Annotated in this window: 51 protein-coding genes (1 of these 51 cut by a window edge); 20 read left to right on the top strand and 31 right to left on the bottom strand. The window is 73.7% G+C overall.

The window, feature by feature from the left end; genetic code table 11:
• Together ACTVAJ_RS24640 and ACTVAJ_RS24635 are read right to left on the bottom strand one after the other, a co-directional pair.
• Positions 1-356 carry the 5' portion of an isochorismatase family protein gene (locus tag ACTVAJ_RS24640; protein WP_470390631.1) on the bottom strand. It extends 247 nt beyond the left edge of the window, so only the first 356 of its 603 coding nucleotides appear in the window; its start codon is at positions 354-356; the stop codon falls past the left edge of the window.
• A gap of 59 nt (positions 357-415) precedes the next feature.
• Positions 416-1399 carry a GlxA family transcriptional regulator gene (locus ACTVAJ_RS24635; RefSeq protein ID WP_470390630.1) on the bottom strand — a complete coding sequence of 328 codons (984 nt, stop codon included), beginning with the start codon at positions 1397-1399 and terminating at the stop codon, positions 416-418.
• Positions 1400-1507: 108 nt separating this feature from the next.
• Between ACTVAJ_RS24635 and ACTVAJ_RS24630 the strand changes: the two genes are divergently transcribed.
• Positions 1508-1870 (top strand): VOC family protein, encoded by a 363-nt coding sequence (locus tag ACTVAJ_RS24630; protein ID WP_470390629.1) that lies wholly within the window; start codon positions 1508-1510, stop codon positions 1868-1870.
• Between the two features lie 59 nt (positions 1871-1929).
• Here the strand turns inward: ACTVAJ_RS24630 and ACTVAJ_RS24625 are convergent, their stop codons facing one another.
• Together ACTVAJ_RS24625 and ACTVAJ_RS24620 are read right to left on the bottom strand one after the other, a co-directional pair.
• Positions 1930-2760: an NAD-dependent epimerase/dehydratase family protein gene (locus ACTVAJ_RS24625; protein ID WP_470390628.1), complete on the bottom strand. Its 831-nt coding sequence runs from the start codon at positions 2758-2760 to the stop codon at positions 1930-1932.
• A complete protein-coding gene (locus ACTVAJ_RS24620) occupies positions 2757-3188 on the bottom strand; it encodes a nuclear transport factor 2 family protein (protein WP_470390627.1) in 432 nt (143 codons plus the stop codon). The genes ACTVAJ_RS24625 and ACTVAJ_RS24620 overlap by 4 nt, the downstream gene beginning before the upstream one ends.
• A gap of 92 nt (positions 3189-3280) precedes the next feature.
• On the opposite strand from ACTVAJ_RS24620, the gene ACTVAJ_RS24615 reads away from it, so the two are divergent.
• Entirely contained in the window at positions 3281-3865 is a 585-nt protein-coding gene (locus ACTVAJ_RS24615; RefSeq protein WP_470390626.1) for a TetR/AcrR family transcriptional regulator, read from the top strand.
• A 98-nt stretch (positions 3866-3963) separates the two neighbouring features.
• On the opposite strand, the gene ACTVAJ_RS24610 is transcribed toward ACTVAJ_RS24615, so the two are convergent.
• The 9 genes from ACTVAJ_RS24610 to ACTVAJ_RS24570 all read right to left on the bottom strand — a co-directional run bounded on the left by ACTVAJ_RS24610 (position 3964) and on the right by ACTVAJ_RS24570 (position 16782).
• Positions 3964-5391, bottom strand: coding sequence for a glutamine synthetase family protein (locus ACTVAJ_RS24610; protein WP_470390625.1), 1428 nt, complete (start codon positions 5389-5391; stop codon positions 3964-3966).
• Complete coding sequence (locus ACTVAJ_RS24605) at positions 5388-7226, bottom strand: IucA/IucC family protein (protein ID WP_470390624.1); 1839 nt, start codon at positions 7224-7226, stop codon at positions 5388-5390. Before ACTVAJ_RS24605 ends, ACTVAJ_RS24610 begins: the two co-directional genes overlap by 4 nt.
• A 110-nt stretch (positions 7227-7336) precedes the next feature.
• Entirely contained in the window at positions 7337-9160 is a 1824-nt protein-coding gene (locus tag ACTVAJ_RS24600; protein WP_470390623.1) for an IucA/IucC family protein, read from the bottom strand.
• Complete coding sequence (locus ACTVAJ_RS24595) at positions 9150-10508, bottom strand: MFS transporter (protein WP_470390622.1); 1359 nt, start codon at positions 10506-10508, stop codon at positions 9150-9152. The genes ACTVAJ_RS24600 and ACTVAJ_RS24595 overlap by 11 nt, the downstream gene beginning before the upstream one ends.
• Positions 10505-11857, bottom strand: coding sequence for a lysine N(6)-hydroxylase/L-ornithine N(5)-oxygenase family protein (locus tag ACTVAJ_RS24590; RefSeq protein ID WP_470390621.1), 1353 nt, complete (start codon positions 11855-11857; stop codon positions 10505-10507). The genes ACTVAJ_RS24595 and ACTVAJ_RS24590 overlap by 4 nt, the downstream gene beginning before the upstream one ends.
• The gene (locus ACTVAJ_RS24585) at positions 11854-13437 is read right to left on the bottom strand and encodes a pyridoxal phosphate-dependent decarboxylase family protein (RefSeq protein WP_470390620.1); all 1584 of its coding nucleotides are present in this window, start codon (positions 13435-13437) and stop codon (positions 11854-11856) included. The genes ACTVAJ_RS24590 and ACTVAJ_RS24585 overlap by 4 nt, the downstream gene beginning before the upstream one ends.
• Before the next feature lie 133 nt (positions 13438-13570).
• Positions 13571-14143, bottom strand: a complete 573-nt coding sequence (locus ACTVAJ_RS24580; RefSeq protein WP_470390619.1) for a GNAT family N-acetyltransferase — start codon at positions 14141-14143, stop codon at positions 13571-13573.
• A gap of 106 nt (positions 14144-14249) precedes the next feature.
• The gene (locus ACTVAJ_RS24575) at positions 14250-15566 is read right to left on the bottom strand and encodes a type III PLP-dependent enzyme domain-containing protein (protein WP_470390618.1); all 1317 of its coding nucleotides are present in this window, start codon (positions 15564-15566) and stop codon (positions 14250-14252) included.
• A 184-nt stretch (positions 15567-15750) separates the two neighbouring features.
• Positions 15751-16782, bottom strand: coding sequence for an ABC transporter substrate-binding protein (locus ACTVAJ_RS24570; protein WP_470390617.1), 1032 nt, complete (start codon positions 16780-16782; stop codon positions 15751-15753).
• Positions 16783-16955: 173 nt separating this feature from the next.
• Between ACTVAJ_RS24570 and ACTVAJ_RS24565 the strand changes: the two genes are divergently transcribed.
• Genes ACTVAJ_RS24565 through ACTVAJ_RS24555 form a run of 3 tightly spaced genes read left to right on the top strand, consistent with a single transcriptional unit; the run spans position 16956 to position 20019 of the window.
• Complete coding sequence (locus ACTVAJ_RS24565; RefSeq protein ID WP_470390616.1) at positions 16956-18056, top strand: FecCD family ABC transporter permease; 1101 nt, start codon at positions 16956-16958, stop codon at positions 18054-18056.
• Positions 18053-19159 carry a FecCD family ABC transporter permease gene (locus ACTVAJ_RS24560; protein WP_470390615.1) on the top strand — a complete coding sequence of 369 codons (1107 nt, stop codon included), beginning with the start codon at positions 18053-18055 and terminating at the stop codon, positions 19157-19159. Before ACTVAJ_RS24565 ends, ACTVAJ_RS24560 begins: the two co-directional genes overlap by 4 nt.
• Positions 19156-20019: an ABC transporter ATP-binding protein gene (locus ACTVAJ_RS24555; protein WP_470390614.1), complete on the top strand. Its 864-nt coding sequence runs from the start codon at positions 19156-19158 to the stop codon at positions 20017-20019. The genes ACTVAJ_RS24560 and ACTVAJ_RS24555 overlap by 4 nt, the downstream gene beginning before the upstream one ends.
• Before the next feature lie 118 nt (positions 20020-20137).
• Here the strand turns inward: ACTVAJ_RS24555 and ACTVAJ_RS24550 are convergent, their stop codons facing one another.
• Entirely contained in the window at positions 20138-20623 is a 486-nt protein-coding gene (locus ACTVAJ_RS24550) for an Lrp/AsnC family transcriptional regulator (protein WP_470390613.1), read from the bottom strand.
• A gap of 149 nt (positions 20624-20772) precedes the next feature.
• On the opposite strand from ACTVAJ_RS24550, the gene ACTVAJ_RS24545 reads away from it, so the two are divergent.
• From ACTVAJ_RS24545 to ACTVAJ_RS24530, 4 genes are all read left to right on the top strand, one after another.
• On the top strand, positions 20773-21753 hold the full coding sequence (locus ACTVAJ_RS24545; RefSeq protein ID WP_470390612.1) for a DMT family transporter: 981 nt from the start codon (positions 20773-20775) through the stop codon (positions 21751-21753).
• A complete protein-coding gene (locus ACTVAJ_RS24540) occupies positions 21746-22951 on the top strand; it encodes an amino acid aminotransferase (RefSeq protein WP_470390611.1) in 1206 nt (401 codons plus the stop codon). The genes ACTVAJ_RS24545 and ACTVAJ_RS24540 overlap by 8 nt, the downstream gene beginning before the upstream one ends.
• 358 nt (positions 22952-23309) lie before the next feature.
• Positions 23310-25331, top strand: coding sequence for a PhoX family protein (locus ACTVAJ_RS24535; protein ID WP_470390610.1), 2022 nt, complete (start codon positions 23310-23312; stop codon positions 25329-25331).
• 216 nt (positions 25332-25547) lie between these two features.
• Positions 25548-26378 (top strand): methyltransferase domain-containing protein, encoded by an 831-nt coding sequence (locus ACTVAJ_RS24530; protein ID WP_470390609.1) that lies wholly within the window; start codon positions 25548-25550, stop codon positions 26376-26378.
• Between the two features lie 39 nt (positions 26379-26417).
• Here the strand turns inward: ACTVAJ_RS24530 and ACTVAJ_RS24525 are convergent, their stop codons facing one another.
• Both ACTVAJ_RS24525 and ACTVAJ_RS24520 read right to left on the bottom strand, forming a co-directional pair.
• Positions 26418-27716 carry a cytochrome P450 gene (locus ACTVAJ_RS24525; protein ID WP_470390608.1) on the bottom strand — a complete coding sequence of 433 codons (1299 nt, stop codon included), beginning with the start codon at positions 27714-27716 and terminating at the stop codon, positions 26418-26420.
• A gap of 76 nt (positions 27717-27792) precedes the next feature.
• The gene (locus ACTVAJ_RS24520) at positions 27793-27876 is read right to left on the bottom strand and encodes a cittilin family RiPP precursor (RefSeq protein ID WP_470390652.1); all 84 of its coding nucleotides are present in this window, start codon (positions 27874-27876) and stop codon (positions 27793-27795) included.
• Positions 27877-28197: 321 nt separating this feature from the next.
• Here ACTVAJ_RS24520 and ACTVAJ_RS24515 point away from each other — a divergent pair, with 321 nt between their 5' ends.
• Positions 28198-29250 carry a DUF2293 domain-containing protein gene (locus ACTVAJ_RS24515; protein ID WP_470390607.1) on the top strand — a complete coding sequence of 351 codons (1053 nt, stop codon included), beginning with the start codon at positions 28198-28200 and terminating at the stop codon, positions 29248-29250.
• Positions 29251-29337: 87 nt separating this feature from the next.
• On the opposite strand, the gene ACTVAJ_RS24510 is transcribed toward ACTVAJ_RS24515, so the two are convergent.
• Both ACTVAJ_RS24510 and ACTVAJ_RS24505 read right to left on the bottom strand, forming a co-directional pair.
• Positions 29338-31797: a PEP/pyruvate-binding domain-containing protein gene (locus ACTVAJ_RS24510; protein ID WP_470390606.1), complete on the bottom strand. Its 2460-nt coding sequence runs from the start codon at positions 31795-31797 to the stop codon at positions 29338-29340.
• On the bottom strand, positions 31739-32224 hold the full coding sequence (locus ACTVAJ_RS24505) for a MarR family winged helix-turn-helix transcriptional regulator (RefSeq protein WP_470390605.1): 486 nt from the start codon (positions 32222-32224) through the stop codon (positions 31739-31741). Before ACTVAJ_RS24505 ends, ACTVAJ_RS24510 begins: the two co-directional genes overlap by 59 nt.
• A 163-nt stretch (positions 32225-32387) precedes the next feature.
• Between ACTVAJ_RS24505 and ACTVAJ_RS24500 the strand changes: the two genes are divergently transcribed.
• On the top strand, positions 32388-32813 hold the full coding sequence (locus ACTVAJ_RS24500) for a hypothetical protein (protein ID WP_470390604.1): 426 nt from the start codon (positions 32388-32390) through the stop codon (positions 32811-32813).
• A 3-nt stretch (positions 32814-32816) separates the two neighbouring features.
• Here the strand turns inward: ACTVAJ_RS24500 and ACTVAJ_RS24495 are convergent, their stop codons facing one another.
• Positions 32817-33740 (bottom strand): ketopantoate reductase family protein, encoded by a 924-nt coding sequence (locus tag ACTVAJ_RS24495; RefSeq protein ID WP_470390603.1) that lies wholly within the window; start codon positions 33738-33740, stop codon positions 32817-32819.
• A gap of 257 nt (positions 33741-33997) precedes the next feature.
• On the opposite strand from ACTVAJ_RS24495, the gene ACTVAJ_RS24490 reads away from it, so the two are divergent.
• The gene (locus tag ACTVAJ_RS24490) at positions 33998-34678 is read left to right on the top strand and encodes a pyridoxamine 5'-phosphate oxidase family protein (protein ID WP_470390602.1); all 681 of its coding nucleotides are present in this window, start codon (positions 33998-34000) and stop codon (positions 34676-34678) included.
• A 153-nt stretch (positions 34679-34831) separates the two neighbouring features.
• Here the strand turns inward: ACTVAJ_RS24490 and ACTVAJ_RS24485 are convergent, their stop codons facing one another.
• The 3 genes from ACTVAJ_RS24485 to ACTVAJ_RS24475 form a co-directional block, all read right to left on the bottom strand.
• Positions 34832-35341, bottom strand: a complete 510-nt coding sequence (locus tag ACTVAJ_RS24485; protein ID WP_470390601.1) for a pyridoxamine 5'-phosphate oxidase family protein — start codon at positions 35339-35341, stop codon at positions 34832-34834.
• 88 nt (positions 35342-35429) lie between these two features.
• Positions 35430-36746: a multidrug effflux MFS transporter gene (locus tag ACTVAJ_RS24480; RefSeq protein WP_470390600.1), complete on the bottom strand. Its 1317-nt coding sequence runs from the start codon at positions 36744-36746 to the stop codon at positions 35430-35432.
• Between the two features lie 288 nt (positions 36747-37034).
• Positions 37035-37634, bottom strand: a complete 600-nt coding sequence (locus tag ACTVAJ_RS24475) for a helix-turn-helix domain-containing protein (protein WP_470390599.1) — start codon at positions 37632-37634, stop codon at positions 37035-37037.
• 204 nt (positions 37635-37838) lie between these two features.
• Here ACTVAJ_RS24475 and ACTVAJ_RS24470 point away from each other — a divergent pair, with 204 nt between their 5' ends.
• Entirely contained in the window at positions 37839-38717 is an 879-nt protein-coding gene (locus ACTVAJ_RS24470) for a class I SAM-dependent methyltransferase (RefSeq protein WP_470390598.1), read from the top strand.
• A gap of 57 nt (positions 38718-38774) precedes the next feature.
• Here the strand turns inward: ACTVAJ_RS24470 and ACTVAJ_RS24465 are convergent, their stop codons facing one another.
• Complete coding sequence (locus ACTVAJ_RS24465; RefSeq protein ID WP_470390597.1) at positions 38775-39491, bottom strand: nuclear transport factor 2 family protein; 717 nt, start codon at positions 39489-39491, stop codon at positions 38775-38777.
• Between the two features lie 531 nt (positions 39492-40022).
• Between ACTVAJ_RS24465 and ACTVAJ_RS24460 the strand changes: the two genes are divergently transcribed.
• The 6 genes from ACTVAJ_RS24460 to ACTVAJ_RS24435 all read left to right on the top strand — a co-directional run bounded on the left by ACTVAJ_RS24460 (position 40023) and on the right by ACTVAJ_RS24435 (position 44604).
• Positions 40023-40790: a class I SAM-dependent methyltransferase gene (locus tag ACTVAJ_RS24460; protein WP_470390596.1), complete on the top strand. Its 768-nt coding sequence runs from the start codon at positions 40023-40025 to the stop codon at positions 40788-40790.
• A gap of 140 nt (positions 40791-40930) precedes the next feature.
• Complete coding sequence (locus ACTVAJ_RS24455; protein WP_470390595.1) at positions 40931-41332, top strand: TOBE domain-containing protein; 402 nt, start codon at positions 40931-40933, stop codon at positions 41330-41332.
• Complete coding sequence (modA, locus tag ACTVAJ_RS24450; protein WP_470390594.1) at positions 41325-42167, top strand: molybdate ABC transporter substrate-binding protein; 843 nt, start codon at positions 41325-41327, stop codon at positions 42165-42167. Before ACTVAJ_RS24455 ends, modA begins: the two co-directional genes overlap by 8 nt.
• The gene (locus ACTVAJ_RS24445; RefSeq protein ID WP_470390593.1) at positions 42164-42979 is read left to right on the top strand and encodes an ABC transporter permease; all 816 of its coding nucleotides are present in this window, start codon (positions 42164-42166) and stop codon (positions 42977-42979) included. Before modA ends, ACTVAJ_RS24445 begins: the two co-directional genes overlap by 4 nt.
• Positions 42976-44079, top strand: a complete 1104-nt coding sequence (locus ACTVAJ_RS24440) for an ABC transporter ATP-binding protein (protein ID WP_470390592.1) — start codon at positions 42976-42978, stop codon at positions 44077-44079. The genes ACTVAJ_RS24445 and ACTVAJ_RS24440 overlap by 4 nt, the downstream gene beginning before the upstream one ends.
• 189 nt (positions 44080-44268) lie before the next feature.
• On the top strand, positions 44269-44604 hold the full coding sequence (locus ACTVAJ_RS24435; RefSeq protein ID WP_470390591.1) for a DUF3040 domain-containing protein: 336 nt from the start codon (positions 44269-44271) through the stop codon (positions 44602-44604).
• 36 nt (positions 44605-44640) lie between these two features.
• Here the strand turns inward: ACTVAJ_RS24435 and ACTVAJ_RS24430 are convergent, their stop codons facing one another.
• From ACTVAJ_RS24430 to ACTVAJ_RS24420, 3 genes are all read right to left on the bottom strand, one after another.
• Positions 44641-46926, bottom strand: coding sequence for a penicillin-binding transpeptidase domain-containing protein (locus ACTVAJ_RS24430; RefSeq protein WP_470390590.1), 2286 nt, complete (start codon positions 46924-46926; stop codon positions 44641-44643).
• A 630-nt stretch (positions 46927-47556) separates the two neighbouring features.
• On the bottom strand, positions 47557-48903 hold the full coding sequence (locus ACTVAJ_RS24425; protein WP_470390651.1) for an FAD-dependent oxidoreductase: 1347 nt from the start codon (positions 48901-48903) through the stop codon (positions 47557-47559).
• Between the two features lie 322 nt (positions 48904-49225).
• The gene (locus ACTVAJ_RS24420) at positions 49226-49912 is read right to left on the bottom strand and encodes a lysophospholipid acyltransferase family protein (RefSeq protein WP_470390589.1); all 687 of its coding nucleotides are present in this window, start codon (positions 49910-49912) and stop codon (positions 49226-49228) included.
• Positions 49913-50163: 251 nt separating this feature from the next.
• Here ACTVAJ_RS24420 and ACTVAJ_RS24415 point away from each other — a divergent pair, with 251 nt between their 5' ends.
• Complete coding sequence (locus ACTVAJ_RS24415) at positions 50164-50817, top strand: cyclase family protein (RefSeq protein WP_470390588.1); 654 nt, start codon at positions 50164-50166, stop codon at positions 50815-50817.
• A gap of 60 nt (positions 50818-50877) precedes the next feature.
• On the opposite strand, the gene ACTVAJ_RS24410 is transcribed toward ACTVAJ_RS24415, so the two are convergent.
• The 5 genes from ACTVAJ_RS24410 to ACTVAJ_RS24390 all read right to left on the bottom strand — a co-directional run bounded on the left by ACTVAJ_RS24410 (position 50878) and on the right by ACTVAJ_RS24390 (position 55956).
• The gene (locus ACTVAJ_RS24410) at positions 50878-52950 is read right to left on the bottom strand and encodes an FUSC family protein (RefSeq protein ID WP_470390650.1); all 2073 of its coding nucleotides are present in this window, start codon (positions 52948-52950) and stop codon (positions 50878-50880) included.
• A 75-nt stretch (positions 52951-53025) separates the two neighbouring features.
• Positions 53026-54261 (bottom strand): hypothetical protein, encoded by a 1236-nt coding sequence (locus ACTVAJ_RS24405; protein ID WP_470390587.1) that lies wholly within the window; start codon positions 54259-54261, stop codon positions 53026-53028.
• A 66-nt stretch (positions 54262-54327) separates the two neighbouring features.
• Positions 54328-54702, bottom strand: a complete 375-nt coding sequence (locus tag ACTVAJ_RS24400) for a hypothetical protein (protein ID WP_470390585.1) — start codon at positions 54700-54702, stop codon at positions 54328-54330.
• Positions 54699-55283, bottom strand: a complete 585-nt coding sequence (locus ACTVAJ_RS24395; protein WP_470390584.1) for a TetR/AcrR family transcriptional regulator — start codon at positions 55281-55283, stop codon at positions 54699-54701. The genes ACTVAJ_RS24400 and ACTVAJ_RS24395 overlap by 4 nt, the downstream gene beginning before the upstream one ends.
• Positions 55284-55413: 130 nt before the next feature.
• A complete protein-coding gene (locus tag ACTVAJ_RS24390) occupies positions 55414-55956 on the bottom strand; it encodes a GNAT family N-acetyltransferase (RefSeq protein WP_470390583.1) in 543 nt (180 codons plus the stop codon).
• Between the last annotated feature and the right edge of the window lie 309 nt (positions 55957-56265).

The raw sequence follows: 56265 nt of genomic DNA, 5'->3' as shown, positions 1-56265 counted from the left end.
CCGCGCAGCACCTTCTCCAGGTCGGTGTCGTGGAACGCGTTCGGGAACCGTTTGACCACGACCGGCTCTCCGTCGGCGGGCGCGACCTCGGCGCTGATCGCCCCGGTCTCGGCACGGATGTCGTAGGGGGTGCCCTCGCCCCCGTCGTTGACGACGTGGACGACCGCTGTTTTGGCCGCGCGGGCGGCGCAGAGCAGACGGGCCCCGGCGGACAGGGCGGGTTCGGCTCCGTCGAGGGCCATGACACCGGTGCGGTAGGTGTTCTGGAAGTCGATCATGACCAGGGTGCTCTCGCCGAGGCGGGGCAGCGTACCGTCGAGGCCGATGACGTCACGCAGGGTAACGGATGCGGGCATGGGTGGGTGGTCCCTTCGGGATGGTGGGTGGCCGCGGCCCCGGTCGGGGCGCGCGCAGGTCAGGAGGTGGTGCGGAAGCGGCGCCGGTAGGCCGCCGGTGTGGTGTTGAGCTGCCTGCGGAACGCGCGGTGCAACGTCTCCACCGAACCCAGGCCCGCGCCCGCCGCGACCCCCTCCAGCGGTTGGTCGGTGGTCTCCAGCAGACGGCGGGCCGCCTCGACACGCGCGGCCTCCACGTAGGCGGCCGGGCTGGTGCCGGTCTCCTGGCGGAAGACCCGCGCGAAGTGGCGCTCGCTCAGGCACATGCGTTCGGCCAGGGCGGCGGCCGACAGGTCCGCGTCCAGGTGCGCGGTGACGAACGCACGCAGCTCGTCGATGTCCCTGCGTGCCGTGGCCGGTCGGCTCAACGGCACGCTGAACTGGCTCTGCCCGCCCTGCCTGCGCAGGTACACGACCAGCTGGCGGGCCACGGCCAGGGCGAGGTCCTCGCCGTGGTCCTCGGCGAGCAGGGCGAGCGCCAGGTCCATGCAGGCGCTGATGCCCGCGCCGGTCCACACGCGGCCCGAGCGGACGAAGATCGGGTCGGGGTCGACCGTCACCCGCGGGTGGTCGGCCGCCAGTTGCGCGGCGGTCGACCAGTGGGTGGTGGCCCGCCGTCCGTCCAGCAGGCCGGCGGCGGCGAGCACGTGCGCCCCGACGCAGACCGACGCGATCCGCCCCGCGTGCGGTGCCGTCGCCCTGACCCAGTCCACGACGGTGTCGTCGACCCGGGCCACCGGGCCGTCGGTGAGCATGTCCACCGCGCCGGGCACCAGCAGGGTGTCCACGGCGGTTCCCACCTCGGCGAAGGACAGGTCCGCGACGAGGCGGACCCCGGCCGAGGTGGCGACCGGACCGGAGCCGGGTGCCGCCAGGCGGACCTGGTAGCCCGCCCGACCCCCGGTCTCCCGGTTGGCCAGGGCGAAGACCTCGGCCGGACCGGTGACGTCGAGCAGGTCGACGTCCGGGAAGAGCGCGATGACGACGCGGTGGGAAGTGGGCATGCGTCCATCGTCGCGGCCGCGGGCGATGGCCGCAATGACGGTGTTCTGTCACATCCGGACACGCCCGCGTCCGCGCCCCCTGTCGTACCCCTGCGGGACAATGCCGCCATGACCCATCGCCATCACGGCATCGACTACGTCGAACTGACCGTCACCGACCTCGACCTGGCCAAGCGCTTCTACACCGAGGCCTTCGGCTGGGACTTCAACGACTACGGGCCCCGGTACGCGGGTATCCGCAACCCCGCGGGCGGGGACGCCCCCGAGGTCGGCGGACTCGCCCTGGGTGAGCGCCCCGGACCGGGCGGGCCGTTCGTCCTGCTCTACTCCACCGACCTGGACGCGTCGGCCGAGGCCGTCCGGAAGGCGGGCGGCAACGTGGTGAACGGCCCCTACGCCTTCCCCGGCGGGCGGCGGTTCCACTTCACCGACCCCAGCGGCAACGAACTGGGCGTCTGGGCGCGGGACTGACCCGCGGGGCGGACCGCCTCGTCGCGGGGTCGTGCCCGCCTGCGGGGCGGCCCGCCCCCTCACCGGCCGAACTCCCGCTCGGCGAACGCGCGGAAGGTCCTCGGGGAGCGGCCGGTGACCCGGCGGACGGTGTCGGTGGTGCGGTCCTCGGCCCCCCGGGCGATCGCGTGGTCCATGTCCGCGAGCATCGCGGCGTACTCCCGGGGCAGGCCGGCGGCCAACCGGTCGCGCATCGCCTCGCGGGTGAGCCGCCGGTGGACGACGGTCCGCCCCGTGACGCGGGTGAGGACGGCGGCGACGTCGTCGTACCCGAGCGCCTCCGGCCCGGTGATGACCAGGTCGGTGTTGGGGGCCCCGACGTCGGTCAGGGCGTGCACGGCGACCGCGGCGATGTCGTCGGCGTCCACGAACCCGACGCGGCCGCCGCCCGTGGCGGTGAGCAGGACGCCGTCGGAGCGGACGCCGCGCCCGTGCGGGTGGTCGCCGGTGAAGTTCTGCATGAACCACGAGGGCCGCAGCACCGCCCACTCGTCGAACAGGCCGGGCAGGGCCTGGTGCACCCGCCCCGCGGCCGGTCCGCCGGGCGGGATCGCCGACGAACTGAGCAGGACCGCGCGGCGCAGCGCGGTGGCCCGCCCCCGTCTGAGGAAGGGCAGCATGACGGCGGCGGGGTCCGGGGCGCCGACCGGTGGGACGAGATAGACCCGGTCCACGCCGTCCAGGGCCGCGTCGAAGGTCGAGGGGTCGTCCCAGTCGAAGCGCACGGCCCCGCCCGACGGGCGGCGGCTGGCCGCCCTGACGCGGTGCCCCCCGGCGGCGAGGCGGGAGACGACGCGGCTGCCGGTGGTGCCGGTGGCACCGATGACCAGGATCGTTCCGGGGGAGCTCACCGGTTCCTCCCGCCCGTGAAGTCGATCTCCGGGGACCGCAGGACCGCGAGCGGATTCCAGTAGTCGCGGTAGCGGGTGATGCGGCCGCCCTCGACCCTCACCACCGCGACGTAGGCCATGTCGAAGGGGGTGTCGCCGCTCACCAGGCGGCCCACCCCGCGCATCTCGACCACGATGGTCCGCGGGTCGGCGGTCCGGTGGATCTCCACGCGGGGGAAGTCGTGCAGGTCGATGTGGTCGGGGTAGCCGCGCATGTAGTCGGCGACGGCGGCCCTGCCGTCCAGTCGCCGGGGCCAGCCCTCGGGCGCGAACGGGAATTCGAGGACCCCGTCGTCGTCCCAGAGGTCGACCCAGGCGGCGATGTCCTTGTCCAGCAGCAGGCGCAGGCCGTGGCGGAACAGGTCCGCCGGTTCGGTGATCGTGGGCATGGGTGCTCCGTCCCATAGAATGCGGACCACGGGTCCGTTTTCGTTCGACACAATACGGACCACGGGTCCGCTTATGCAAACGGAGGAACCGCATGACCGACCGCAAGCCGCGCAGGGACGCCGTCCGCAACCGTGCGGCCGTCCTCGCGGCGGCCGACGAGCTCTTCGCCCGGTGTGCGAGTCCGGGGGCCGTCACCATGGCCGACGTCGCGGCGGCGGCCGGGGTCGGCAAGGCGACGCTCTTCCGCGCCTTCGGTGACCGCACCGGCCTCATCCACGCGCTGTACGAGGCGCGGCTCGAACCGGTCAGGACCGCCGTCGAGGAGGGCCCGCCGCCCCTGGGACCGGGGACCCCGCCGCGACAGCGCGTCCCCGCCCTGCTCGACGCCGTCCTGTGCTTCAAGATCGACCACCGCCACCTCGCCCTGGCCCTGGAGGGGACCGGCGGCGACAGCCCCTACCAGGCGGAGCACTACGAGCGGTGGCACGGGACCCTCAGGGACCTGTTGGAGCGGATCCCCGGGTTCGGCGACGGGGACTTCACCGCTCACGCGCTGCTCGCCGCCACCCGCGCGGACCTGGTGGAACACCTCGTCGGGCAGCGGGACACGCCCCGGGAGCGCATGCGGGCACAGCTCGCCGACCTCACGGCCCGAATCCTGGGTCCGGGGAACTGAACGCCCGGGACGCGGCCCGCCAACGGAGGGTCCGCGCCGCGGGGGCCGCGGCGTGCCGCGCGGTGCCCCCGCCTCGGGCGGCGGGGGCACCACCGGGGTCAGCCGCGTTCGAAGTGGCGGCGGCGCTCGAAGTCGGTGACCGACGCCGAGAACGCCGCCAGCTCGGCGCGGGCCGCGGCGGACTGGTGGCGCACCACGTCCGGGCCGAAGCACGCGCGGGCGATGTCGCTGCCCTCCCACGCCAGCACGGCCTCCTCCAGGGAGGTGGGCAGCCGGGGCCCGTCCTGGGCGAACGCGTTGCCCGCCGTGGGCTCCGGCAGCGGCAGCGCCTGCTCGATCCCGTACAGCCCCGCCGCGACGATCGCCGCCACCGCGAGGTAGGGGTTGGCGTCCCCGCCGGGCACCCGGAACTCGATCCGCGCCGACTCCCCCGAGCCCACCACGCGGACCGGGCACGTCCGGTTGTCCAGGCCCCACGCGATGCTGCTCGGCGCGAACGCCTCCGGCGCCAGCCGCTTGAACGAGTTCATGTTCGGCGCGTACATCAGCGCGAAGTCGCGCATGCACGCCAGTTGCCCGGCCACGAAGTGCTCCATGTACCTCGACATGCCGTACCGGCCGGTCCCGTCGTCGGCGAAGACCGGAGCGCCGTCCCCGTCGCGCAGCGACAGGTGCACGTGGCAGGAGTTGCCCTCCCCGCCGTCGTACTTGGCCATGAAGGTCAGCGCCACCCCGGCCTGCGCGGCCAGCTGCCGGGCCCCCGCCTTGTACACGACGTGGTTGTCGCAGGTGCGCAGCGCGTCGTCGTAGCGGAACACGATCTCGTACTGCCCCGGGTGGCACTCACCGCGCGCCGACTCCACGGTCATGCCCGTGCGCTCCATCGCCGTGCGGATCCGGCGCATGAGCGGGTCGATCCCGGCGACCTCGGGAACGGCGTAGTCGGAGTTGAACCGCGTGGCCGGGGTCAGGCCCCGGTAGTGGGCCTCGAACGCGCTCTGGTAGTCGTCCCGGAACACCAGGAACTCCAGCTCGGTTCCGGCCAGGGCCCGCCACCCGCGCTCGGCGAGCCGGTCCAGCTGGGTTCGGAGCACCTGGCGCGGCGCGACGGCCACGGGCGCGCCGTCGGCGTCGCGGGCGTCGCCCAGGACGAGCGCCGTCCCCGGGTCCCACGGCAGGTACCGCAGGGTGGACAGGTCGGGCACGATGTCGAAGTCGCCCAGACCGCCGCCCCACGGGTCCGTCGCGTACCCCGGCCGGGCCTCCATCTCCACGTCGGTGGCCAGCAGGTACAGGCACGCGCCGAACCCGTCCCGGACGATCCGGTCGGTGAAGTCGCGCGGGTTGACCCGGCTGCCCTGCACCCGGCCCTGGAGGTCGGGCAGGGCGACCAGGACGTCGGCGATCGCCCCCGAGGCCACGTCCGCGCGCAACCGCTCCAGCGGAACCGGGAACGGCGGCGGCGGGGGAGACGGCGGCAGCGTCTCGGTCAGCGGCGGCAGGTCGGCGCCGAATCCGGTCGTCACTGGTTCTCCTCCGGCGACGGGTCGCGGTGCAGCGGGTTGGGGATCGGCGGCGCGTCGAGGTGGAACTCGGCGTCGCGCTCGGCCCGCTCGTGGTAACCGCCGCCCAGCAGGCGCTCCCGGTTCAGACACACGCGCTCGAACTCGGGCTGGAGCAGGTCGAAGGTGGTGTAGCGCTCGGCCAGCTCGGGGAACTCCTCCTGGTAGCGCAGGATCTCGGCGCGCACCAGCTCCCAGAACCGGTCCTCGGCCACGCCCAACTGCTCCTCGACCAGCGGCGCCAGGTACCGGAAGTGCCCGATGAACAGCGACTTGGCGATCGAGGACGTCAGCTCCCGGGCGTCGAAGCGCATGAGCACGCCCAGCGCCTCCTCGGGCAGGTCCGCGTACTCCGGCAGGTCGGTGTCGAGCAGCTTCATGTCGTCCACGAAGTCCTTGACCGCCAGCCGCACCGGGCGGTCGCGGTCGTCGTAGACCACGATCGCGTTCTCCCCGTGCGGGTTGAACGCCAGCCCGTAGCGGTAGAGCAGGTGCAGCACGGGCGGCAGGACCGCGCCGAACAGCTCGGTCAGCCACGCCTCGGCCGACAGCCCCGAGCGCTCGACCAGTTCGGCGGTCAGCGCGCGCCCCCGGACGTCCACGTGCAGCAGTGCGGCCAGGGTGCGGGCGCTCTCGTCCTCCCGAAGCTGCTCGGTGACCGGCTCGCGCCACAGCGCCCCCAGGAGCTGGCGGTGCCGGTAGGGCGCGTCGGGGATGTCCTCCAGCACGGGGTGGCGGACCGCGACGGCGGCCACCTCGCCGGGCAGGATCACCTCGCACCGCTCGGACAGGAAGGCGTCCTTGTCGCGGAGCCGGTGCACCCACGCGGTGCTGGCGGGCGCGGCCCGGCACAGCTCGGTGGGGATGCCGCGGTAGACCATCGTGTTGAGGATGGCCAGCGACAGCTTCACGTTGAGCCGGTCGGGGCGGGTGAGGTTGGTGAAGGTGCGGATCGACTGCTGGGGCAGGTAGTCGTCGTCGGCGGTGCCCAGGGAGACGATCAGCCCGCCGGCGAGTTCGGCGGCGAACAGCGGCACGACGACCTCGTCCCACTGCCAGGGGTGCACCGGCATCCACACGTACTCGTCGGCGCGCTCACCCGCCTGGTCCTCCAGACGCGCGGTGAACCGCTCCAGCGACGCGGGGTCCAGTTCCCGGGCGCGCAGTTCGGCCTGGGACAGGCCGGGCACGCCGTGGTGCTCGGCCAGCGACCGGTGGACGGCGATCCACGGCAGGCGCTGGGCCCGGCGCTCCTCCGGCGGGTAGAGCGCCCGGTCGCCCGCGGAGAAGCCCACCCGGCCCTTGTTGGCGAAGATCCACGGGTGCCCGCTCTGGTGCCCCTCCAGGTGGGCGTGGTCCAGGTCGGCCAGGTGGGCGGCGCTCGCCCCGTCCTCGGCCAGGCGGGTGTCGGAGGAGAGCGTGGACATGAGCTCGCCGACCGTGAACGCCTCCACCGCCGGGTCGACCACTCCGGCCGCCCCCAGGTCGCGCAGCAGACCGAAGGGTGTGGCCGGGGTGGCGGCGCTGCCGGGGGCGTGGCGCTCGACGCTGCCGGGCTCGACCCGCCAGGCGTCCATGCCGGTCCGGCGGCCGGTGAAGGTGTAGGCCGTGCCCGCGCCGGTCCCGGCCCGCCAGCGCCCCTCGGCCTCGGGGCCCTCCGGGGCGGGCCGCAGGGCGTACTCGAAGCACAGCTCCGCGACCATCTTGGCGGTCAGGTGCTCGCAGGCGCGGTCCCACCGCTCGGGGGTCAGTTCGGTGGGCACGGGCAGCGGATCGGGCGGGGTGACGTGACTGTTCATGGTGCTCTCGCTTACGGGGAGGATGGTCTAGGGCCTGTTTTTCGGAACGGTCACCCGAGGGGGTGCCCGAACATGGTCCGAAGCGAAGCGAAGGACCCAGAAAACACGGCCTAGGGCTGGGCGAGCGGGTTGGCGACCATGCCGTGCATGACGTCGAACTCGGCGTCGCGTTCGGCTCGGTCGTGGAAGCCGCCGCCCATGAGCTGCTCGCGGTTGAGCGCGACCCGGCCCACCTCGGGGGCCAGCAGGTCGAACCAGGCGAAGCGCTCGGCCAGCTCGGGGAAGCGCTCGTGGTAGGCCGTGATCTGCTCGCGCGCCAGCGCCCACAGCCGCTCCTCGGCGACGCCGAGCTGGCGTTGGACGATGTCGGCGAGGTAGCGCAGGTGCCCGGCGCAGATCGCCGACAGCACCGAGTGGGCCAGCTCGCCGGGCTGCCAGCGGTGCAGCATGGCGCGCACGTGGTCGGGGATCTCGGCGTACTCGGGCAGGTCGAAGGGGAGCAGTTCGACGTCGGAGCCGAAGTCCTTCATGGCCACGCGCACCGGTGTGTCGGCCTCGTCGAAGACGAGCACGATGTTCTCGCCGTGCGGGGTGAACGACGCGCCGTACCGGTACAGGTAGTGCAGCACGGGCGGGAACAGCGCGCCGAGGAAGCACCGCAGCCACTCCTCGGCCGCCAGCCCGGAGCGCTCCACCAGTTCGGTGACCACCGCGCGCCCGTCGGTGCCCTCCAGCAGCAGGCACGCCATGGTGCGGGCGCGTTCGCCCTCCGCCAGGCTGTTGTGCACCGGCTCGCGCCAGATCGCGCCCAGCAGTTCGTTGAACCGGTAGGGCGCCTGGGGGAGGCGGTCGAAGACCGGGTGCGGGACGGTCGCGGAGGCGACCTCGCCCAGCATGACCACGCGGCACTCCTCACGCAGGAAGTCGTCCCGCGCGACCAGCGACCGGAGCCAGGTGCTGGTGTGCGGCGCGCAGGCGGTCTGCGTTCCCGACAGCCCCCGCCACACCAGGGTGTTGCGGATCATCAGCGGCACCTTGACGTTGCGCCGGTGCGGGCGGTCCAGGTTCATCAGGGTGCGGATGGACTGGAAGGGGCGGTAGCGGTCGCGGCTGCGGCCGAGCTCGACCACCCGGCCCTGGGCGAGTTCGGCGGCGAACAAGGGCGCCACGATCTCGTCCCACTGGAAGGGGTGTACCGGCAGCCACAGGTAGGCGTCCGGGTCGCCGCCGCGCGCCCGCACGGCCTCGGCGAAGTCGGCGCGCTGGTCGGCGTCGAGCTCCTCCTCGACCAGGCGGTGCCGGTCGGTGTCGGCCATGGACTGGAAGCGGCCCAGGTCCGGGTGGACGGCGATCCACACCAGGTGGAACGCGCCGCGCGCCTCGGGCGTGTACCGGTCGGCGTCGGCGGCCGAGAAGCCCAGCCTGCCCTTGTTGAGGAACATGCACGGGTGACCGGTCTGGTACCCCTCCAGGTCCTCGTAGGCCAGGTCGGCCAGGGCGGCGGCGCCCGGGGTGGCGGCCAGCAGCCGGGCGTCGGCGGTGTGGGTGGCCAGCAGGTCGCGCACGACGTCGGCCAGGGAGTCGCCGGGCAGGCCCACGGTCTCCTGGGCGTCGGTGACGAACACGGTCGGGTCCCAGGCGGGCGCGGTCCCCTCCGGGTCGGTGCGGGTCAGGGAGCCGGGGTCCACGTGCCAGGAGCCGAAGCCGCCACGGCGCGCGGTGAACCGGTACTCGACGCCGCCGTCGACCGCCAGCGACCACGCGGGGCCGCGGTCACCGCCCTCCCCGGCCGGGACGGGCACCACCATCTCCTCGTAGGCCGTCTCGGAGATGACGTGGGCGAGCAGGCGGCGGCCCGCCTCGCGCCAGACGCGCGCGTCGGGGTGGTCGTCGGCCCCGGTCGCGGCGGGCAGCGGGGTGGTGTCAGTGGACATGGTGGTCCTCTTCCTCACGGTCGCGCGGTCGCGGGTCGCGCGCGGGGTCGGGTGCGGGGTCGGTCTCACGGGTGGTCGGGGGTGCGGGGACGGCCTCCGGTCCGCCGCCAGGGTCGGTGCGCGCAGGCTCCTCGGCGGGGCCCCCGGGGAGGGCGACGAGCAGCAGGGACAGCACCGCGAACAGCCCGGCTCCCACGGCCAGCGGCAGTCCGAGCCCGGCGGTGGCCAGCCCCGTGGCCAGCAGCGGGCTGATCAGGGTGGCGCCCACGCGCACGGTCTCCACGGCGGCGAAGGCCGGTCCGCGCGCCCGCGTGACCGCGAACACCCGCAGGTCCAGGGCGACGTGGCCCAGGCCGAGCCCGGCGCCGAAGACCACCCGGCCCAGGACCAGCAGCGCGAGTCCGGGGGCCAGGAACTGCGTGAGCAGACCCAGCGCCGCGACCGCGCACGCGATCGGCAGCAGGGCCCGGCCCAGCACGGCGTGGACCCGTGCGGCCAGCGGCAGGACCGCGATCACGGTCAGCTGCGGCAGCAGGAACAGGGCGGCGGCCACGGCGGGGTCGATCCCGCCGTCCTCGGCGTAGAGGGTGAAGAACGGCCGGACCACCAGGCGCGCCGACTCGGCGGCCAGGACGGCGGCGCACACCGCCACCAGGGGCAGGAGCAGTGCCGGGCGCGTCCGGAACCGGGCGGGGCGCGCGTGGGCCGTTCCGTCGACCGGGCTGGTCGGCGCGGCCGTGCGGTCGGCGGAGGGGACCTCCGGCCGGACGGCGGGCTCGTCCCGGACGGCGGGTCCGCCCGGTCCCCGCGGCAGGTGGCGGCGGCACACGGCGAACAGCACCACGTACAGCAGCGCGCACGCCGCGATCCCCCAGCGCGGGTTGGGCAGCGCCATGATCCCCGCGCCCAGGACCGTGGCGGTCACCGTCCCGATGTTGATGATGTAGGTGTGCGCCATGACGTCGCGCATCCGGTCGGTCCCGCTGCCCACGAAGGCCGGGTAGGCCAGGGCGAAGGACATGGTGACCGCCACCTGTACCGCGGAGAGCGCGGTGAAGGCCGCGTAGCTCGGCGCGGCGGCGATCATCAGCTCCAGCGCGGCCGAGACCGCCAGCCCCCACAGCACGATCGCGGCCATGGAGAAGCGGCGCGCCACCACACCCCACAGCGGCATCGCGACCAGGGCGCTGGCCCGGCACACCCAGATGTAGGTGCCGGTAGCCGACATGTCGGTGACACCGAACAACCGCTCGAAGAGCTGGGGGTAGAAGGGGCTCAGGGCCACGTCCGACACCAGGTGCAGGACGATCACCAGCAGGTACAGACGGCGGAAGGCGGGGGCCGTCACTCGCCGTCCCCCGGGCTGTCGGGGGCCCCGAAGGAGGTGTAGGCGGTCCGCTCGGGCAGCCGGTGGACGGTGCGGCCGGCCAGGCTGTTGAGGATGGTGGCGGCCCGCCACGCGCCCAGCCCCAGGTCGGGGGTGCCCACACCGTGGGTGTGCAGCTCGGCGTTTTGCACGTGGATCGGCGCGGTCAGCGCCGGGTCGGTGCGCAGGCGGTGGTCGGCGTCGACGGCGAAGCGGCCGCGGTCGTCGGTCTCGATCAGCTTCAGGAGCGGTTCCAGGAAGTCCGGCCGCCGCTGGGCGTACCCGGAGGCGGCCACCACGCCGTCGGTGCGGGTGGTGAACACCCGGTCCTGTTCCCGGTGGCGGAAGGTGAGCGCGATCCGGCCGTCCTCCTCACGCGCCTTGAGGAGTTCGCAGTGGGCGCGCAGGCTCACGTCGACCGGCGCGCCGCCGACGCCGCGTTCGTAGAGCGCGTCGTGGATCTCGGAGATGGTGTCGGCGCTGATGCCCTTGTACAGCTGCCACTGGGAGGGCACCAGCCGGTCCCGGGTGGGCTGGGGCAGCGCGTGGAAGTAGCGCGTGTAGTCGGGGGTGAAGTGCTCCAGACCGAGCTTGGAGTACTCCATCGGCGCGAAGGCGGGGGAGCGGGTGAGCCAGTTGACCCGGGTGTCGGCGTGCGCGGGGGAGCGCAGCAGGTCGAGGAAGACCTCGGCGCCCGACTGCCCGGAACCGACCACCGTCAGGTCGCGCGCCCCGGCCAGGCCCGGAGCCCGGTCCAGGTACTCGGCGGCGTGGAACACGCGGTCGCCCGCCAGGCCGCGCAGAGCCTCGGGCAGGACCGGCTCGGTGCCGATGCCCAGGACCAGGGCGCGCCCGCGCACGGTGTGGACGGAGCCGGAGGCGTCCTCGTGCTCGACGGTGAACACGCCGTCGTCGTGGTGCACCGCGCGGACCCGGGCGTCGAAGCGGCAGGAGTCGAGGCCGGTGGCCACCCAGCGGCAGTAGTCGTCGTACTCGCGGCGCGGCACGTGGAAGTTCTCGGAGAAGTAGAACGGGAAGAGCCGGTCGTGCTCGCGCAGGTAGGACAGGAAGGACCAGCGGCTGGTGGGGTCGACCAGGGTGACCAGGTCGGCCAGGAAGGGCACCTGGAGGCGGGCGCCCTCCAAGAGCAGGCCGGGGTGCCAGGAGAAGCCGGGGCGGGCCTCCAGGAACCGGGCGCTCAGACCGGGGACGGCGTCGGCGAGGGCGGCCAGGGCCAGGTTGAACGGGCCCAGGCCCACGCCCACGAGGTCGTGTACCTCTCCCGCGGCGGCGGTACGGGTGTCGGTGCCGGGCTTGGGGGCGTCGGTCATCGGGCCTCCTCCAGGTTCTGGGCGGCCGCGGTCTCGGCGTCGCCGGCGGCGACGACGAGGTCGAGCAGGGCGGCGACGTCGTCGGGGGTGGTGTCGGGGTTGAGAAGGGTGAGCTTGAGCCAGACCCGGCCGTCGATGTGGGTGCGGCCCACCACGGCCCGTCCTCTCTCCAGGAGGCGGCGGCGCAGGCGCGCGTTGACCCGGTCGCTGTCGGGGCCCGCGTCGTAGCGGAAGACGACGGTGGTCAGGGAGGGGGCCGCGGCCAGGGTCAGTTTCCGGGCGGCGACCACCCGGGTGCTGGCGTCCAGCGCCAGGGCGCGGCAGGCCTCCACCATGCGGCCCAGGCCCTCCCGCCCGAGGGCGCGCAGGGTGACGGCGATCTTGAACACGTCCGCGCGCCGGGTGGTGCGCAGCGAGTAGCCGAGCAGGCTGGGGTAGCCCGCCTCCTCGTCGTCGGTCGGGTTGAGGTAGGACACCGACCGCGACAGCGGAGCGAACGAGGCGCGCTCACGCGTGAGCAGGACGCCCGCCGCCACCGGCTGCCAGCCGAGCTTGTGCAGGTCCAGGCTGACCGAGTCGGCCCGGCCGAGGCCGTCCAGGAGGCCGCGCAGCCGGCTGGAGAAGAGCAGACCGCCACCGTAGGCGGCGTCCACGTGCAGCCACACGCCGTCCTCGGCGGCGATGTGCGCGACGGCGGCCAGCGGGTCGATGCCGCCCAGGTCGGTCGTGCCCGCCGTGGCCACGACGGCGACGGGGACGTCGCCGTCCTCGCGCACGCGGCGCAGGGCCCTGCGCAGGGCCTCGGGGCGCATCCGGTGCTCGGAGTCCACCGCGACGGTGACGACCGCCTCCTCGCCCAGGCCGAGCAGGGCCGCGGCGCGCTGGACGGAGAAGTGCGCGACCTCTCCGCACAGGATGCGGAGGCGGGCCCCGCCCGCGGCCGCGGCGACGCCCGCCCGGGTGGGGTCCAGACCGGAGTGGGCGGCCAGCGCGTGGTCGCGGGCCAGCAGCAGCGCGGTCAGGTTGGACTCGGTGCCGCCGGAGGTGACCACGCCCCCGGCCCGCTGTCCGTCGTACCCGGCGAGGTCGGCCAGTTCCGCGATGATCCGGGTCTCCATGGCGGTGGCGGCCGGGGCCTGGTCCCAGGAGTCAAGGGACTGGTTGAGGATCGAGGCGACGGTGTCGGCCGCCACGGCGACCGCCAGCGGGGGGCAGTGCAGGTGGGCCGCGCAGTGCGGGTGGGCCGGGTCGGCGGCGCCCGCGGCGAGGGCGGTGGTGAGGCGGTGCAGGACCTCGGCGGAGCGGTCGGGGCCGTCGGCCTGCACGGTGTCCAGCGCGTCGGCGACCATCGCGGCCACCTGCTGGGGGGTCATGGCGGGCAGGGGGCCGCCGCGACGGGTCGAGGACTCGACCAGGGCCCGGGCGGCGGACTCGACGAGGGAGGCGACGGTGGCCGGTCCGCTGACGGCGCCGGGGTGACCGAGGGATCCCGCGAGAGCGGACGGGGCGAGGTCGGGGAGGGGGCGGTCGGCGGCGTCGGTGACGGTCGTCGGGGGCCCGGTCCTGGGCGTGGTGTGCATGAGGCGTCAGAACTCCGTTTTCCGTGACGGGTCGGTAACGCGCGGATGGCGGGCATGGGCAGGGGTGCCCGCCGCGAACGGACGCCGGTCGGCGTCCGCGGGCAGGTCGCGGTCGGGGCCGGGGGCGGACCGGTCAGCCGCGCAGCGGCATGATCAGGCTGTGGTGGCGTCTCCAGCCCTCGTGCGGGGCCAGGTCGCCGACGTGCCGCCACCCGTGGCGCAGGCTCAGGGTGAGGGCGTGCCGGTTGCCCTCGGCCACCAGGGACGCGGCGCGCTCCTCGGGGCGGCCGGAGAGGAACGTCGGCAGGCCCCGCTCGACGAGTCCGCCGCGCCTGAAGGGCGCGCGGATGAGCGCCTCGCACACGGCCAGGGTGCGTCCGGGGCGCTCGTCGGTCATGTCCGCGGCGTCCACGCCCGGGGCGGGGGTGAACCCGTCCCACCAGCCGGTGGTGCTCGGCAGGGTGTACCCGTAGATGAATCCGGCCAGCTCGCCGCCCGTGTGCCCGACGGTCATCCGGAAGCCGGGGCGGGTCGCGCTGAAGGCCAGCCGTTCGCCGAACGGCGGGTCGTTGTGGTCGGGCAGGTGCAGGGCGTGGGCGTAGACCTCCTCGTAGGCCGAGACCCAGGGGGTGAGGTCGGCCAGGACGTCGGCACCGGTGAGGTTGCGGAGGTCGAGCTGCGTGGTGGCGGGGGCCGGTGCGGCCATGGCGGGCTCCTGTGCGGGGGAAGGGATGCGGGGGAAGGGACGGGTGGTGCGTGGACGGGGGTGCATGCCGAATGACCGGCATGTTAATTAGGGCAGGCTAACCTAATCATGTCAAGGGTGCGGCGTGGGAGGTGTTCCGCGCCACAGTCGCGACCGGCGCCCGGCGGGTCGTGACGGTCACGCGCGGCGCCCCGGGGTGGCCCAGGAACGCCGGCATCGCGAACTCGTGCCCGTAGGCGCCCGCGTTCGGGAAGACCAGCACGTCGCCGGCGCGCACGGACTCCACGCTCACGTCCCGCGCCAGGACGTCCTCGGGCGTGCACAGCTCACCGGAGACGGTCACCGGGACACCGGCCGCCTCCGGGCGGGGCAGCGCCGAGGGCCACGCGCGCCCCGGCAGGACCGCGAAGTTGTGCCGGATCTCCCACGACGTCGGCAGCTGGAAGTGGTTGATCCCGCCGCGCACCACGGCGAAGTGGCCGCCGTAGGACGACTTCACGTCCGTCACACGGGCCACGTACCAGCCGGTCGGCGCGGCGATCCACCGTCCCGGCTCGAACACGACCTCCACGCCCGGGTCGCCCAGCTCGGTGAGCGCGGCGGCGAAGGCCGCCAGGTCGAAGGAGGCGTCCCCCTCCTCGAAGGGCACCCCGAGCCCTCCGCCCACGTCCACGACCCGCAGGTCCACGTCGTGGGCGCGCGCGGTCGAGCGCGCCCACTCCAGGCACCAGCGCACGTAGGCGGCGTGCGCGACGGCGTCGGTGTTGCCGCTGACCGCGTGGACGTGGAAGCCCACCAGGTCCAGACCGGGCAGCAGGGAGGCCGCGCGCAGGGCCGAGGGCACCAGCGGTTCGGGCACACCGAAGGGGCCGGGGGTGCCGCCCATCACCAGGGCGCCGCTCACCGGTACCCGCTCGGGGTTCACCCGCAGCGTCACCGGCAGGACCGTGCCCGCCTCGCGCGCCGCCGCCGAGATCCGGTGCAGCTCCAGCTCGCTCTCGGCGTTGACGACGACGTCCGCGCCCTCCCGTGCGCGCAACCGCGCCAGCCCCGACAGCAGTTCGGGGGTCTTGCCGGGGCCGCTCACCGCGATCCGCCCCGGCCGCGGACCGTCGCGGCGCCCGTCCAGCGCGGCCAGGCAGGCGCGCGCCTCGGACAGGGAGGCGGCCTCGAAGCCGTCCACCGCCTCGGCCAGGTGGGCGAGGACGGGGGTGAAGCCGTTGGACTTGGCGGCGAAGTACACCCGGGCCCAGTCGGGCAGCGCGGAACGCAGCTCCCGAACCCGGTCGGCGGCCAGGGAGGGGTCGTAGACGTATCCGGAGCCGGGGTCGGCGGCGAGCGCGTGGGCGGCCTCGCGCACCCGCTCGGGGATCCGGTCGCAGGGCAGGGCGGGGGCGTTCTCGAAGGAGCGGGGCGGTTCCACGGCGGGGTCCTTCCGGTGCGGTGCGCCGCCCCGGACACCCGGGGTGTACGGGGGGCGACACGACGAAGGGGTCCGTCCGTCGACCGGCGGACGGACCCCGTGAACGGTCTCGTCTGTTGGTGCGTGTGCGTCCGGGCGCCCGGACACGGTCCGAAGCGAAGCGGCGGACCAGGGAAAACGCCGTTCAGCGCTGCGGGTCGACCCCGAAGGTCCCGGCCATGTCGTCGAGCACCGCGTGGGCGGCGATCAGACCGACACCGGAGATCCAGTAGGCGTCGTCGACCTCGGTCTTCTCACCCTCCAGCTCGTCCCACAGCGGGCTGTTGGAGTACTCCTCCCGCTGCTCGGAGACGCCGTCCTGGCCGCCGTCGTCGTAGGCGGCGACGAAGATGCGGTCGGCGTCCAGGTCGAGCAGGCGCTCCTGGCTGTGGTAGGTGACGATGTCCTCGGCCCCGGTGGAGGTGCCCTCGCCGGACGGCAGGCCCATGTCCTCCAGGATCACGCCGATGTAGGAGTTGCGGGTGTACAGGCGCACCCCCTCCGCGTCACCGGCGAAGCGGACGATCGAGACGGTCGGTGCGTCGCCGCCCTCGGCCTCGGCGATCGCCTCGCCGATCGCGGCGGCCCGCTCCTCGTACTCGGCGATCAGGGCCTCGGCCTCGTCCTCCGCGCCCAGCGACTCGGCGGTCAGGCGCAGGTTGTCCTTCCACGTCGCGCCGGTGGTCTCCGACATGACGGTCGGCGCGACCTCGCTCAGCTGGCCGTAGCCGTCGCCGTGGCGCACCTCGGCGGACAGGATCAGGTCCGGCTCGGTACCCGCGACCAGCTCGGGGCTGATGTCCCAGAGCAGGCCGACCGGCGCGGCCCCGTCGTGGGTGCCCGTGTTCCAGTCGCTCTCGACGAGGTACCCGGGCAGCTCCTGGGTGTCCTCGGAGAAGGTCGTGAAGCCGACGACGTTGCCGCCCAGGGCGAGCGTGGCGTCCACGTACGTCGAGTCCAGCGGCAGGACCCGCTCGGGGGCGTCCGGGATCTCGGTCGCGCCCAGGGCGTGCTCGACGGTGCGCGGGAAGCCCTCGGCGGAGCCGCCCTGGGCCGCGCCGTCGTCGGAGGCGTCTTCGGAGGGGCCCGCGGCACCGCAGGCGGTGAGCAGGGTGACGGCCGCGGCGACGGCCGCGGCGGGCAGACCCGCGCGGCGCAGGAGCGTGGAGGATGACATGAGGCAGCTCGCAATCGGGGTCGTGACTCGCCATCGCGACGGTGCGAACGGGGGAGCACTGCCGCCGGCGATGTGTTGTCCCAGGCCGGGACGTGGCAAACTTAGATCATCATCGTATGGCTAGGCAAACCTAAGTTAGGTTTACCTGGCCCTCGTCATGAGGGGAGCAGTGGGTGAGTGACACCCCCGGGGCCGCAACCGCCGACCCCGTCACCACGGCCGGGAGCCCCACCACCCCCGGCACCGACGGCCCTCCGCGCACGGGGGTGATCGGCGCCCGCCGCGCCCGCCGTGTCGCCGGTCTGGCCCTGCTGGTCGGGGTGCTCGCGCTCGCGGCGCTGAGCAGCGTCCTGATCGGGGCGCGCACACTCGACCCCGCAACCGTCTGGCAGGCGCTGTCCCACGCGGCCGGTGACGAGGCCAACATCATCGTCAACGAGATCCGCCTGCCGCGCACCGTCCTCGGCCTGCTCGCCGGGATCAGCCTCGGCCTGGGCGGCGCGCTCATGCAGGGCCACACACGCAACCCCCTGGGCGACCCGAGCATCCTCGGCGTCACCTTCGGCGCGGCCTTCGTGGTGGTCCTGGGGATCCACTTCCTCGGCGTCACCGACCTGCGCACGCAGTCCTGGCTCGCGTTCGCGGGGGCCGGAACCGCGGCGGTGGTCGTCTACCTCATCGGCTCGGTGCCCGGCCGCGGACCCACACCCATCACCCTGGCCCTGGCCGGGACCGCGGTGAGCTGGCTGATGTACTCACTGGTCTCCGGGATCGTCCTGCTCGACCAGGCCACCATGGACAACTTCCGCTTCTGGCGGGTGGGCTCCCTGACCGGCCGCGACCCCTCGATCATCCCCCAGATGATCCCGTTCGTGGCCGTCGGCGTCGTCCTCGCGCTCGTCAACGCCCGCGCGCTCAACGCCCTGGCCCTGGGCGAGGACACCGCCCGCGCCCTGGGCTTCCGCGTCGGCCGGGCCCGGGCCACCGGCCTGGTCGCCATCACCCTGCTCACCGGTGTGACCGTCGCCGCCTGCGGCCCCATCGCCTTCGTCGGGCTCATCGTCCCGCACCTGGCGCGGGCGATGGTCGGCTCCGACCACCGCTGGCTGCTGCCCTACTCCGCCCTGCTCGGCGCCGTCCTGCTCATGGCCGCCGACGTGATCGGCCGCTTCCTGGCCCCTCCCGGGGAACTCCAGGTCGGTGTGGTGCTCGCCCTCCTGGGCGCCCCCTTCTTCATCTACGTCGTCCGACGCAGGAAGCTTCTCGCCCTATGAGTTCCACGATCTCCCCCGCCGGCCCCCACGCCCCGGCCCCCTCCTTCCCGCGCCCCGTGCGCACCCTGCGGGCGGGGCCCCTCTGCCTCCCGCTGCGCCCCCGCCCACTGGTCGTCTCCCTCCTGACCTGTGTGGCGATCCTCGTCCTGGTCAGCCTCAACCTGGCCATGGGCGACACCCCGGTCTCCGTCCCGCAGGTGTGGGCGAACATCGTCGGCACCAGCAGCGACCAGTACTTCACCATCTGGCGGGTGCGCATGCCCCGCGTCGTGGTGGGCCTGCTGGCCGGGGCCGCCCTGGCCGCCGCCGGGGCCATCACCCAGACCCTCATGCGCAACCCCCTGGCCAGCCCCGACCTGCTCGGCGTCACCCACGGCGCGAGCGCGGGCGTGGTCGCGGTCATGGCCTTCGGCGGCAGCTACGGCATCGTCACCGGCCCCCTCGCCGACGTCGGTGTCCCGGCCGTCGCCCTGGCGAGCGGGCTCCTGGCCGGTGTCCTGTGCTACGGGCTGGCCTGGCGTTCGGGCGTGGACGGCTACCGGCTGCTCCTGGTCGGTGTGGGCCTGTCCGCCGTCCTGATGAACGTCACCCTGTGGATGCTCACCCTCGGCGAGGTCACCGACAGCGGCCGCGCCATGGTGTGGATCGCGGGCAGCCTCACCATGCGCACCTGGCCGGACGCGGTCCCCGTCGCCCTGGCCCTGCTCGTGTGCCTGCCCGCCGCCCTGGTCACGGCCCGCACCCTGGACGCCCTGGCCTACGGCGACGACGTGGCCCGGGGGCTGGGCGTGCGGGTGGAGCGGGCCCGGACCGGACTGCTGGTCCTGGCGGTGCTGCTCGCCGCCTTCGGCACCTCGGCCGCCGGCCCCATCCTGTTCGTCGCCCTGGCCTCACCGCAGATCGCGCTGCGCCTGGCCCGCGCGCCCCGTCCGCCGGTCCTGCTCTCCGCCCTGGTCGGGGCCGCGCTCGTCTGCGGGGCCGACCTCCTCGCCCGGAACCTGTTCGAGACCATCCAGCTCCCCGTGGGCGTGGTCACCGGCAGCCTGGGCGCCCTCTACCTCATCTACCTCCTCGTCAGCGGCAACCGAAAGGCCCAGGCGTGACCACGACCTCCGGCAACCCCACGCACGTCGACGCACCGGCCGCCTCCCGACCCGCCCCCGACGCCCGCGCCCGGCTGACCGCCCGGGGCCTGACCCTGGCCTACGACGACCGCACCATCGTCGACGGCCTGGACGCCGACATCGTCGAGGGCACCATCACCTGCGTCATCGGCCCCAACGGCTGCGGCAAGTCCACCATGCTGCGCGCCCTCGGGCGGCTCATGCGCCCCCGCGCGGGCGTGGTCGAGCTGGACGGGCGCGACATCCACCGCGCACCCACCCGGGAGGTCGCCCGGGTCCTGGGCATCCTGCCGCAGCAGCCGACCGCTCCCGACGGGCTGACCGTGGCCGACCTCGTCGCCCGGGGCCGCCACCCCGCCCAGCGCTGGTACCGGCAGTGGTCGGGGGACGACCACCGCGCCGTCGCCGACGCGCTCGACCAGACCGGTCTGCTGGAGCTGGCCGACACGCCGCTGGACGAGCTGTCGGGCGGGCAGCGCCAGCGGGCGTGGATCTCGATGGTGCTGGCCCAGGGCACCGACCTGCTGCTGCTGGACGAGCCCACCACGTTCCTGGACCTGGTGCACCAGGTCGACGTGCTGGACCTGGTCCGCGACCTGCACCAGCAGGGCGGACGGACGATCGTCATGGTGCTGCACGACCTCAACCTGGCCGCCCGCTACGCCGACACGATCATCGCCATGCGCGGCGGCAGGGTCGTGGCGAGCGGTCCGCCGGCCGAGGTGCTGACGCCGGAGCTGCTGGCGGAGGCCTTCGGGCTGGAGGCCGTGGTCGTGGAGGACCCGGTGACCGGGGGGCCGATGGTCGTCCCCGTGGGGCGCAGTGGGAGCGTGTCCTAGACCGTCGGCGGGGGTTCGGCGCCCCGTGCGCACGGCGACGGTGCGACGGCGCGGAGCACCCCCAGGGGGCTACGGCGCCGACGTACCCGGCCGGGGCACGGCACGGCCGACCAGGCGTTCAGCGCGTGCGGCCACGCGGGCGCGGCGTGTCCGGGCGCGGATAGACCTTGGACCGCTTGACGCTGCCGAAGGCGAAACTGGACTCGATCGACGCGATGCCGGGGATGGCGTGGATCCGTGTGCGCACGAGGACCTCGTACTCCTCCAGACTCGCGATGACGACTCGGAGCAGGTAGTCGCTGCTGCCCGCCATCAGGTAGCAGTCCTGGACGTGTTCGATGAGACCGACGTGCTCCTCGAACACGCCGACGGCCTCGGCGGTGTGGCGCTCCAGGCGGATCCGCACGAAGACGGTGATCGGCAGGCCGAAGGCGACCTGGTCGACCATCGCCGTGTAGCCGCTGATCAGGCCCGACTCCTCCAGGCGGCGTACCCGGCGCAGACAGGGTGAGGGGGAGAGCCCGACCCGGTCGGCCAGGTCCTGGTTGGACAGCCGTCCGTCCGCCTGCAACTCGTGGATGATCCGCAGATCCACAGTGTCCATCGTGACTCCTTGGCAGATTCTGCCCCACAGGCTAGGCCTGAGGGGCAGAAGTAGCAATCGGCTGCCCCGCCAAAAGCTCTACCGTTGCCTTCGTCGATAGGGCGGAATGTCGGTTTCGCTCGGGCGGATCGGAGCGGGAGGAACCTTCGGTGACGGTGACGGACACGGCCGGGACACCGGCGGCGGGTAGGCGGACGCGCTCCCCGGCGCCCCGCGCGGGCCGGCGCGGCGGACTCTCCTCGCGGGCCGCCGGAATGCTGGCGCTGCTGCTCACCGTCACCATTTGGGCGGGGTTCGCGCTGAGCGCCCGCGCGCTGGGCGCCTCCACGCTGTCGCCCGTGGACGCGGCCCTACTGCGCTTCGGTGTGCCCCTCGTGGTCCTGGCGCCCGCCCTGTGGCGGCGCAGGCGCCGCCTGGTCGCGGTCCGTCCCGGTCCGGCGGCCAAGATCATCTGCGGTGCGGGGGTGCCGTTCTTCCTCGCGGCGATGTACGGCGGCTCGCTCACCTCGGCCGCGTTCGTCGGGGCGATCGTCCCCGGGATGGTCCCCCTCTTCGTCTCCGCCCTCATGGTCGCGGGCGGCAGGAGCGCACCGCGCGGCACGCAGCCGGTCGGACTGGCGCTGATCGTGGTCGGAGCCGTGGCTCTGGTCTGGCGGCACACCGCGGCGCTGGACACCGACGTCCTGCTCGGTTCGGGAACGCTGCTCGTGGCCAGCGGGCTGTGGGCCCTGTACACGGTGGGACTGCGGGAGGTGGACCTCGACCCGGTCGGGTCCATCGGACTGCTGTGCCTGCCCTCCTTCGCCGTCGTGGGGACGCTGGCCCTGGCCGGGGTCCTGCCGACCGGCCTGGCCCGGGCGACCGCCGCCGACCTCGCGCTGTTCCTCGTCGTCCAGGGCCTGGGGGTCGGCCTGTGCGCCGGTCTGCTCTACGCGTTCGCCATCCGCCGGCTGGGGCCCGAGACCAGCTCGGTCGTCGGCAGCCTCAGCCCGGTCGCCGTGGTCCTGCTCGCCGCCCCCCTGCTGGACGAGGCCCCGACCCTGTCCGTCCTGGTCGGCGTTCCCCTCATCGTCACCGGTGTCGTACTCGCCAACCGACGTCCCCGACCCGAGGATGCCAGCGATGCTTGAGCTTCTGCCCTCCCCACCCCCCGACCCCCTGTTCGACCTGGAGGCCGAGTTCGCCGCCGACACCAGGCCGGACCGGCTGAACCTCGTCCTCGGCGTCTACCGCGACGACACGGGGTCCACCCCCGTCATGGCAGCGGTCAGGGAGGCCGAGCTACGCCTGGCCGAACGCTCCGCCTCCAAGGAGTACCGCGGGCTCTCGGGCAACACCTCCTTCAACCGGGCCATGCTGTCCATGGTGCTGGGCGACCGATCCCTGACCGGTCGGGGGACGGCCGTCCAGACCGTGGCGGGTACCGGGGCCCTGCGTCTGCTGGCCGACCTCGTGCGCCGGACCCGGCCGGGCGCCGCGGTGTGGATCAGCGACCCCGCCTACGTCAACCACCGTCCCATCCTGGAGGGTGCCGGCCTGCGGGTCCGAACGTACGGCCGGCCCGACTCCGCGGGGCTCCCGGGCGCGGCCGGGATGCTCGACGACCTGCGCTCCGCACGGCGTCACGACGTCGTCCTGCTCCAGGGCTGCTGCCACAACCCCACGGGGGTCGACCCCTCCCCCGAGGAGTGGGACGACCTGGCCGGGCTCGCCGAGGCGAACGGCTGGGTCCCCTTCGTCGACCTGGCCTACCACGGGCTCGGCGACGGCCTCGAGGCCGACCTGCGGCCCACGCGGATGCTGGCCGAACGGCTGCCCGAGGTGCTGATCGCCGTCAGCTGCTCCAAGAACTTCGGCCTCTACAGCGACCGCACCGGGTGCGCCATCGTCCTGGGATCGTCGCGGCGGGCACTGCGCAACGTCGAGACGGCGCTGCAGAACGCCGCGCGGACGCTGTACTCGATGCCGCCCGAGCACGGGGCCGCCGTCGTCACCGCCGTTCTGGAGGACGAGCGGCTGCGGGCCCTGTGGCGGGCGGAACTCGACGCCATGCGCGACCGCATCACGGCCAACCGGGCGGAGCTGGCCGCCCGCCTGAGCGCGCTCGGCTGCGCTGAGCAGGCGGCGTCGCTGGCACGGCAGAAGGGCATGTTCTCGATGCTGGCGCTCACGCCGGAACAGATGGGCGCGATGCGCAGGCGGTCGGGTATCTACGGCACGAACTCGGGGCGCGTCAACGTCGCGGGCCTCCCGGCGGAGCGGATCCCCTTCCTCGCGCAGGGCATCGCCACCGCCCTGGAGGCGGCCGGGGCCGCCGCGTCCGTCTGATTGCCGACCGCGGCGGACGCGGCTCGCGCGGACGCCGCGCGCCGTGGTCGCCACCCGGCGGGGCGGCCCGCGAAGAACACGGCCGCGGGGGGTCTGGCGTGAAACGCTCCGGTACGTCATGATCACGTTCGGTGTCGACTGTGTGTGTCCAGGCCGATCAGGAGCCCCACCACCCAGGGATGAGACGGAGTTGTAGGGGCGTTCACTTCGGTTTCACCGATGTGTGTGAAAACTCGGTCAGGGTCGAGACCGGCCGGTGGCTCCGTCCGCCGGTTGACCAGCATCGTCCTTCGTGCCGTCGGCCGGTTCCCCGCCCGGAACGGGCACGGAGGGGTAGTCACGATCCCGAGGAGAACGTGTGTCCGAGTCCGCGCCCCGCCGCCGCTCGCTGCCCTTGATCGGCCAGGTCGGTGGCGGGCGTTCCCGCGCCACGTGCAGACTGCGCTGTGGTGACGCCTGCTTCCACCCCGCCCCCAACACCAGCGACAACGCCTACTTCGGTGACATCTTCCAGAAGGTGGTCTCCCGCCGTGCGGCGCTCCGCACCAGCGCGGTCACCGCCGGCGCCGGCGCACTCGGCTTCGCCGCCCTGAGCCCCGCCGCCGCCGACCGCGGGCCGAACCGCCCGCACCCCAACCCCCGCGCCACGTTCCACAGCGTGCTGCCCAACAACGACGACCAGGTCACCGTCCCCAAGGGCTACGACCAGCACGTCATCGTCCGCTGGGGCGAGCCGGTCCTGCCCGGGGCACCCGAGTTCGACCTCGACCACCAGACCGCCGAGGCCCAGGCGCAGCAGTTCGGCTACAACTGCGACTACGTGGGCTTCCACCAGCTCGACGACGACAACGCCCTGCTGTGGGTGAACCACGAGTACACCAACGAGGACCTCATGTTCGCCGGGTACCCCGGTGGAGACGGGGCCGACCCCGAGCAGATCCGCGTCGCCATGGCCGCGCACGGCGGCTCGCTGGTCGAGATCGAGCGTGTAGACGGCACCGGCCAGTGGCGGCTGAAGGGGGGCGAGCGTTCCTTCAACCGCCGCGTCACCGCCACCACCCCCTTCCGGATCGCGGGTCCGGCGGCCGGCCACGCGCTGCTGCGCACCGCGGCCGACCCGGAGGGCACCGAGGTCCTCGGCATGCTCAACAACTGCTCGGGCGGCATGACCCCGTGGGGCACCTTCCTCAGCGCCGAGGAGAACTTCAACCAGTACTTCAACTCCGCCCCCGGCACCCCCGAGACCAACCGGTACGGCCTGTCCACCGGTGCCTCGCGCCGCCGCTGGGACCGGGTCGACGAGCGCTTCGACCTCTCGAAGCACCCCAACGAGGCCAACCGGTTCGGCTACGTCGTCGAGATCGACCCGCTCGACCCGCAGGCCGCGCCGGTCAAGCGCACGATGCTCGGCCGGTTCAAGCACGAGGGCGCCAACACCCGCCTGACCGAGGACGGCCGCGTCGCCGTGTACATGGGCGACGACGAGCGCTTCGACTACATGTACAAGTTCGTCAGCGACGGCCGCCACATCGAGGGCTCGCGCCGCCACAACCTGTCCCTGCTCGACTCGGGCACGCTGTACGTGGCCCGGCTGGAGGGCAACAGCCCCGCCGGGGAGATCGACAACTCCGGTGGACTCCCCTCCGACGGCGCCTTCGACGGCACCGGCGAGTGGATCCCGCTGTGCACCGCCACGGAGAGCTTCGTCGAGGGGTTCAGCGTCGCCGAGGTGCTCGTGTACACCCGCCTGGCCGCCGACACCGCGGGCGCGACCAAGATGGACCGCCCCGAGGACTTCGAGGCCAGCCCGGTCACCGGCAAGGTCTACTGCGCCCTGACCAACAACTCCGCCCGCGAGCCCGGCCAGGTCGACGAGCCCAACCCGCGCGGCCCCAACCGCTACGGCCACATCCTGGAGATCATCGAGGCCGACAGCGACGCCGCCGCGACCTCCTTCACCTGGAACGTGCCCATCATCTGCGGTGACCCCGAGGACGACGACACCTACTTCGCGGGCTTCGACAAGTCCAAGGTCATGCCGATCTCCGCCCCCGACAACCTCACCTTCGACGCCCGGGGCAACCTGTGGATCTCCACGGACGGCCAGCCCGGCAGCCTGGGCTACAACGACGCCCTCCACGTGGTGCCCGTCGAGGGCCGCTTCCGCGGCGAGCTCAAGACCTTCGCCACCGTCCCCGTGGACGCCGAGGCCTGCGGCCCGTTCGTCACCCCGGACAACAAGACCGTCTTCCTGGCGCCGCAGCACCCCGGTGACGGCGGCACGCTGGAGGCGCCCACCAGCACCTGGCCCGACCGCGAGTTCCCGCGCCCGTCGGTGGTGTGCATCTGGCACCCGCGCGGTCGCGACGTCGGCAGGTAGCCGCCGTCCCCGCGGAGGCGATCCCGCACGTCGGACAGGGGTTCGTCCGCCGTGGGCGTCGTTCGGCGGTGGCGGCGCGGCCCCTGTGCGCGGCACCCGCCCCGCGCGATGGCGGGTGAGGGGAGGGCCCGGGCACCGCACGGTCGGTGGCCGGGCCCGGCCATGTTTCCCGGACCGGTGTTGACACACACGTTCCGGTCGACCGCAGAATGGCCCATGACCACGAACCCCCCAGCCCCCGACGGTGACGTCTCCGTCGACGCCGACCCCGTGTCCGCCTCCACCGAGGCCACCGACCGGCTCGTCTCCCGCCTCGACCTCTTCGACCGGCGGCCCGAGGCCCGGGCCCTGCGCGACCGGATCACCGAACTGCTCGCCCTCGCCCCCGGCGACACCGTGGCCGACGTCGGCTGCGGCTCCGGCCTCGCGGTCGCCGAACTCGCCGACGCCGGACTGGCGGCGGTCGGGATCGACCCGGATCCGCGGATGCTCGCCCACGCCCGCGACCGCCGCCCCGACCTGGACCTGCGCGAGGGGGGCGCCCACGAGCTGCCCTTCGCCGACGGAGCCCTGTGCGGCTACCGGGCGGAGAAGGTCTACCACGTGGTCGACGACACGGCCCGCGCCCTGGCCGAGGCCCACCGTGTCCTGGCACCGGGCGGCCGGCTGGTCCTGGCGGGACAGGACTGGGACACCTACGCCGTCGACTCCGACCACCCCGACACCACGCGCGCGATTCTCCACACCAGCGCCGACGCCCTGCCCTCCCCGCGTGCTCCGCGCGCTCAGCGCGGCCTGCTGCTGGAGACGGGGTTCGAGCGGGTGCGCGTCGAGGGCCGTGTCCTGACCTTCACCGACGACGACGTCCTGGGCATGCTGCTGGGCATGGCCCGCGCCGCGGTGGGCGCCGGGACCGTCAGCGAGGAGCGGGCCCAGGAGTGGACGGCCGACCAGCAGGACCGCGCCCAGCGCGGGCGGCTGTTCGTCGCGATCACGTTTTTCCTGGTCAGTGCGGTGAAGCCGGCCGGAGAGGCGGCCAAGGCCTAGGTGCTCGGCCGGGTGGGCCGACGGCCCACCCGGCCGGGTTCACGGCGCCGGGACCGGGTGTTCCCTGCGCACGACCGCCCGGACGCCCACCGGCTGGAGCGCGAGCGCGGGGCGGGGCCGCACCCGTTCGGCGCCGACCGGCTCCAACCGCACGCGCGCCCGCAGCGCCGAGGCGATCACCTCGATCTCGCGCAGGGCCATGGCGGCCCCGACACAGCCGCGCTGACCCCCGCCGAACGGGAAGAACGCGTAGCGGTGGGCGGAGCCGCCGCCGTCCAGCCACCTCTCAGGACGAAAGGACGCGGGCTCGGCGAACCACCGCTCGTCCCGGTGGGTCACCCACTGGCTCAGCCCCAGCACCGTTCCGGCGGGCAGCACGTACCCGCCAGCCTCGAACGGGCGCACGGTCTCCCTGCTGATCACCCACGCGGGCGGGTACAGCCGCATGGCCTCCTTGGCGGCGGCACCGGCGAAGTCCGTCCCCTCTCCGCCGGGACGCCCGCCCTCGGCCACCCGCCCGTCCGCCTCGGGTTCCCCGCCCAGGGCGAAGAACAGCCAGGTCAGGGCGTCGGCCGTGGTCTCGTAGCCCGACATCAGCAGTGTCGCCAGTTCGTCCCTGACCTCCGCGAACGGCGGAGGTGGATCGGCCTCCAGCAACCGGCCCAGCGCCGTGGTCCCGCCGTCGGGCCGGTGCTCCTCGACCAGCTCCGCCAGCACCCGGTCCAGGGCCCGCAGGGAGCGGCGCAGCTCCAGGTTGACGGGGGTCGGGACCCAGCGGGGCAGCCGCGGAGCCGAGGTCAGCCGCATGATGGCGCCCACCGCGTCGGACAGGGCCCGCCCGCGCGATCCTCCCAGTCCGTGCCCGGCGATGTGCTCGGCACCCACCCGCATGGCCAGGTCGGACATCGCCTCGTGCACGTCGATCTCCTGGCCGTCGTGCCAGGTGTCGACCAGCCGCGCGACCGCCTCGCGGGCCGCCTCCTCCAGGTCGGTCAGCCGCCCGCTGCGGAAGGCGGGCCGCAGACGGGCGCGCTTGCGCTCCCAGTCGGCCCCCTCGCTGTTCATCGTCGCGAGCGGGAAGCCCGTTCCGCCCCGGCGGCGGGTACCCGGCCGGAGCTTGACGACGGTCTCGCCCCGGTCCACGAGGGCCCGGCCGATGTCGTCGGGGTGGGCGAGCAGGACGTTCGAGGGGGTGAGTGTGACCACGTCGCCGTGTTCGCGTGCCGCCCGGGTGAGGAAGCCCAGGGGGTCGAGGGCGTAGTCGGCGACGTTGGCGGTGCCGCGCCCGTCGCGCGGCCCCGGGGGAGTGCGCCCCGGGGCGGTCGGGGAGGCCGTCACGTCGCGCGCTCCGGGCACGGGGCGGACCCGCGCCGCGAGGGCGGCACGGGTCCGGGGAACTGGTCCACCAGTCGGCCTAGTAGTAGATGTAGGGGGCGGTCAGCCGCTGGTCGTCCACGAGTCCGAGCTTGGCGGCGATGCGGTAGGCGACTCTCTTCATGGCACGGGTCCCTTCCGTGGGGGTTCCGGCACCTGTGCGGGGCCGGATACCGGCGGAATCTATCGAGCGCCGTTCGGGCGAACAACTGTCCTGGAGGTGAGGTGCGTCTGTCCATCCGGTGCACTGGACCTGGCGGCAGGGGGGAGGCTCCCGATCTGACCTGCCCCGATCCGGGGCTGGTTGGCATCTGTTCGGGAAAACTCAGCGGAAGGTGACATCGTGTTCAGGTCATGTGCTTTCGGAACTCCTGGTGTCCAGGGCATGGCGGGGTACTAGGGTGGTGCGCTGCCGGAATGGACGAGCGCGGAGGGACGGGGCATCGTGGCCGATCTGGGGACCAGGCTGGGGCGCCGGGTGGTGGCTGCCGCCGACGCGGCGGTCGCGCGGCGCGGGGCGGTGTCGGTCCTGGACACCTTCACCGCGCTGGGCTGGGTCACCGACCGTGCGGTGGACACCTGGCGCCAGGGGCGGGCCGACGCGCTCCAGGACCTGGTCCAGGCGCCCCCGGACAAGCAGCGCGCCGCCGTCGCGCTGCTCGCGGTCTGGGCCGGGGAGCACGCCATGGAGCCGCACGAGGGCGAGTACCGGGCCGCCACCCGCGACCGCCGTGAACTGAGGTTCACCGCCTCCGCGGACCCCGACGACGAACGCGGGTTCCGTGTCCACTGGGTGTCCCCGGGCGCGACCGCGGCCCAGCGCGGAAGGGAGGAGCGGCGGCGCGCGAAGGTCCCCGACCTGGAGGTCCGGGAGGCCGACGGGCCGTGGGAGTGCGCCGACTGCGGCCTGACCGTTGCGGGGCCCGCGCTGGTCGAGGACGGTGTGCCGCACTGCCTGACCTGCGTCGACCTCGACCACCTGGAGTTCCTGCCCGCCGGGGACGCCACCCTGACCCGCAGGGCGAGGAAGGAGAGCGTGCTGTCGGCCGTCGTGGTGCGGTGGGTCCCCTCACGCAAGCGCTTCCGCCGCCTCGGCCTGCTCGTGGAGGAGCGGGCCCTGGTCGCGGCCGAGGAGTCGTGCCTGGCCGACGAGGACGCCCGGGCCCGCCGCCGCGAACGCGACGCCGTGCGCCGCGCGGCCCGGGACGCGGTGTTCCAGGAGCGTTTCGCCGCCGAGATCACCCGGCTCTTCCCCGGCTGCCCCGCCGACCGCGCCCGGAGGATCGCCGAGCACACGGCTGTGCGCGGCAGCGGCCGGGTGGGCCGCTCCGCGGCCGGACGCGACCTCGACCCAGGGGCGGTGCGCCGCGCGGTCGTGGCCTCCGTCCGCCACGAGGACACCCCCTACGACCGGCTCCTCATGGACGGGGTGCCCCGGGAGGAGGCCCGGGCGCGGATCGCCCACGGCATCGACCGCGTCCTTGACGGCTGGACCTGACCGTCGCGCGGCCCGTGCCGGAGGTCGTCGGCGCCGGTCCCGGACCGGCGGCCGCGACGGATCCGGCGGGTGCCTCCGGGCGACCCGTCAGGCCTCCCCGCCCCCGTCCGGCTCGACGGTGACCGTGCCGGACGTGCCGTCGACCGTGATGACCTGGCCCGTGCGGATCTGCCGGGTGGCGTCGCGCACGCAGATCACGGCGGGGATCCCGTACTCGCGGGCCACCGTCGGACCGTGCGCCACCGGGGAACCGGTCTCGGTCACCAGCCCGGCCGCCGTCATGAACAGCGGTGTCCACCCCGGGTCGGTGGTCGGCGCGACCAGGATCTCCCCGGGCTCGACGTGCGCCCCGGACGGGTCGCGGACCACCCGCGCCCGACCGGTGGCCCGGCCCGCCGCCGCGGCCATGCCGGGCAGTGTGCCCTCCTCGGGCTCCGGACGCGGGACGACCGTCTCCACGTCGGTACCGTCGGACATGAGTAGGGCCGGGACGCTCGGGCGGCGCACCTCCCGGTCGTAGACGGCCCGGCGCCCGGCGGCCAGGGCCCGGTGGTCGGCTCCGTCGTGGACGGCCGTGCGCACCTCGTCCATTCTGAGGAACATGACGTCGTCGCCTCGATCCAGCAGGTCCCGTCGTACCAGGTCCGCGCCGATGAGCAGGAGCTGGCGGCGCATCTCGGCGAACGGGATGAGCCAGGAGAACTTGGCGAGCTCGCGCGATCCGGTGAGCTCGCGCGACCGGCGCATGGCCAAGGAGGCGATCCGCCCGCGGACGGGTCGCCGGGCGCGCCCGCGCAGCGACAGTTCGCTGATCGTCCGGCGGGCCCGCACCGCGGCCCTGGCGAACCTGCGGTCGGGCGCCTGCCCGGGGTCCTCCACCCGCAGGTAGTTGGCCAGGGTCGCGAACAGCGGGGCGGGGTCCTCCGCCCAGCGCGGCATGCCGATGTCGACCTCGGCCGCCGCCCGGTGGCCGTACACCTCCAGGAAGCCCGCCAGGCCGATGTCGGGCAGCGCGCCCCGGTGGTACATGTCGGCCAGTTCGGCGGGATCGGTGTTCAGGAGCAGGTCGCGGTGCTCACCCGCGTTCCCGGCCAGCTCCCACAGGGCCAGGTCCATCTCCGTGGTGACGTTGTGCGGCATGCCGCCCAGGACGGCGTCGAGCTCCTCGTCGGTGGCCACCCCGTCGAGCAGGGCAGAGGGGAGCAGGCCGAGGGCGATACCGGCGAAGGTCGGCCAGACCACGTCCATCATGGGGGCGCCCAGGATGGGGGCGTAGGCGTCCTCGCTGACGAAGTCGAGCCGCTCGGCGGTGGTGGCCTCCGGCCCGGGGCGCGGCTGGCTCCGGAACTCGCCGAGCGCCCGGGCCGCCCTGGCCCTGGCCCTCGCGGGGCGGGCGATCGTCGCGGCCATGTGCGCCACGGCGGTCGGCAGCAGCCGGGCGGTGAACCTCAGGGCGGGGCCCGGGGCGAAGGGCAGCCCGGGGACCGGCGCGAACCGGGGATCGTCCATGAGGTACTCGACGGCGCGTCTGACCTGCGGGCCGTAGATCCCCATGCTCTGGGGGACCCGCCCCCGTACCGGCGCGCTGCGCATGAAGTCGGTGAGGTCCATGTACAGACGCCCCCCGACGAGTGTGAGGATCGAGGCCCCCTCGCGTGGGTCGACCTCGATGCCGTAGACGGAGCACCACTTCACCCAGATGTGCATCATGCGGTCGATGCCCATGGGGGTGAACGGCCGGAGCATGCCCTGGATGTGCCCGGCCTCCATGTACAGGCGCGGGCCGGGCTTCCCGACGTCCGGGGGGAGGGGGAAGAGGGTGGTGATCGGCCGGGACTGGAGCAGCCACAGCACTCCGTCGGCGTCGTAGGCCCACTCCACGTCCTGCGGGGAGCCGAAGTGCTCCGCCAGCCGCCTGCCCGCCGCACGCAACTCCTCCAGTTGCTCCGCGGTCAGGCATCCGTCCTCGACCGGTGCGGCCGGTGCGCCGTCCGCCAGGACGTGGTGGTCGGGGACGACGCTGCCCTCGACCACGGCCGTGCCCGGCCCGGGGGCGGCGTCCACGACCATGCGGGAGCGGCTGCCGGTGAGCGGGTCGGCGGTGAAGAGCACCCCGGCGACCCGTGCGTCGACCATCCGCTGGACGACGACCGCCATGTGCGTGTCGGCGCGGTCGATCCCGGCGGCCTCGCGGTAGGCGACCGCGCGGTCGGAGTCCAGCGAGGCCCAGCAGCGGCGCACCGCCGCGACCAGTTCCCCGGTTCCGCGCACGCCGAGCACGGTGTCCTGCTGCCCGGCGAAGCTGGCGTCGGGCAGGTCCTCGGCCGTGGCGCTGGAGCGGACGGCGACCGGCCCGCCGCCCAGCCGCTCGTAGGCGGCGGCGAGCTCGTCCTCGGGTACCGTTCCCGACCTGTGCGCCTCGGTGGTCAGGCAGAAGCCCGGCGGCACCCGTTCGCCCGACGCGATCATCTCGCCGAGTCCGGCGGCCTTACCGCCCACCGTTGCGAGCAGCCGCGCGTCGACCGCGTCCAGCCCGATCACGTTCATGCCGAAACCTCCTCGCCGCCTCGGCCGACAGCTCCGTCGCGCGGAGCACCGAGGCGCGCTCGTCGTCGTCCGGGTGGTCGAGCAGCTCCAGCCGGGCCCGGGCGCGGACGGCGTCGATCCGGCGGAGCACCGCGTGCCCGCCGCCGCTGAGCCGGCCCCGCCGGACCCGCCGGTCGTCGGTGTCCTCACGGCGTTCGACCAGGGCACGGCGGACGAGCTGGTCGACGAGGCGGCTGGTACGCGACTCCGAGCGGCCGATGAGGGCGGCCAGCTCCTTCACGGTCGGCCCGTCGCGGCGTTGCAGCGCCTGGAGCAGCGCCAGGTGCACGAGCCGCAGGTCGTCGGCCTCGGTCGCGCGGAGCGTGGTGTGGAGCAGGTCCCGCTGGATCTCGCCCAGGACGCGCATCAGACGTTCGTGGTCGTTCATGTGCCGCAGGGCATCAGCTGCTGTTCAGCACATAACCTACGCCGTTCCCCCGCCGGGGGCCAGAGGGCCGAAGGCCCGTTGCGCACGGCCTTTGCGCCTCCTGGGCGGCCGTGGTCGAATCGTCCTGCCACGCCCCGGAAACGAGTGCGTGAAAGGGGTGCCCGTGAACGTTGGCCCCCGGTGGTGGGTGTACCCGGTCAACACCCTGATCGCGCCGGTCGCGGGGATGCGCCCGCACCGCCGCGACGTCGACCCGCGCTGGATCGGCCGCGCGCGGCTGGAGACCTGGTCCGAGGGCGCGGAGCGGGCCAGGAGGGTCCGCCGCGCGCACGGCCCCGGCCGCTTCCTCGACCTGCCCCACGGCGAGCTGACCGCCGAGCCGGTCGGGGTGGCCGAGCGGGCGTGGCACGCCCTCGGAGCGGGGTTCGACGCCGAGTCCCGGGCCCGGACGCCGCGCCACATTCGGCGCGACCGCAGGAGGAACCCGGGCGGGCACCGGTACGGACCGGAGCGCCACGGGATCGACCCCGACCGGGTGCGCGCCGTGTTCGGCCCCGACCCGATCGGTGCCGGGGCCGCGCGCGGCTGAGACTCAGGAGTCCCGGCTGGCCGAGTACACGCTCAGGTGGGTGTGGGCCAGGGAGAACAGGGGAGTGGACACCCCCAAGTCGCGGGCGCGGCGGACCAGGTCGCCGACGATGTGGTCGGCCTCCACCGGGTTCCCGTGCGTCAGGTCCCAGTACATCGAGGTACTGGTGTTGCCGCTGGTGCTGGAGATCGCCGACCGGGCCCAGCCCAGGAACTCCTCACGGGGCGGGTGGCCCGCCGCGGTGGCGGTCGCCACGGCCTCGGCGGTCATCGCGGCGGTGAACTCCGCGCCGCCGGGCGCGCGGTTGACCGGTCCGATCGGGCCGCGCATCAGGCAGTTGCAGGCGCCCATGGTCGCCAGGAAGACCCACTTCTCCCACATGCGCTGGAGGATCCCGTCGGAGGCCGTGGCGGTGAACCCGGCGCCGTCCAAGACGGCGTGCACGCGCTCCAGCGGTTGGACGGGGGTCTGGCAGAGCGGGCCGTAGACCAGTTCGGCCAGGTCGCCGACCCGCTCGACCTCTCCCTCCCCGCCCAGGCGCGTCTGCACCAGCCCGACCCCGCCGTAGACGCGGTCGGCGCCGAACCGCTCGACCAGGACGTCGACGTGGCGCATGCCGTTGAGGAAGGGCACCACCACCGTGCGGGGGCCGACGGCGGGTGCCAGGTCCTTGAGTGCGGCGTCCAGCGCGTAGGCCTTGACCGCCAGCAGCACCAGGTCGTAGTCGGCGCCGACCCGGTCGGCGGTCACCGCCGACACCGGGGTGGACTCCACGTCTCCGTCCAGGTCGCGCACGCGCAGGCCGCGCTCACGCAGGAGCTCGGCGCGCGCGGGTCGGACGAGGAAGTCGACGTCGCGACCGGCACGCGCCAGACACGCCCCGAAGTAGCCTCCGAGCGCGCCCGCGCCCACGACCAGAATCCGCATGGTTCTCCCACCCCGTCCTCGGTTGTCGCCGCAAAACGTATGACGACCGGACGGATCATCGCAAGGGCGGTCCCCGTCGGAAGGGGTACGGAGGCGCGCTGAGAGAAACGGAGGATGATCATGGTGTGTGAATCGGTTGCAAATTTGCGAAGAATCAACTGATTCAGTTTTCTCGTGGCTTTTTTACAACAGAATCAGTAGGATCGCCCGGGTAGGTTCCCCGAGGGAAGCCGTCACGGCTTCGGAAGAGCTGATCCATGTCCCCCACCCCCCACCTCCCGCCGCCGTCCGCCACCGAACGGACCCGGCACCGGCGCCTGCGCGAACAGGGCGGCACCGACCGCGCCGAACTCGACGCCGTCCTCGCCGCGGGCTTCGTCTGCCACATGGGCGTCGTCGTGGACGGGAGCGTCCTGGTCGTACCCACGGTCTACGGCGCGGACGAGCGTACCCTGTACCTGCACGGCTCCGTGGCCAGCCGCAGCCTGGTCGCCGCCCCCGACACCGAGGTCTGCGTGACGGTGACACACGTGGACGGGCTGGTGCTGGCCCGCTCGGTGTTCGAGCACGGCGTCAACTACCGCAGCGCGATGGTCTTCGGCGTCCCGCGCCTGGTCGAGGACCCCGAAGAGAAGCTCACCGGCCTGCGGGTCCTCACCGAGCAGTGCGCACCCGGCCAGTGGGGGTACGCCCGCCTGCCCGACCGCAAGGAGCTGGCCGCCACCGCGCTGCTCGCGCTCCCGCTCGACGAGGCCTCGGTCAAGACCAGCTCCGGTCCGCCGGAGGACGGCGAGAGCCCCGACGCCGCCCTGGGACTGTGGGCCGGAGAGCTCCCGCTGCGCACGGTGTGGGGTGAGCTGGTGCCGGACCCGGCGTTGGCCCCCGGGATCGGGGTGCCCCGGCACATCTCCGAACGCCAGGGCACGCCCCTGGGCTGAGGCCGCCCGCTCAGGGCGTGTACCGGCCCTGTCCGTGTTCAGCGACCGCGCCGCGTCCGCCAACGACCAGTCGGCCTCCTCCGACCCGGGAGTTCGAGAGGCGGAAGGCCGTCAGGCAGGCGACGCGGCCGTCCGCCGCGCCGGTCCCCTCGTTCAGGCGTCGAACCGCCACCGGGTGGGGCCGTGCGGTGCGCCGTCGGAGGGGAACGCGTAGACCGTCGTCGGCACGATCGTGTACACGGCGTACGGCGGGGGACCGGCGGTCGGCGCGCCCTCCGACCCGGTCAGCACGCCCTCACCGGCCTCCGGCGCCCACCCGTACCGCTCGGCGTAGGCGCGGGCGACGCGGCCCGCCCGGGCGCGGTCCAGGATCCGCTGGGCCGACCCCTCCACGACCAGGTCCATCCCGCCCGCCTGGAAGGCCAGGCTCACCTCCGGCGCGGCCGACAGCAGGTTCGCCTTGGCGGTGCCCTCCCCCGACGCGAACCACGGCTGCCCGGACGTCCACACCGCGAGCACGGGACGGGTGTGCGGACGCCCGTCGGCGCGGGTGGCCGTCAGCCAGTAGGTGCCGGTGTGGCTCTCCAGGAGGGGGAGGATCTCGGCCCACGTGCCGGGCGCGTCGCCGGTCAGGGCCTCGGCGCGGGGGGTCTGGGGTGTCACGGGGACTCCTTCGCGGTCGCTCCTGCGTGCGCGCACCACACTAGACCGGGGGTGTGACACACGCGGGGACCCACGCTGGCCGCGCCGGTCAGCGTTCCCGCCGGTGGACCAGGAACACGGAGACGGCGAAGACGGCGAGCGCGCCCGCGGCGGTGGCGACCATGACGGCGGCCATACTCGACAGCGTCACCGGGCCGAACAGGCCCGCCGTGGCCGCCAGCGCCGAACCCAGACCGAACTGCACCGTCCCGAGCAGCGCCGACCCGCTCCCCGCGACGCGCGGCGCCTGGCCGTTCAGGGCGAGCGCGGTCGCGTTCGGGGAGACCAGGCCGGTGCAGACCATCATGGCGAACAGCGCTGCGGTCACCGTGGCCAGGTCGGCCGGCCCGAAGGCCGCCAGCAGCGGCAGCGCGGCGACCGAGGCCAGGGACCCGACCAGGCCCAGCGCCAGCCGCCGGTGGATCTCCACACGGCGCGCCAGGGCGACGTTGAGCTGGTTGCCGAGGACCATGCCGAGCGTGGTCACCGCGAACACCGCGCTGAACTGCTGCGGTGTGGCGTCGAACCGCGACTGGGAGACGAACGAGAACGCGGAGATGTACGTGAAGCTCATCCCGAAGCTCAGTGCCAGGGTGAGCGTCGGTCCGGTGAACCGGACGTCGCGCAGCAGACGGGCGAACAGCCGCAGCTGGGCGGCCGCTCCGAGGCGTTCCCTGCGGTCGGCGGGCAGGCTCTCCGGCAGGGCGAGGAGGACCAGGGCGAGCGTGGCCAGGCCCACCGCGCCCAGGGCCGTGAAGATGAGCCGCCAGGACCCCAGGACCAGGAGCTGACCGCCGAGGACCGGCCCGAGCATCGGGGCGAGCCCGGCCAGCAGGACGAGCCGGGAGAAGAACGCGGCGGCCGCGTCGCCGTCGAACACGTCGCGGACCACGGCGCGCGCGACGACCAGACCGGTGGCGGCCGACAGGCCCTGCGCGAACCGCAGCGCCACGAACGCCTCCACACTCGTCACCAGCACGCAACCGAACGTGGCGGCGGTGAACACCCCCATGCCGACCAACAGCGGCCTCCGCCGCCCCCAGCGGTCGCTGAGCGGGCCCGCCACGAGCTGGCCCAGCGCCAGGCCGACCATCACCGAGGTCAGGGTGAACGTGACGCTGGACTCGCTGGTGCCCAGGTCGTCGGCGATGTCCGGCAGAGCGGGCAGGTAGAGGTCGGTGGCCAGCGGGCCGATCGCGGACAGCACCCCGAGGACGAGCACGAGCATCGCCGCCTGGCGGCGCGGGCGCGTGACCGTGCGCCCCTGGGACGGGCGGGGGAGGCCGGACCCGGTGGCCGGGTCGGGGGCCGGCCGGTCGGAGCGGACGGGAGAGCGGTGTTCCGGGCGTGCGGAGAGCAGGGTCAAGGAAGGCTCCAGCGCTGGGCGGGACGAGGGCGGTCGCGACGCGACGCGTGTGTGGCGCGGGAACCGCCTTCGGGCGGAGCGCCGGGGAGACACCGCTCGGAGCGGTGCCACCCGCGTCCAACACGGCGCCCGGGGCGGCCAGTCCCCGCGGCGCGCGCCGATCCCCGTGATCACCGCCACGCGTCGCGGTCCCCCCGGCCACGGGCGCCTCCGCGCGCTGTGACGACCCGCATGCCGGTCACCGGCACGCGGTTCGCCGCGCCGGTGGTAGTGGATCCGAGACCCGCCTCAGCCGCCGCGGGTGTCGTTCTTCGCGGGCCGGGCACGGACGTGGACGCGCTCACCCTGCTTGCCGAAGAGGCTGAGGATCTCGGCGGGGCGCTCACCGTCGGTCCCGAACCAGTGGGGGAGCCGGGTGTCGAACTCGGCCGCCTCCCCCGCGGTGAGGAGCACGTCGTGGTTGGCCAGGACCAGACGCACCCGGCCGGAGAGAACGTAGAGCCACTCGTACCCCTCGTGCGTGCGGGGCTCGGGGGTCTCGCGCGAGGCGGGCAGGATCATCTTGTAGGCCTGCAGCGGCCCGGGGAAGGTGGTCAGCGGCACCACCGTGTTGCCGTGCGCGCGCCTGGGCCGGAGCCGTACGCGCGGGTCACCGACCTCGGGCGCGCCGACCAGCTCGTCCAGGGGGACCTGGTGGGCCTGGGAGATCGGCAGCAGGAGTTCGAGGCTGGGGCGGCGCTGTCCCGACTCCAGCCGGGACAGGGTGCTGCGCGAGATACCGGTCATCTCCGACAGCGCGGCCAGTGTCAGGCCGCGTTCGGTACGCAGCCGCCGCAACCGGGGGCCGACCTCGGACAGGGCGCGGGTGATGGTGGCGGGATCGTGCACGCGTCCATCCCACCCGCCCGGTGCGGACACGGCAAGCGGGCGTGCCGTTTCCGGGAAATCCCGGACGGTGGACGCGGATCGGCGGGCCGCGTCCCGGAACCGGCAACGGAAGTTGTCGTGTCGGGGCCCTCCGCGCACCCTGAGGGTGTTCGCGCCCCGTCCGTGAGGGCCGGGGCGGATCCGACAGGGAGGACGCGAGGCCGTATGGGCGCACACCACCACGGGGACGACATCGACTGGGAGGGCATGGTCGCGCACCTGGAACTCAAGGCGGAGGTGAACGAGCCCTACCTCCGCACGGCCGCCGACTGGCTGCACGGTCTCGTCGGCGCCGACGACCGCGTCGGCCCCGTGCGCCGTGTGCTGGACGTGGGCAGCGGCCCCGGAGCGATCACATGTGTGCTGGCCCGGCACTTCCCCTCGGCGACCGTGGTCGCGGTGGACCAGTCGGAGCCGCTGCTGGCCCACGCCCGCTCACGCGCCGAGGGGCAGGGGGTCGGCGGACGGGTGGAGACCCTGCGGGTGGACCTGCCCGACGACCTGGGGGCGCTCGGCGCCGCGGACGTCGTCTGGACCAGTCAGACCGTCCACCACGTCGGTGACCAGCAGGCGGCTCTGGACGGGCTCGCCGCCACCCTGCGCCCCGGAGGGCTGCTCGCGGTCGCCGAGGGCGGTCTGTCCCCGCGCTACCTGCCCCGCGACATCGGTGTCGGCCGTCCCGGGCTCCAGGCACGCGTCGACGCGGCCTGGGAGGACCGTTTCGCGCAGATGCGGGCCGACCTTCCGGGGGCGGTGGACCAGGTGGAGGACTGGCCCGCCATGCTCGCGCGTGCCGGACTGGTTCCCACGGGGTCCAGGACCTTCCTCGTCGAACACCCGGCACCGCTGGACACACGGGTGCGCGAGTTCCTCCGCCTTCACCTGGAGCACACGGTGGACACCTTCGGCGACGCGCTCGACGCCGAGGACCGTGCCGTGCTGGAACGGCTGGCGGACCCGGAGGCCCCGGACGGCGTGCTCTGGCGACCGGACGCGTTCTACCTGGCGGCCTCCACGGTGCACACCGCCCGGGCCTGCCGTTGAGGGCGGTGGCGGGCGACGGGCGGGCCGAAGCGGGGCGGTGGCCCGTGCGGGCACCGCTCAGTTCCTGGCCTTCCAGTCGATGAGGACGACCCGCTCGTCACCGACGACCCACGCGTCGTGGCCGGGCGGGACGCACGCGAGCTGTCCGGCACGCAACGTGGTCTCGGTGCCGTCGGCCATCCGGCAGCACAGGGTGCCGGACTCGATGTAGGCGCAGTGGTCCAGCATGCACAGGTCGGTGCCGACGGACTCCCTGACGTGGGTGGACCATCGCCATCCGGGGTCGAGGGTCATGCGGACGATGTCCGTGCCGCCGATACGGACGATGTCGGCGCGCCCCGGACCCAGCGCCTCGCTCCCGGTCGGCGCGTCGAAGTCGCCCACCTCGATCCCGGTGGCGTGCTCCTCGTCCCAGGCCTGCACGGTGGACTGGTGGATGATACGGCCGTCCCTCAGGTCCAGCATCGTCATGCTCATGACCTTGCTGCCGTCGGGGTAGGCGCACCGTTCGGTGTAGGCGGCGTGGTCGCCCTCGACGACGCACTGGAGTACCTCGTGGCGCATGTCCCTGGCGAACAGCTCCCGCATGGTCGCCCCGATGGCGTCCCTGCCGTGCAGCACGGTGGGGGCGCTGGGCGGGGTGCGCCGGTCGAACATCTCCAGTTCGGCGTCGTCGGAGAACTGCGCCAGGAAGGTGTCGGCGTCGCGTGACTCCACCGCGCGCTTGAGCAGTTCGGCGTCGAAGGGTCGGGCGGTCTCAGCTGCGGCGGACATGATCCGCCTCCTTCCGGACAGGGGTTCCCGTGGGGCGGTTCCACCCTCTCCTCCAGCGTGCGCCCCACGCTGGTACCGGTTCGCCCAAGAAGCGGTCACGTGAGGGTCAGCCGCACGGCGCCCGCACACTATGGTTCGGTGCTTTCCCTTTTCCGCTCGGTTTCCGTGGTTCGGCGGGACTGTTTCGGGGCGGTTCCGCGTTTCTCACCGGCGGTGCCACGGATTGGGGATTTCGCGTGAACGGAGCCTTCGGTCCTGTGGTGTGGAGTTCGCCGCCACTCCCGGCCGGATGCGGTCAAATAGCACATATAGCCGCCGGGTGCTCGGATTCCTCGTCCGGCGGGCGTGCACGCCCCCGCGGGAAAGCTGAGGCGCGGATGAACCCGAGATCCGTTTCGGGTACGGTGGTGGGCGCCGAGATGCGTTCCCGTTCGGTTTTTCGCACGACTGCTGATCGCCGGGTGGGGCCCGTGGTATTTCCCGTTCATCCGGACAAGGGTCTTCACCGGCCACTTCGGAAAGGATGTGGGCGTGGGGGCGAAACAGAAGTTCGACGGGCTCAGTGAAGACTATGACCTGTACAGGCCGCGCTACCCGAAGGAATTCTTCAGGATCATCGTTCACGAGCTCCCGTCCTTTCCCGAGGTGACGGTCGTGGACGCGGGGGCGGGCACCGGAATCGCTCTGGAGGGACTGTGCCCGGTCCTGGGGGACGGGGCGCGCTACCTGGCCGTCGACGTGTCCGAGAGCATGGTCGACCGGGGTCGGGCCAAGTTCCCGGACGTGCGGTGGGCGGTCGGAGCCGCCGAACCCTTCCTGGAGGCGCTCGCCGCCCCCGTCCAGCTCGTCATGGCCGCGCAGGCCTACCAGTGGATGGACCGCCCCCGGTTCGTCGCGGCCTGTGCCGGGGCGCTGGCCCCCGGAGGGCTGCTCGCGGTCATGCAGAACAACCGCGACTACACCCTCAGCGGGTTCCTCGACGCCTACGAGACCCTGCTGGAGCGGCACAGCCCGGGCTACACCCGCAGGTACCGCGAGTTCGACATCGCCGGGGAACTGGCGGCGGGGTTCGACCCGACCGGCGGGCACGTCGGGGTCTCGGTCCTCACCTGGCGCACGCGGGTGGCCGTGGCCGACTTCGTGCGCATGTCCGCGTCCTCCACCCAGGTGCGGCGGGCGGTCGACAGCGAGGGGGAGGGGTTCCTCGGGCTGGTGCGCGCACTGTGCGAGGACCACGCGCGGGACGGGAGTGTGGAGGTGGCCTACCGTTCCGAACTCTTCCTCGGCAACCGGGGATAGGCCGCCGCGCCGCCACGGGGACGGACGATCCCACAAGGAGGCACTGACCTCGCAGATACGAGTCGGTGATCCGTACAAGATCGCAGATGCGATCTGGACGGGGCTGGAATGGTCGCGAACGCCAGTGCTACGTTCTCCCCATGCCCACCTACCGGATCAGTGACGCGGCCGAGCTTCTCGGCGTCAGCGCCGACACCGTCCGGCGGATGGTCGACTCCGGCCGCCTACCCGCCGCGCGCGACGAGTCGGGCCGACGCCTGATCGACGGAGCCGCCCTCGCCCGGCACCTGCGCGCCGCCCCCGAGGACGACCCCGCCCGCGAGTACTCCTCCGCACGCAACCGCTTCCGCGGACTGGTCACCAGCGTCACCCGCGACGGTGTCATGGCCAGTGTCGAGATCCAGGCCGGACCCCACCGCGTGGTCTCCCTGATGAGCCGCGAGGCCGCCGACGAACTCGACCTCCGGGTCGGCGCCCTGGCCACGGCGATCGTCAAGTCCACCAACGTCATCGTCGAGACCTCCGGAGGCCACCATGCCTGACACCCCCCGACACCCCCGAACCGCCGTCCTCCGCCGGGCCGCCCCCCTCCTCGCCGGAGCCCTCGCCCTGACCGCCTGCTCCGCGGGCGATGACGCCGGACCGGGCGGGCGGGGAGCCGCCGCGGAGGCCGACGGCGCCGGAACGCTCACCGTCCTGGCCGCAGCCTCCCTCACCGACGTCTTCACCGCGCTGGCCGAGGAGTTCGAGACCGCCAACCCGGGCGTGGAGGTCGAGTTGGGCTTCGCGGGAAGCAGCGCCCTGGCCACCCAGATCAACTCCGGAGCCCCCGCCGACGTGTTCGCCTCGGCCAACACCGACACCATGGCCCTGGTCGTCGACGGCGCGGGCCTGGACCCCGCGTGGTCCGCCGACCACGGCGGGGACGGCGCGGTCTTCGCCACCAACACCCTGCGCATCGCCGTGCCCCCGGGCAACCCCGCCGGTGTCGGGGACCTGGCCGACCTCGCCGACGACGCGGTGGCCACCGCCCTGTGCGCGCCGGAGGTCCCGTGCGGGGCGGCCACCGCGGCCGTCACCGACGCGGCGGGCGTCGCGATCGCCGCGGTCACCCTGGAGGAGGACGTCCGTGCCGTTCTGACCAAGGTCGAGCTCGGCGAGGTCGACGCCGGTCTGGTCTACGCCACCGACGTCGCCGCGGCCGGGGAGGCGGTCGAGGGCATCGACTTCCCCGAGGCCGGCTCCGCGGTCAACGAGTACCCCGTCGGAGTCCTGGCCGAGGCCGCCGAACCCGAACTGGCCGCCGCGTGGGTCGACCTCGTCCTGTCCGACACCGGTGCCGACGTCCTCACCGCCGCCGGGTTCGGGGCGCCGTGACCACCCCCGCCGCCACCCGCGGGAGGGTGCTGCGCGCCCGTTCGGGGCGCCCGCCCTGGATCCTGCTCGTCCCCGCGCTCCTCGGCGTCGCCTTCCTCGTCCTGCCCCTGGTCGGTCTGCTCGTCAGCGCCCCCTGGGCGACCATGGGCGATCGCCTCACCGACCCGGCGGTGCTGTCCGCGCTGTGGCTGTCCCTGTCCACCGCGACCGTCGCCACGGCCGTGTGCCTGGTTCTGGGCGTACCGCTGGCCTGGCTGCTCGCCCGCACCGAGTTCCCCGGGCGGCGCCTGGTCCGCGCCCTGATCACCGTTCCCCTGGTCATTCCGCCGGTGGTCGGCGGTGTGGCGCTGCTCCTGGTCCTGGGCCGCAACGGACTGCTCGGCCGCCACCTCGACGCCTGGTTCGGGCTGACGCTGCCGTTCACCACGGCCGCCGTCGTCCTCGCCCAGGTGTTCGTGGCGATGCCGTTCCTGGTCGTGAGCGTGGAGGGCGCGCTGCGCGGGGCGGACCGCCGCTTCGAGGAGGCCGCCGCCACCCTGGGCGCCAGCCGCACCACGGTCTTCGCCCGCGTCACCCTGCCCATGGTTCTGCCGGGGGTCGGGGCGGGCGCCGCCCTGTGCTGGGCCCGCGCGCTGGGCGAGTTCGGTGCCACCATCACCTTCGCCGGCAACTTCCCCGGCACCACCCAGACCATGCCCCTGGCGGTGTACATGGCCATGCAACGCGACCCCGAGGCCGCCGTCGTGCTCAGCCTCGTCCTCCTGTTCGTCTCCCTGGCCGTCCTGGCCGGTCTGCGCGGGAGGTGGACGTGACCGCGGCCGACGACCGACGGCCCCCGGCGGACCGTCCCGGAGCCGGAGCACCCGCCGTCGACGCCCGGCTGCGGCTCACCCGGGGGGACTTCACCCTCGACGTGACACTAAAGGTCGCCCCGGGGGAGGTGCTGGCCCTGCTCGGCCCCAACGGGGCGGGCAAGTCCTCGGCCCTGCGCGCCCTGGCGGGACTGGTCCCGCTCACCGACGGGCACGTGCGGGTCGAGGGCCGGGACGAGACCACCACGCCGGTCGAACGCCGTCCCATCGGCATGGTCTTCCAGGACTACCTGCTCTTCCGCCACATGAGTGCCCTGGACAACGTCGCCTTCGGACCGCGCTGCCAGGGCCTGTCCAAGGCCGCGGCGCGCGGACGGGCGGCCGACCTGCTGGCGGGCATGGACCTGGCCGCCCACGCGCGCTCCAGACCGGGGCGGCTGTCGGGCGGCCAGGCCCAGAGGGTCGCGCTGGCCCGGGCGCTGGCGGTGCGCCCCCGGCTGCTGCTCCTCGACGAACCGATGGCGGCGCTGGACGCCAGCACGCGCGTCGACGTGCGCGCCCGCCTTCGCCACCTGCTGGAGGACTTCGACGGCGCGGCCGTGCTGGTCACCCACGACCCGCTGGACGCGATGGTCCTGGCCGACCGGGTGGCCGTGGTCGAGTCGGGGCGGATCGTCCAGCAGGGGACCCCGGCCGAGGTGGCCAGGCGGCCCCGGACCCCCTACGTCGCCCGTCTGGTCGGGCTCAACCTGTTCCGCGGCCGGGGCCGGGGGTCCGTGGTGACGGTGCTCCGACCGGAGGGCGAGGAGGCTCCGCTGGTCCACGTGCACGAGCCGCACGAGGGCGAGGTCCTGGTGGCCTTCCCGCCCAGGGCCGTCGCGCTGTACGCGGACCGGCCGCACGGCAGTCCGCGCAACCTGTGGCGGCTCACGGTGGAGGGCGTCGAGCGGTTCGGTGACCAGGTCAGGGTCCGTCTGGCGGGCCCGGTGCCGTTGTCGGCCGACATCAGTCCGGCCGCGTTGGCCGAGTTGGGGCTGGTGCGGGGCACCCCCGTCTGGGCGGGGGTCAAGGCCGCCGAGGTGGAGTGCTACCCCGGTTGAGCCGGCGCGGATGCCGGTACCGCTCGTCCCGGCGCTGACGCCTGCCCGGAACAGCGCAAACACCAGACCTCGGATGAGTCGAATCCCTCCGAGGAAAACCCTCGGAACCTGGATATCCGACCCCCACCCGGGGGAGACTGTAGGCACCCGGAGATGACAGTCCTTCCCCCGGCGGCTGAGGAGGGTGCCATGTCGTTGAGAGAGCATGAGCGAAGAATCCTCGCGCAGATCGAGCGGCAGCTCAGCGAGGAGGCACCGGAGCTTGCCGGACGCCTGGAAGCCTTCGGGTCGGACGACCCCGATGCCCCGGTCGACCCCAGCCTGAGCGGTTGGCGGCCGTGGGTGGCGTGCGCCGTGATCGCGGCGGTCACCGCCGGACTTCTGGTCCTGCTCTTCGTCCTCACCCCGAGTCCGCCCCAGGCCTCACCCGCGAATCCGGCCGAGACCACCGAGACGACCCAGCCCGCCGACACCCCGGTGGCGCCCGCCCCGGTCGGACTGGACCCGGCCGGGACGGCGCCGTGACGGACCCCGGCCGCGGGAGGCCGGGGGTCCGCCGGGTCAGAGCGCGTTGGTGAACCTCGCGGCGATCGGTCCGGCCACGGACCCGCCGCCACCGCCTCCGTCCACCACCAGGGCGAAGGCGACGTCACCCTTGTAGCCGACCATCCACGCGTGGGTGGGCAGCTCGTCGTCCTCACCCTCCGGGGTGCCGTACTCGGCGCTGCCGGTCTTGCCGTACACCTCGCCCTGGAAGCCCGCGTCACGGGCGGTGCCGTCGGTGATCACGGCACGCATCATCGGCCGGATGGCCTCGGCGTTGGCGATCGGGTTCGGCTCGGGCAGGCCGTCGCGGGCGGGGTCGGTCACCAGCACCGGGTGCCGCCACGACCCGTCGGCGATCGCCGCCGGGACCGTGGCCATGTGCAGCGGGGAGGACTCGACCTGGCCCTGGCCGATGCTCTGCGCCCCCATCATCACGGCGCCGTCCGGTGCCGGGAAGCTGGGGTCGAAGTTGGGCACCCCGATGTCCAGCGGCGCGTTCATCCCGAACCGCTCGGCGCTGGCCACCAGGTCCTCCGACGACAGCTGCTCGACCACGCCGGCGACCAGGGCCGTGTTGCAGGAGGTCGCGAACGCCTCGGTCATCGTCTGCGCACCGTAGTCGGCCCCGCCCGCGTTGACGAACGCCCAGCCGCCCGGGTTGTACTCCTCCGGGCACTGCATCGTGGTGTCGGTGGTCATGCCGGAGTCGAGCAGCGCGCTGTAGGAGATGATCTTGAGCGCGGAACCGGGCGGGTACCGGCCCTCGAAGGCGCGGTTGAACCCGCCGGGGACGTTCACCGCGGCCAGGATCTCACCGGTGGAGGGGCGCACGGCGACCATCCCGGCGGGGTCGTCCGCGGTGAGGATGGCGGCGGCCGCCGCGTCCTGCACGGCCATGTCGATGCTGGTGGTGATGTCCTGGCCGGCACTGCCGTCCAGGGTCGCGACCGTGTTCGCCTCCGTGGCCTCCAGCGTGTCGGGGTCCTCGGCGGCGGCCGCGTCGACCGCGAGGATGGTCGTGGCCGCCTCACCGGCCAGCCGCTCCTCGTAGCTGCGCTGCAGCCCCGAGACACCGACGGTGTCGCCGACGCCGTAGGCGGGGCCGAGCCGTTCGACGTCCTCCTCGGTGGCCTCGCCCAGGGTGCCCACGATCATCTGGAGCGAACCGGTCGCGTCGTCCAGCGGGGTGCCGTCGGCGGCCAGCACGTGGCCGCGTTCGCCCCAGACGGTCGTGCGTGCGAGGGTCTGACCCTCGCCCAGCCCGGGGTGGGCCACCTCGGGCGTGAAGTCGACCAGCCATCTGCCGTCCTCCCGGACGAGGGGGAGTTCGCCCTCCCAGCCCCAGTCGCTGGCACCCGACAGGGTGACGGTCACCTCGTAGGGCGCGCTGCCGCTGCTCCCGTCGACCGTGGCGGCGCCGACCTCGACGGCCACCGTCTCCAGGCCCAGGCCCGAGTCGATCCCCTCCATGACCGCGGCCGCGTCGTCCCCGGTGGTGACGTCGGCCAGTCGCGCGTAGTCGCGTTCCTCCCAGGCGGCGGTGTACGCGGTGAGCGCCTCCTCCGGCCGGGGCCTGGACAGCACGAACCAGGACGCGGCGCCGCCGATCAGCGCCAGCACCGCCACCGCGGCGACCAGGCCGATGACCAGCCCCCTGCGCGAGCGGCGCTTCGGCGGTTCGGGTGCGCCGGGTCCGCCGGGGCCGTACGGTCCCCCGGGGTCCCCGGGTCCGCCGCCGTACAGGTACTCATCGCCGGGGCCGCCCGGAGCCGGTCCGGTCCGGTCCGGGGGACGGGGCGCCTCCGGGCCCCACCCGCCCTCCTGCGGTGCGGGGGCCCACCCCTCCGGTTCCGCGTGCGCGGCCGCACCGACCGGGTGGGGGGTGTCGCCGCGGTGGTCGGGCACGTCCTGGTGCGGCTGATCCGGGCGGCGCTCCCCGTCCGGCCGGGCGTCGTCCCAGCCGCCTCCGGCCCAGCTGTCCTCGGGCCTGGGGTCGTCCCATCCGCCTGCCCAGCTGTCCTCCGCCCGGGCGTCCGGAGCGTCCCCGGGGCCGATCGGGTGGGGCTGGGGGACGGGGGTGTCCCAGGAGTCCTCGGGACCCGACTGCGGGTGCGGGGGGCGGGTTTCGGGGGGAGCCACGGGGTCAGGGGGGCCGGGGTGGTCGGGTGCGGGGGTGTGGGGAGCCTCCGACCGCCGCGGGATGCGGTACGGGTTCTCCGGCCGGGTGCCCCGCGTTCGTGTGTCATCCGAACCCTCGGGGGGCCCGGGGGAGCCGTGCTGCCGGGGGGACCAGTCATCCACGCCTGATCGTCCTTCGCTACGTCGTGGGCTTCTCGGACCTGAGGGACCGAGCCTGCGGTCGAACACCCGACTGGCCGCCGAGAGCGTGCACCGCGTCCTACAGGATCCTAGGACCCCGGCGCCACGGGAGAAGTTCCGGTTCGCGTGCGCGACCGCGTCCGTGGTACGGGAGGTGAAGGGGAGGGAGTGCCTCGTCGGGACGGGCCGACGACCCGTACAAACCACACACCCCGCCCCCACCGGAGTGGGAGCGGGGCACGAGGTGTGATGGTCGGTATGGCGGTCGCCTCTCGGCGCGGGGCACAACGGGGCTCCTGGCCGTACGGTCACCCGCCCGGAGGGCGGGGCCGTACGCGGTATTCCGCGAAGGCAATAGTTGAGGCCCGGGGGACACTTGCTACCACACCGACCAACAGTGACTCTAACCCATCCGACCGGACCGTTGTTCCGTGACACGGGCTCGGGCGGCATGAGCGATCTCACGGTGACTACCGGCCGGTAGTGGGAACAGGAAATGGCCGGTCCCGCAGAGGGGCGCGGGACCGGCCGGGAGCTCACGCGCAGGGACCGGCCGGGCGCCGCGGAGGCGTACCCCGCCGTTCGCGGCGGGCAGCGTCCGAGGCGAACGGCCTACTCCTGGCGCGCGATGCTGGTCTGTTCCTCGCGTCCGCGCAGCTTCAGGCGCTTGCGGCCGCGTTCCTGGCCCAGTTCCTCCTCGCGGGCCTCGATCCGCTGCCACCCCTCCCAGGTGGTGTAGCGCACGCCGCGCGCCTCCAGCAGGGCGCGGAAGGCGACCGGGTCCGGCTCGGCCGCGGGGGTGAGGGACTCGCGGTCGGCCACCAGGTTGGTGACCGTCTCCAGGGCGTCGCCCTTGGTGTGGCCGATCAGGCCCACGGGGCCGCGCTTGATCCACCCGGTGGCGTACACGCCCTCGATGGGCTGGTCGTCCAGGTCCAGGACGCGGCCCTCGGCGTTGGGGACCACGCCGCGCTCCTCGTCGAAGGGCAGGTCGGCCAGGGGGGACCCCAGGTAGCCGATGGCGCGGTAGACGGCCTGGACCTCGTGGTCGACGAACTCGCCGGTGCCCTTGACGCCGCCGTCGCCGGTGAGCTCCATGCGCTCGGTGCGCAGGCCGGTGACGCGGTCCTCACCGGTGATCTCGACCGGGCGGTGCAGGAAGTGCAGGTGCAGGCGGCGTTCGGCGCCCTTGGGGTCGCGGATCGCCCAGTTCTGGAGGACCTTGACATTGGTCTTGACCTGGTTGGACTCCTCGCACGCCTGGAGGCTGCCCTCGTCCATGTCGAAGTCCTCGGGGTAGACGATGACCTCGACTCCGGGCTGCTTGTCCAGCTCGCGCAGCTCCATCGGCGTCGCCTTGCACTGGGCGATGCCGCGGCGGGCGAAGACGTGGACGTCGGTGATCTGCTTGGCGCGCAGACCCTCGTAGACGTTGTCGGTGATGTCGGTCTCCAGCAGGTCCTCGGCGCTCTTGGCGAGGATCCGGGCGACGTCGACGGCGACGTTGCCCGCGCCGATCACGGCGACGCTGGTGCCCTCGACGTGCCAGGAGGGGGAGACGTCGGGGTGGGAGTCGTACCAGAAGACGAAGTCCGCCGCTCCGTGGCTTCCGGGCAGGTCGACTCCGGGGACGTCCAGCGGCCGGTCCCGGTCGCTGCCGGTGGAGAAGACGACCGCGTCGTAGTACTGGCGCAGGTCCTCGAGCTTGAGGTCGACGCCGTACTCGACGTTGCCGTAGAAGGTGATCTCGGGCTTGTCCAGGATCTTGTGCAGCGCACCCTGGATCTGCTTGATCCGGGGGTGGTCCGGGGCGACGCCGTAGCGGACCAGGCCGTAGGGGGAGGGCAGCTTGTCCAGGATGTCGATGCTGACGGACGTGCCGCACGCGGACAGGGTCTCGTCCTTGGTGAGCAGGTCCGCGGCGTAGATGCCCGCGGGCCCCGCACCCACGATTCCCACTCGCAGTGGTCGCGTCATCGCACAGCTCCAAGTCTTCGCGCCAAGGTCGGACGCCATTGGTAAGGCTTGCCTAATCTATCCGGTGGTGACACCGTGAAAACCTACTATAATGGTAGGCAATTCCCCCCGTGGTCCGAGGGGCCGTCGGTCTCGCGATCGGGTCGGCCCGCGCGGCATCCCAGGCGGGAAGGGGTCCGTGGCCCCTCCGGCGTACTCCGGCGGGGCGCTTCACCGGGGGTCAACGCCCGGCCAAGGGAGGATCAGCCCGCCCCCGGGTGTGGGGAAAGTCACGCTCCGGGGCGGTGCGCGGTCGGGCCGGAGGTCAGCTCCCCTGGGACAGCTCGGCCTTGACCGACGCGGCGAACCGGGGCACCTGCTCCTGGTTGGACAGCTTGGCGATCGCGGCCATGATGGCGTCCGTGGCCGACCGGCGCGCCCTGGCCCTGTGTGCCTGGCCCTCCCACGGGGACAGGTCGACCGGTTCCCCGAAGCGCACCCCGACGCGGTTGAACGAGGGGACCCGCCGGCCGCCGGGCAGGATCCGCTCCGTGCCCGCCAGTGCCACCGGCACCACGGGGGCGCCCGTGGTCAGTGCCAGCCAGGCCAGTCCGGTCTGGCCCCGGTAGAGGCGGCCGTCCGGCGAGCGCGTCCCCTCGGGGAAGATTCCGAAGACCTCGCCGCCGCGCAGCACGTCCAGGCTGTTGTCCATCGCCTCCTGGGCGCTCTGCCCGGGGCGGCGGTCCACCGACAGCTGGCCGATCGCGCGCAGGGCGCGCGTGAGGGCCCGTTTGGGCAGCGTCCCCTCGTCGAAGAGTTCCTGCTTGGCGATGAAGCGCACGGGGCGGGGGCAGGCCACTCCGACGAAGAGGGGGTCGATGAGCGCGAGGTGGTTGGCGGCCAGGATCACCGGTCCCCGCGCGGGGACGTGGTGGACGCCCTCCACGCGTTGCGGCCACACCAGGCGTGTCGCGGGCGCGATGACGGCCTTGGCGGCTCCGTACAGTGACACGATGGGGTCGCCCCTTCTCCATGGTTGCCGTGTGGTGCGGGGAGGGGTGCCGGAGGCGCCACGGTCCGCCGCCGTGTTCGCCTTCGAGCGTATCGGGGTTCGTGTGTGCACGGTGTGCCCCGGGCCAGCCGGTTTTTCCTGTTTCCTCCCACTGCCGTGACGTGGACCACACGCGCTAGGGTGTTGGTCTAGACCTCTGACGAGGGTGCGGGGGTCGTTCCGGACGCGCGTGCGAAGCGAGGAAGACAGCCATGCCGAAACTGGTCGACGTCAGCCACCAGATCACCGACGGGATGTCCACCTGTCCCGGCCTGCCCGAACCGTCCGTGGAGGAGGGGACCGCGTCCGGAGGCTCCGAGCCCGGCCACGAGACCAGCAGCGGGCGGGTCACCATGGTCGGGGCCACCGGGACGTACGTGGAGATGCCCTCCCACCGCTACCGGGACGGAGCCGACCTGGCCGACCTCGACCTGGACCGGGTCGCCGACCTGCCCGGCGTGATGGTCACCGCCACGGGTGCGCGCGCCATCGGCCCCGAGGCCCTCTCCGGGGTCGACGTGCGCGGCCGCGCCGTGCTCGTGCGCACCGGCTGGGACCGCCACTGGCGCACCGAGGCCTACGGCGACCCCGACCACCCCCACCTGACCGAGGACGCGGCCAAGGCCCTCGTCGACGGCGGCGCCAGGCTGGTCGGCGTCGACGGGCTCGGCGTGGACGACACCTCACCCGCGGCCCAGGGCGCCCGCCCCGCGCTCGCGGTCCTGCTGGCGGCCGGGATCCCCGTCGTCTCGCACCTGTGCCTCCTCGACCAGCTGCCGGAGGAGGGGTTCACCTTCTACGCGGTGCCCGCCAAGGTGCGCGGCATGGCGGCCTTCCCGGTGCGCGCCTTCGCCCGTCTCGACTGACCGTTCCCGGGACGCCGGCCTCTCCGCGTCCGCGGGCCGCGACGCCTGACCCGCGGGCCCTCAGAGGTCGGCGTCCACGTCCTTCTGCGCCCGCCGCCTCTCCCTCAGGGCGCGGCGCTCGGCCTCCTGCTGGGCCGTGCGCTCGTCCTGGGCGACCGCGTTGGTCATCGAGTTGGACAGCGCCCGCAGCTCCATGTTGATCCTCGGATAGGCGGGCAGCCTCGGCAGCGCGCCCAGGCGCGGCGTCCGCCGATCCGCCATCGAGGAGATCAACTCCCTGAAGGCCAGGTCGACCCGCTGGAGCGTGATGACGCCCACCGGGGCGGGGCTCTCCAGAGCCAGGGCGGACAGCGCCAGGTACCCGGTGCGCTGCGTGGCCACCACGACCGGCCACAGCGGGCGGGTGGCGGCCGCCCGCGGCACGTCGCCGATGGCGCTCTCGTAGACCCCGCGCAGGTTGACCAGCGCCGCCCGCATGTCGCGCCGCAGCTGGTAGCGGCGCTCGGGTCCGACCCGCACCTCCTGGTCCAGGACCGCGACCACGCACTGGCGGGCGTTGTCCAGGACCCCGATGATCGCCTGCGGCAACCGGGTGGCCGACGCGCTGCGCCACAGCAGGAGCGCCCCGGCCAGTCCGAACAGCGAACCGACCACGGTGTCGATGATGCGCGACTCGGCCAGGGCCGTGATCGGGTGCGGTGAGGCCGTGTACGACAGCAGCAGGGCCATCGGTGTGAGCAGCACCGACGCGTAGAAGAAGTTGCGGCCCACGACCAGCTGGGTCAGACCCTGGAAGGTCCCGGCCAGGACCACGACCACCGGCAGCGGCAGGTCGAGGGAGAGCAGCAACGCTCCGATCACCACGCCGAGCAGGGTACCCAGCGACCGCTGGAGCGACCGGTTGACGGTCAGGACGACGTTGCCGCCCTGGAGGACGGCGGTCGCGGTGATCGCCACCCAGTAGTAGTGGTCCAGCCCGAGCCACAGCCCGAACGCCCCGCCCAGGGTCACGGTGATCCACATCCGCAGCGCGGTGGGCCGGATCAGGGACTCCGCGCTCAGACTGGACCGCAACGCGCCCCACAGCGCCGGGTAGCGCTGGTCGTCCAGTGCGCGGGCGCGCTCGTCCTCCTCGTCGTGGCCGGGCCGGTGCGCCGCCTGCGCCGCCCTGGCCAGCAGACCGTACAGCCGGGCCTCCAGGGAGCGCGGTCGCATACCGCGCCGCAGGTCGTCGAGTTCGGCGGGGTCGGGCGCCCGGTCGGGGCCGGCGACGGCCGGCACCAGCCGGTCGGCGAAGTCGGCCGCGCTCTCCGGCAGGGAGGAGATCCTGACCATGGACACCTGCGTGGCGGACAGGTGGATGTCGGAGACCCAGCGCAGCAGCGAGCGCAGCCGGGCCGCCTCCGGGGTGGAGCGGTAGCCGCGGGTCTGCGCCAGCAGGACGATCCGCCAGGCCTCGGCGACCGCCACCGACGCCCTGTGCTGGGCGTGGTCGAGTTCGGCGGTGCCCACCGCGCGCAGGAGCGCGGCCAGCTCCCGGTAGGCCTCCGACACCGCCCGGTACTCGGGGTGCCGTGCCAGGACGGGGGCGCCCGACATCGACACCGACCAGCCGACGGCCGCGCCCAGGGCGGCCACACCCGCGTGCAGGGGGATGTCGGCCAGCCCGCCGGGGGCGATCGTGGAGATCGCGCAGACCAGCACGAAGAACAGGGCGCCGGGCTTGTCCACCCGCCAGGCCGCGCACACCCAGGTGGCGGTTCCGGCGACGAGTCCGATCGCGGCGACCGACGCCCACGCCGACACTGCCGAGGCCAGTGAACCGAGGGTCACGCTGGCGACGAACCCCAGGCCGACCAGGGCCAGTGCCGCCGACCGGTAGACGTAGGGGGTCTTCTTCTCGTAGAGCACCGTCATGGAGCCCAGGGCGGCCAGGGTGCCGATCTGGGGGCCGAACAGCCACGTGGCCAGCCCGAAGGAGGTGGCCATGGCGACCGTCGCCTGCACGGCGGTGGTCCAGGCCCACGCCCCCGCCTCCAGGCCGAAGAGGGCCCTGAGGTCGACTCTGGGCCGGGGTCGTTCCGCCACCCGGGCACGCTCCGGTCCCTGACCGGGTGACCCGCCCAGGTGCATCGGGCCGGTGTCGCCGGTCGTTCCCAGATCTCGCACGACTTCCATCCTAGATCGGGTCACATAGGCGTTTTGTGACTAATGGCGGGTTGCGGTGTCGCCGTCCGGCGTCCGCGCGTGGGCGGCCTCTGCGCGGTCGGCCCGCTCCTCCGCCTGCCGGGCGCGTTCCTCGGCGCGCTCCCGGGCCTCCTCGGCCACCGTCAGGCGGGCGGCCGCCGCCGTGCGCGACTCGTCCAGGGTGATCTCGGCGTTGCGGCGCTGGGTCTGCAGTTCCGCTGCCAGGCGCGACCGTTCGGCGTCGGCGCGCTCCAGCTCCGCGGTCAGACGGACGCGTTCGGCGTCGGCGGCGGACCGGTCGGCCTCCCGGCGCTCGTGGGCGCGCTCCAGTTCGGTGTCGAAGCGGGCACGCTCGGCGGTCAGCGTCTCGGCCGCCTCCCGGGCCCGTGCGTCGGCGCCTTCGGCGCGAGCCGTGGCCCGCTCCGCGGCCAGGACGGCCTCGTCGCGCAGACGGGCGTACTCGGCGGCCTCGGCCCGGAGCTGTTCCGCCTCGGCGCGGGCGTGCTGGAGACGCCGGGCCGCCTCGGCGCGGGCGTGTTCCAGTTCGCCCCGTACCCGTTCCACCTCCGTGCGGGCGCGCGCGTCGGCCTCGGCCACGCGGCGCTCCGCGGCGGCGAGCCCCGCGTTGGCCTCGGTGACGGCGGCGTCGCGTTCGGCCTCCGCCAGCCGGGCCCCGGCCCGGGTCTGGTCCCGCTCGGCCTCTGCCGCGTTCCTGCGCCCGACCGCCTCCTCGGCGATCCGCTCGGCCGCGTGGGTGGCGTTGACCGCCGAGGCTGCCGCCTCCTCGGCCACGCGCCGGGCGGCCTCGGCCTCACGGCGCCGGTTCTCCGCCTCCAGCCGGGCGCCGTCCGCCTCGGCCGCGCGGCGGGCGCCCGCCAGGCGGGCCGCCTCCACCTGGGCCTCGGCGGCGGCGGGGTCGGTCATCGTCGCGAAGGCCTCGGTCGCGGACCTCAGGGTCTCGGTCATCTGCTCGCTCTGCACGGCGAACCGGGTGAGCAGGTCGTCGGCGCGGAGCCGGGCCGCGGTCACCGGTTCGGCGGGGGCCGCCGCGGACCCGGTCTCACCAGGGGCGGCGGCAGCGGTCTCCTCCTCGCGGCGCTCGGCCTCCTGCGCCAGCCGCTGGCGTTCGCGCCAGGCCCGCCATCGGGTGTGCTCGGGTAGGTCGCAGTACTCGGGCGGGCGGCCGGGGGAGGAGCCCCGGGGCACGGACCGGTCACAGCCGGGGAAGTTGCAGGTGTTGGAGTCGGAGGTGGCCACGGGGTGAGCTTAACGCCCTCCCCGTGGTGAGCCGGGGACCGCCATGGGACGTCCGCCGCCGGGTCGCTAGAGCACCCCGGCCGCGGCCAGGGCCGCCACCGGAAGCAGCAGGATCCACTGCGGTAGCCGCAGCAGCGGGCGGGACCAGCCCGCGCGGAGCGTGATCACCAGGAACACCGCCGCGTACGCGAGGAAGTGGGCGGCGATGAAGAGGACGAGCGGTGCGTTGGCGGCCGACCGGGGCGCGAGGGCGATCAGTGTGACGCCGCTGAACAGGAGGTCCGCGGTGGCGAAGTGCCACACCGCGTGCAGGGTACGCCGCGGCCCGGCCTCCAGCGGGCTGACCAGCAGTGGCCGGACCACGTCGCGCCCTCCGGAGACGAGGTGGATCAGTGCCGTCACGGTCGCCAGGGCCCCCGCGGCCAGAAGCCATCCGTTCACCGTGCCCCGATTCCCTCGGCGGCGATTCCGGCGACGCTGCGCGCCAGTCGGGGGTCGGCGGGCTCACCGAGGACGCCCAGCCGGAACAGGACGGTTCCGACGAGGGTGTCGAGCACCAGGTCGGTATCGACGCCCGGACCGACCTCGCCGCGCTCCCGGGCCCGGTCGAAGACGTCGGCCAGGCGCTCCTTGGCGGGGGCGAGGAAGGCGGAGCGGATCCTGGCGCGCAGTTCGGGGACGGCGGCGAAGTCCGCCAGCAGTCCGGGCAGCGCGGCGGCGGCCGGCGCGCTGAACTCGTCGATCAGTTGCCGGACGAGGACGGTGAGGTCGCCCACGAGAGTTCCGGTGTCGGGAACCGGCGCGGTGTCGGTGGTGGTGAACACCGCCTCGTAGACGAGTTCGGCCTTGCCTGACCACCGGCGGTAGATGGTGTCCTTGCCGACCCCGGCCCGGCTCGCCACGGCCCCGAGGGACGTGGCGGCGTAGCCGACGTCGGCCACCAGTTCGGCGGTGGCGGCGAGGATCGCCGCGTGTGAACGCGCGTCTCGCGGGCGTCCGCGCGGAGCGGTTCCGGAAGTCATGCTCCACTTTTACCATACGGGTCGACCCGTATGGAAAATCGCCCGTTGCCGACCGAGCGCACGCGCTCCCGCCCACGTACCGGGGGACCGTACGTGGGCGGGAGCGGGGCGCAGGTGCCGAGGGGCGCCGCTAGTCGTGCGCGCCGAACCCGTCGACGCGGCAGACCATCGTGGTCACGAAGGGACGGAAGCCCTCCTGCTCCAGGAAGCGGATGTCCTCGGAACTGGTCGCCAGTGCGGAGAACTCGATGTCGCGCACACCCATCGCGGCGAGCTGGCGGCGCACCTCCTCCAGGAGTTGGGAGCCCACGCCGCTGCCGGAGTACTCGGGGTCGACGGCGAAGGTCTGCACGACCGCGACCCGGTCGCCCCGGTCCCAGCTGCCCTGGGCGTTCTCGCGGATGGTCACCATCGCGTACCCGGCCGGGTCGTCACCGCTCTCGGCGAGGATCGCCATGGTGTCGGGGTCGGCGAGCCAGGAGACGTACTGGGCGCGGCGGCGGCGCCAGGACTCGTCCAGGCTCACGGCGCTGATGATGTCCGCGAGGTGCGGGGCGGTCACCGTGTGCTGCTGGTGGAGGGCGCCCCACAGGTCCACGAGCTCGTCCACCTCGTGGGCGCCCAGGTAGCGGAAGCTGAGAACGCCGACGTCGGAAGGTCGAGGTTTGGTCATCAGCGAAGTTTGCATGTTCTTTCCACCCGTTCCACCAGCATTGGGTGCTGATCCCCTGGGGGTGCGGTGTGCGTCCCCGTGGTTGAACTGTGCGTCTGACTGTACGTGCCGGTATCGACCGGAACATCGTCAACACGAGGAAAGACGGCTACGAGATCACTCTAGGGGAAGAAGTTAAGAATTTCTTTGATCGATCGCTGATGTGTTCGGCGTCAGGGATGGCCTGGACGGTGTGCAGCGAATCACGCGCCCAAGTCAGTCAACATGCCTGAAACGCCGACGAAACGTGATCGTTCTGCCATAAATTGG

It is taken from the genome of Nocardiopsis sp. KDC1DS13DA1 (genome assembly GCF_055632325.1).
The sequence above is the reverse complement of the archived record's forward strand: the minus strand, read 5'-3'. Positions and strand labels throughout refer to the sequence as shown.

Bases quoted from the DNA above. Each gene is read 5' to 3' on its own strand.
- ACTVAJ_RS24635 (WP_470390630.1), bottom strand. From the start codon at position 1,399: ATGCCCACTTCCCACCGCGTCGTCATCGCGCTCTTCCCGGACGTCGAC.
- ACTVAJ_RS24630 (WP_470390629.1), top strand. From the start codon at position 1,508: ATGACCCATCGCCATCACGGCATCGACTACGTCGAACTGACCGTCACC.
- ACTVAJ_RS24620 (WP_470390627.1), bottom strand. From the start codon at position 3,188: ATGCCCACGATCACCGAACCGGCGGACCTGTTCCGCCACGGCCTGCGC.
- ACTVAJ_RS24615 (WP_470390626.1), top strand. From the start codon at position 3,281: ATGACCGACCGCAAGCCGCGCAGGGACGCCGTCCGCAACCGTGCGGCC.
- ACTVAJ_RS24605 (WP_470390624.1), bottom strand. From the start codon at position 7,226: ATGAACAGTCACGTCACCCCGCCCGATCCGCTGCCCGTGCCCACCGAA.
- ACTVAJ_RS24600 (WP_470390623.1), bottom strand. From the start codon at position 9,160: ATGTCCACTGACACCACCCCGCTGCCCGCCGCGACCGGGGCCGACGAC.
- ACTVAJ_RS24590 (WP_470390621.1), bottom strand. From the start codon at position 11,857: ATGACCGACGCCCCCAAGCCCGGCACCGACACCCGTACCGCCGCCGCG.
- ACTVAJ_RS24585 (WP_470390620.1), bottom strand. From the start codon at position 13,437: ATGCACACCACGCCCAGGACCGGGCCCCCGACGACCGTCACCGACGCC.
- ACTVAJ_RS24580 (WP_470390619.1), bottom strand. From the start codon at position 14,143: ATGGCCGCACCGGCCCCCGCCACCACGCAGCTCGACCTCCGCAACCTC.
- ACTVAJ_RS24570 (WP_470390617.1), bottom strand. From the start codon at position 16,782: ATGTCATCCTCCACGCTCCTGCGCCGCGCGGGTCTGCCCGCCGCGGCC.
- ACTVAJ_RS24560 (WP_470390615.1), top strand. From the start codon at position 18,053: ATGAGTTCCACGATCTCCCCCGCCGGCCCCCACGCCCCGGCCCCCTCC.
- ACTVAJ_RS24550 (WP_470390613.1), bottom strand. From the start codon at position 20,623: ATGGACACTGTGGATCTGCGGATCATCCACGAGTTGCAGGCGGACGGA.
- ACTVAJ_RS24540 (WP_470390611.1), top strand. From the start codon at position 21,746: ATGCTTGAGCTTCTGCCCTCCCCACCCCCCGACCCCCTGTTCGACCTG.
- ACTVAJ_RS24530 (WP_470390609.1), top strand. From the start codon at position 25,548: ATGACCACGAACCCCCCAGCCCCCGACGGTGACGTCTCCGTCGACGCC.
- ACTVAJ_RS24520 (WP_470390652.1), bottom strand. From the start codon at position 27,876: ATGAAGAGAGTCGCCTACCGCATCGCCGCCAAGCTCGGACTCGTGGAC.
- ACTVAJ_RS24510 (WP_470390606.1), bottom strand. From the start codon at position 31,797: ATGAACGTGATCGGGCTGGACGCGGTCGACGCGCGGCTGCTCGCAACG.
- ACTVAJ_RS24505 (WP_470390605.1), bottom strand. From the start codon at position 32,224: ATGAACGACCACGAACGTCTGATGCGCGTCCTGGGCGAGATCCAGCGG.
- ACTVAJ_RS24495 (WP_470390603.1), bottom strand. From the start codon at position 33,740: ATGCGGATTCTGGTCGTGGGCGCGGGCGCGCTCGGAGGCTACTTCGGG.
- ACTVAJ_RS24490 (WP_470390602.1), top strand. From the start codon at position 33,998: ATGTCCCCCACCCCCCACCTCCCGCCGCCGTCCGCCACCGAACGGACC.
- ACTVAJ_RS24470 (WP_470390598.1), top strand. From the start codon at position 37,839: ATGGGCGCACACCACCACGGGGACGACATCGACTGGGAGGGCATGGTC.
- ACTVAJ_RS24465 (WP_470390597.1), bottom strand. From the start codon at position 39,491: ATGTCCGCCGCAGCTGAGACCGCCCGACCCTTCGACGCCGAACTGCTC.
- ACTVAJ_RS24455 (WP_470390595.1), top strand. From the start codon at position 40,931: ATGCCCACCTACCGGATCAGTGACGCGGCCGAGCTTCTCGGCGTCAGC.
- modA (WP_470390594.1), top strand. From the start codon at position 41,325: ATGCCTGACACCCCCCGACACCCCCGAACCGCCGTCCTCCGCCGGGCC.
- ACTVAJ_RS24435 (WP_470390591.1), top strand. From the start codon at position 44,269: ATGTCGTTGAGAGAGCATGAGCGAAGAATCCTCGCGCAGATCGAGCGG.
- ACTVAJ_RS24415 (WP_470390588.1), top strand. From the start codon at position 50,164: ATGCCGAAACTGGTCGACGTCAGCCACCAGATCACCGACGGGATGTCC.
- ACTVAJ_RS24410 (WP_470390650.1), bottom strand. From the start codon at position 52,950: ATGCACCTGGGCGGGTCACCCGGTCAGGGACCGGAGCGTGCCCGGGTG.
- ACTVAJ_RS24395 (WP_470390584.1), bottom strand. From the start codon at position 55,283: ATGACTTCCGGAACCGCTCCGCGCGGACGCCCGCGAGACGCGCGTTCA.
- ACTVAJ_RS24390 (WP_470390583.1), bottom strand. From the start codon at position 55,956: ATGACCAAACCTCGACCTTCCGACGTCGGCGTTCTCAGCTTCCGCTAC.